Origin of the sequence: Paraburkholderia kirstenboschensis (genome assembly GCF_032806925.1) — a bacterium.
Lineage (GTDB): Bacteria > Pseudomonadota > Gammaproteobacteria > Burkholderiales > Burkholderiaceae > Paraburkholderia > Paraburkholderia kirstenboschensis.
Genome location: NZ_CP136513.1, coordinates 343,297 through 400,967 on the forward strand (window position 1 = coordinate 343,297; position 57,671 = coordinate 400,967).

49 protein-coding genes (1 of these 49 running past the window's edge) are annotated in these 57,671 nt (G+C 64.0%); 25 read left to right on the forward strand and 24 right to left on the reverse strand.

Annotation, left to right across the window (positions count from 1 at the left end):
* Window positions 1-324 precede the first annotated feature (324 nt).
* From RW095_RS24235 to RW095_RS24265, 7 genes are all read left to right on the forward strand, one after another.
* Complete coding sequence (locus tag RW095_RS24235) at window positions 325-1,356, forward strand: threonine aldolase family protein (RefSeq protein ID WP_128591931.1); 1,032 nt, start codon at window positions 325-327, stop codon at window positions 1,354-1,356.
* An 85-nt stretch (window positions 1,357-1,441) separates the two neighbouring features.
* Window positions 1,442-1,972: an NUDIX domain-containing protein gene (locus RW095_RS24240; protein WP_317021473.1), complete on the forward strand. Its 531-nt coding sequence runs from the start codon at window positions 1,442-1,444 to the stop codon at window positions 1,970-1,972.
* Window positions 1,973-2,119: 147 nt separating this feature from the next.
* The gene (locus tag RW095_RS24245; RefSeq protein ID WP_317021474.1) at window positions 2,120-2,575 is read left to right on the forward strand and encodes an acyl-CoA thioesterase; all 456 of its coding nucleotides are present in this window, start codon (window positions 2,120-2,122) and stop codon (window positions 2,573-2,575) included.
* A 4-nt stretch (window positions 2,576-2,579) separates the two neighbouring features.
* A complete protein-coding gene (locus tag RW095_RS24250; protein WP_317021475.1) occupies window positions 2,580-3,518 on the forward strand; it encodes a branched-chain amino acid ABC transporter permease in 939 nt (312 codons plus the stop codon).
* A complete protein-coding gene (locus tag RW095_RS24255; protein ID WP_394365188.1) occupies window positions 3,511-4,827 on the forward strand; it encodes a branched-chain amino acid ABC transporter permease in 1,317 nt (438 codons plus the stop codon). Before RW095_RS24250 ends, RW095_RS24255 begins: the two co-directional genes overlap by 8 nt.
* Complete coding sequence (locus RW095_RS24260) at window positions 4,824-5,576, forward strand: ABC transporter ATP-binding protein (RefSeq protein ID WP_317021476.1); 753 nt, start codon at window positions 4,824-4,826, stop codon at window positions 5,574-5,576. Before RW095_RS24255 ends, RW095_RS24260 begins: the two co-directional genes overlap by 4 nt.
* Window positions 5,573-6,286 (forward strand): ABC transporter ATP-binding protein, encoded by a 714-nt coding sequence (locus tag RW095_RS24265; protein WP_317021477.1) that lies wholly within the window; start codon window positions 5,573-5,575, stop codon window positions 6,284-6,286. The genes RW095_RS24260 and RW095_RS24265 overlap by 4 nt, the downstream gene beginning before the upstream one ends.
* Before the next feature lie 375 nt (window positions 6,287-6,661).
* Here the strand turns inward: RW095_RS24265 and iolB are convergent, their stop codons facing one another.
* The 7 genes from iolB to RW095_RS24300 form a co-directional block, all read right to left on the reverse strand.
* Entirely contained in the window at window positions 6,662-7,462 is an 801-nt protein-coding gene (gene iolB / locus RW095_RS24270; protein ID WP_128589997.1) for a 5-deoxy-glucuronate isomerase, read from the reverse strand.
* The gene (gene iolE, locus RW095_RS24275; RefSeq protein WP_317021478.1) at window positions 7,459-8,421 is read right to left on the reverse strand and encodes a myo-inosose-2 dehydratase; all 963 of its coding nucleotides are present in this window, start codon (window positions 8,419-8,421) and stop codon (window positions 7,459-7,461) included. Before iolE ends, iolB begins: the two co-directional genes overlap by 4 nt.
* A gap of 10 nt (window positions 8,422-8,431) precedes the next feature.
* Entirely contained in the window at window positions 8,432-10,414 is a 1,983-nt protein-coding gene (iolD, locus tag RW095_RS24280) for a 3D-(3,5/4)-trihydroxycyclohexane-1,2-dione acylhydrolase (decyclizing) (protein WP_317021479.1), read from the reverse strand.
* Window positions 10,411-12,489 carry a bifunctional 5-dehydro-2-deoxygluconokinase/5-dehydro-2-deoxyphosphogluconate aldolase gene (locus RW095_RS24285; RefSeq protein WP_317021480.1) on the reverse strand — a complete coding sequence of 693 codons (2,079 nt, stop codon included), beginning with the start codon at window positions 12,487-12,489 and terminating at the stop codon, window positions 10,411-10,413. The genes iolD and RW095_RS24285 overlap by 4 nt, the downstream gene beginning before the upstream one ends.
* A 63-nt stretch (window positions 12,490-12,552) precedes the next feature.
* Window positions 12,553-13,392: an ATP-binding cassette domain-containing protein gene (locus RW095_RS24290; RefSeq protein ID WP_317021481.1), complete on the reverse strand. Its 840-nt coding sequence runs from the start codon at window positions 13,390-13,392 to the stop codon at window positions 12,553-12,555.
* 13 nt (window positions 13,393-13,405) lie between these two features.
* A complete protein-coding gene (locus tag RW095_RS24295) occupies window positions 13,406-14,578 on the reverse strand; it encodes an ABC transporter permease (RefSeq protein ID WP_317021482.1) in 1,173 nt (390 codons plus the stop codon).
* Between the two features lie 140 nt (window positions 14,579-14,718).
* Window positions 14,719-15,765 carry a sugar ABC transporter substrate-binding protein gene (locus tag RW095_RS24300; RefSeq protein ID WP_317021483.1) on the reverse strand — a complete coding sequence of 349 codons (1,047 nt, stop codon included), beginning with the start codon at window positions 15,763-15,765 and terminating at the stop codon, window positions 14,719-14,721.
* Window positions 15,766-16,044: 279 nt separating this feature from the next.
* Between RW095_RS24300 and RW095_RS24305 the strand changes: the two genes are divergently transcribed.
* The 4 genes from RW095_RS24305 (at window position 16,045) to RW095_RS24320 (ending at window position 19,341) form a co-directional block, all read left to right on the forward strand.
* Complete coding sequence (locus RW095_RS24305; RefSeq protein WP_020069488.1) at window positions 16,045-16,926, forward strand: MurR/RpiR family transcriptional regulator; 882 nt, start codon at window positions 16,045-16,047, stop codon at window positions 16,924-16,926.
* Window positions 16,919-17,938, forward strand: a complete 1,020-nt coding sequence (gene iolG / locus RW095_RS24310; protein WP_317021484.1) for an inositol 2-dehydrogenase — start codon at window positions 16,919-16,921, stop codon at window positions 17,936-17,938. Before RW095_RS24305 ends, iolG begins: the two co-directional genes overlap by 8 nt.
* On the forward strand, window positions 17,935-18,981 hold the full coding sequence (locus RW095_RS24315; RefSeq protein ID WP_317021485.1) for a Gfo/Idh/MocA family oxidoreductase: 1,047 nt from the start codon (window positions 17,935-17,937) through the stop codon (window positions 18,979-18,981). The genes iolG and RW095_RS24315 overlap by 4 nt, the downstream gene beginning before the upstream one ends.
* A 132-nt stretch (window positions 18,982-19,113) precedes the next feature.
* Entirely contained in the window at window positions 19,114-19,341 is a 228-nt protein-coding gene (locus tag RW095_RS24320; RefSeq protein WP_029967676.1) for a sulfurtransferase TusA family protein, read from the forward strand.
* Between the two features lie 128 nt (window positions 19,342-19,469).
* On the opposite strand, the gene galU is transcribed toward RW095_RS24320, so the two are convergent.
* Both galU and RW095_RS24330 read right to left on the reverse strand, forming a co-directional pair.
* Window positions 19,470-20,351 (reverse strand): UTP--glucose-1-phosphate uridylyltransferase GalU, encoded by an 882-nt coding sequence (gene galU, locus RW095_RS24325; RefSeq protein WP_027776571.1) that lies wholly within the window; start codon window positions 20,349-20,351, stop codon window positions 19,470-19,472.
* A gap of 70 nt (window positions 20,352-20,421) precedes the next feature.
* Complete coding sequence (locus RW095_RS24330) at window positions 20,422-23,301, reverse strand: valine--tRNA ligase (protein WP_317021486.1); 2,880 nt, start codon at window positions 23,299-23,301, stop codon at window positions 20,422-20,424.
* Window positions 23,302-23,488: 187 nt separating this feature from the next.
* On the opposite strand from RW095_RS24330, the gene RW095_RS24335 reads away from it, so the two are divergent.
* Together RW095_RS24335 and RW095_RS24340 are read left to right on the forward strand one after the other, a co-directional pair.
* A complete protein-coding gene (locus RW095_RS24335; protein WP_317021487.1) occupies window positions 23,489-25,852 on the forward strand; it encodes a UvrD-helicase domain-containing protein in 2,364 nt (787 codons plus the stop codon).
* Window positions 25,849-26,655 carry a 5'-methylthioadenosine/adenosylhomocysteine nucleosidase gene (locus RW095_RS24340; RefSeq protein ID WP_317021488.1) on the forward strand — a complete coding sequence of 269 codons (807 nt, stop codon included), beginning with the start codon at window positions 25,849-25,851 and terminating at the stop codon, window positions 26,653-26,655. The genes RW095_RS24335 and RW095_RS24340 overlap by 4 nt, the downstream gene beginning before the upstream one ends.
* 119 nt (window positions 26,656-26,774) lie before the next feature.
* On the opposite strand, the gene RW095_RS24345 is transcribed toward RW095_RS24340, so the two are convergent.
* Together RW095_RS24345 and RW095_RS24350 are read right to left on the reverse strand one after the other, a co-directional pair.
* The gene (locus RW095_RS24345; RefSeq protein ID WP_317021489.1) at window positions 26,775-28,682 is read right to left on the reverse strand and encodes a propionate--CoA ligase; all 1,908 of its coding nucleotides are present in this window, start codon (window positions 28,680-28,682) and stop codon (window positions 26,775-26,777) included.
* A 202-nt stretch (window positions 28,683-28,884) separates the two neighbouring features.
* The gene (locus RW095_RS24350; protein ID WP_317021490.1) at window positions 28,885-30,171 is read right to left on the reverse strand and encodes an MFS transporter; all 1,287 of its coding nucleotides are present in this window, start codon (window positions 30,169-30,171) and stop codon (window positions 28,885-28,887) included.
* Window positions 30,172-30,658: 487 nt separating this feature from the next.
* On the opposite strand from RW095_RS24350, the gene RW095_RS24355 reads away from it, so the two are divergent.
* Window positions 30,659-32,341, forward strand: coding sequence for a methyl-accepting chemotaxis protein (locus tag RW095_RS24355; protein ID WP_317021491.1), 1,683 nt, complete (start codon window positions 30,659-30,661; stop codon window positions 32,339-32,341).
* Between the two features lie 69 nt (window positions 32,342-32,410).
* Here RW095_RS24355 and RW095_RS24360 read toward each other — a convergent pair whose 3' ends face one another.
* From RW095_RS24360 to RW095_RS24375, 4 genes are read right to left on the reverse strand one after another with little or no spacing between them, the layout of a single operon-like run.
* Entirely contained in the window at window positions 32,411-33,271 is an 861-nt protein-coding gene (locus RW095_RS24360; protein WP_317021492.1) for an HlyD family secretion protein, read from the reverse strand.
* Between the two features lie 13 nt (window positions 33,272-33,284).
* Window positions 33,285-33,485 (reverse strand): DUF1656 domain-containing protein, encoded by a 201-nt coding sequence (locus RW095_RS24365; protein ID WP_128585618.1) that lies wholly within the window; start codon window positions 33,483-33,485, stop codon window positions 33,285-33,287.
* A complete protein-coding gene (locus tag RW095_RS24370; protein WP_317021493.1) occupies window positions 33,475-35,685 on the reverse strand; it encodes an FUSC family protein in 2,211 nt (736 codons plus the stop codon). The genes RW095_RS24365 and RW095_RS24370 overlap by 11 nt, the downstream gene beginning before the upstream one ends.
* 11 nt (window positions 35,686-35,696) lie before the next feature.
* A complete protein-coding gene (locus RW095_RS24375; RefSeq protein WP_394365216.1) occupies window positions 35,697-37,556 on the reverse strand; it encodes an efflux transporter outer membrane subunit in 1,860 nt (619 codons plus the stop codon).
* Window positions 37,557-37,711: 155 nt separating this feature from the next.
* Here RW095_RS24375 and RW095_RS24380 point away from each other — a divergent pair, with 155 nt between their 5' ends.
* Both RW095_RS24380 and RW095_RS24385 read left to right on the forward strand, forming a co-directional pair.
* Entirely contained in the window at window positions 37,712-38,650 is a 939-nt protein-coding gene (locus tag RW095_RS24380) for a LysR family transcriptional regulator (RefSeq protein ID WP_317021495.1), read from the forward strand.
* Window positions 38,651-39,005: 355 nt separating this feature from the next.
* The gene (locus tag RW095_RS24385) at window positions 39,006-39,164 is read left to right on the forward strand and encodes a hypothetical protein (RefSeq protein ID WP_317021496.1); all 159 of its coding nucleotides are present in this window, start codon (window positions 39,006-39,008) and stop codon (window positions 39,162-39,164) included.
* Window positions 39,165-39,220: 56 nt separating this feature from the next.
* Here the strand turns inward: RW095_RS24385 and RW095_RS24390 are convergent, their stop codons facing one another.
* The 4 genes from RW095_RS24390 to wrbA form a co-directional block, all read right to left on the reverse strand.
* Entirely contained in the window at window positions 39,221-40,039 is an 819-nt protein-coding gene (locus tag RW095_RS24390) for a metallophosphoesterase (protein ID WP_317021497.1), read from the reverse strand.
* A 67-nt stretch (window positions 40,040-40,106) separates the two neighbouring features.
* Window positions 40,107-41,531 carry an FAD-binding oxidoreductase gene (locus RW095_RS24395; protein WP_317021498.1) on the reverse strand — a complete coding sequence of 475 codons (1,425 nt, stop codon included), beginning with the start codon at window positions 41,529-41,531 and terminating at the stop codon, window positions 40,107-40,109.
* Between the two features lie 45 nt (window positions 41,532-41,576).
* Entirely contained in the window at window positions 41,577-41,984 is a 408-nt protein-coding gene (locus tag RW095_RS24400) for a DUF2069 domain-containing protein (RefSeq protein ID WP_317021499.1), read from the reverse strand.
* Window positions 41,981-42,583, reverse strand: a complete 603-nt coding sequence (gene wrbA, locus RW095_RS24405; RefSeq protein WP_317021500.1) for an NAD(P)H:quinone oxidoreductase — start codon at window positions 42,581-42,583, stop codon at window positions 41,981-41,983. The genes RW095_RS24400 and wrbA overlap by 4 nt, the downstream gene beginning before the upstream one ends.
* 165 nt (window positions 42,584-42,748) lie before the next feature.
* Between wrbA and RW095_RS24410 the strand changes: the two genes are divergently transcribed.
* Entirely contained in the window at window positions 42,749-44,062 is a 1,314-nt protein-coding gene (locus RW095_RS24410; protein WP_317021501.1) for a YihY family inner membrane protein, read from the forward strand.
* Window positions 44,063-44,099: 37 nt separating this feature from the next.
* Here the strand turns inward: RW095_RS24410 and RW095_RS24415 are convergent, their stop codons facing one another.
* The 3 genes from RW095_RS24415 to RW095_RS24425 form a co-directional block, all read right to left on the reverse strand.
* Entirely contained in the window at window positions 44,100-44,420 is a 321-nt protein-coding gene (locus RW095_RS24415) for an Mpo1-like protein (protein WP_317021502.1), read from the reverse strand.
* 241 nt (window positions 44,421-44,661) lie between these two features.
* Complete coding sequence (locus RW095_RS24420; protein ID WP_317021503.1) at window positions 44,662-45,495, reverse strand: alpha/beta fold hydrolase; 834 nt, start codon at window positions 45,493-45,495, stop codon at window positions 44,662-44,664.
* On the reverse strand, window positions 45,492-46,871 hold the full coding sequence (locus RW095_RS24425; protein ID WP_317022662.1) for an O-acetylhomoserine aminocarboxypropyltransferase: 1,380 nt from the start codon (window positions 46,869-46,871) through the stop codon (window positions 45,492-45,494). The genes RW095_RS24420 and RW095_RS24425 overlap by 4 nt, the downstream gene beginning before the upstream one ends.
* Window positions 46,872-47,112: 241 nt before the next feature.
* On the opposite strand from RW095_RS24425, the gene RW095_RS24430 reads away from it, so the two are divergent.
* The 4 genes from RW095_RS24430 to RW095_RS24445 all read left to right on the forward strand — a co-directional run bounded on the left by RW095_RS24430 (window position 47,113) and on the right by RW095_RS24445 (window position 52,482).
* Complete coding sequence (locus RW095_RS24430; protein WP_020069514.1) at window positions 47,113-47,571, forward strand: CBS domain-containing protein; 459 nt, start codon at window positions 47,113-47,115, stop codon at window positions 47,569-47,571.
* Window positions 47,572-47,780: 209 nt separating this feature from the next.
* Window positions 47,781-49,754: an MFS transporter gene (locus RW095_RS24435; RefSeq protein WP_317021504.1), complete on the forward strand. Its 1,974-nt coding sequence runs from the start codon at window positions 47,781-47,783 to the stop codon at window positions 49,752-49,754.
* A 101-nt stretch (window positions 49,755-49,855) separates the two neighbouring features.
* Complete coding sequence (gene aroC / locus RW095_RS24440) at window positions 49,856-50,956, forward strand: chorismate synthase (RefSeq protein WP_317021505.1); 1,101 nt, start codon at window positions 49,856-49,858, stop codon at window positions 50,954-50,956.
* A gap of 50 nt (window positions 50,957-51,006) precedes the next feature.
* On the forward strand, window positions 51,007-52,482 hold the full coding sequence (locus tag RW095_RS24445; protein ID WP_317021506.1) for a glycosyltransferase family 9 protein: 1,476 nt from the start codon (window positions 51,007-51,009) through the stop codon (window positions 52,480-52,482).
* A gap of 58 nt (window positions 52,483-52,540) precedes the next feature.
* On the opposite strand, the gene RW095_RS24450 is transcribed toward RW095_RS24445, so the two are convergent.
* Window positions 52,541-54,214 (reverse strand): electron transfer flavoprotein-ubiquinone oxidoreductase, encoded by a 1,674-nt coding sequence (locus RW095_RS24450; RefSeq protein WP_317021507.1) that lies wholly within the window; start codon window positions 54,212-54,214, stop codon window positions 52,541-52,543.
* Between the two features lie 188 nt (window positions 54,215-54,402).
* On the opposite strand from RW095_RS24450, the gene RW095_RS24455 reads away from it, so the two are divergent.
* Entirely contained in the window at window positions 54,403-55,179 is a 777-nt protein-coding gene (locus RW095_RS24455; protein WP_128591951.1) for an SDR family oxidoreductase, read from the forward strand.
* Between the two features lie 237 nt (window positions 55,180-55,416).
* Entirely contained in the window at window positions 55,417-55,860 is a 444-nt protein-coding gene (locus RW095_RS24460; protein WP_394365189.1) for an acyl-CoA thioesterase, read from the forward strand.
* Window positions 55,861-55,996: 136 nt separating this feature from the next.
* Here RW095_RS24460 and RW095_RS24465 read toward each other — a convergent pair whose 3' ends face one another.
* Window positions 55,997-56,542, reverse strand: a complete 546-nt coding sequence (locus RW095_RS24465) for a LuxR C-terminal-related transcriptional regulator (protein WP_020069520.1) — start codon at window positions 56,540-56,542, stop codon at window positions 55,997-55,999.
* A 240-nt stretch (window positions 56,543-56,782) separates the two neighbouring features.
* On the opposite strand from RW095_RS24465, the gene RW095_RS24470 reads away from it, so the two are divergent.
* The gene (locus tag RW095_RS24470; RefSeq protein ID WP_128591947.1) at window positions 56,783-57,487 is read left to right on the forward strand and encodes a CoA transferase subunit A; all 705 of its coding nucleotides are present in this window, start codon (window positions 56,783-56,785) and stop codon (window positions 57,485-57,487) included.
* Window positions 57,488-57,489: 2 nt separating this feature from the next.
* Window positions 57,490-57,671: the beginning of a CoA transferase subunit B gene (locus RW095_RS24475; protein WP_317021509.1), read on the forward strand. Its footprint extends 460 nt past the window's final position; the window shows 182 of its 642 coding nt (coding positions 1-182); the start codon lies at window positions 57,490-57,492; its stop codon lies off the right edge, out of view.

Here is a 57,671-nt window from a genome sequence, read left to right on the forward strand (position 1 = left end):
GCCCCCGTCATTTAGGTTCTGTGCTTAGGCACCAGCGTTGGAACCTCGATCGACGACGCCACGCATAACCCCCTTGCGCAATCCCCACGCATAAAGCCCGCACTTAACCCCCACACTCGGACCGCCCAAGCCCAAGCCCAAGCCCAAGCCCAAGCCCAAGCCCAAGCCCAAGCCCAAGCCCAAGCCCAAGCCCAAGCCCAAGCCCAAGCCCAATCTCACCCCCCAAAACCACTCCCCCGTTCGAAAAACAAATCGCGCCCGCTGGCACTAAAATGACGGCTTTCCGTCATCCCCGCGCGTCTGTCGCCGGCCGCGCCGCTCACCATGCAACATTTCGCGTCCGACAACTACGCCGGCATCTGTCCGGAAGCGCTCCATGCGCTGATCGCCGCCAACAACAGCGGCCACGAACCGGCCTACGGCGACGACTCGTGGACCAATCAGGTATGCGACCGTCTGCGCGAACTGTTCCAGACCGACTGCGAAGTGTTCTTCGTGTTCAACGGCACGGCGGCCAATTCGCTTGCGCTCGCGTCGCTTTGCCAGTCGTACCACTCGGTGATCTGCCATGAGCTCGCGCACATCGAAACCGACGAATGCGGCGGCCCCGAATTCTTCTCCGGCGGCTCGAAGCTGCTGACGGCGCCCGGCATCGGCGGCAAGCTCACGCCCGATGCGATCGAAGCGGTCGTCACGCGCCGCGCCGACATTCACTACCCGAAGCCGAAGGTCGTGACGCTCACGCAGTCGACGGAAGTGGGCACCGTCTACACCGTCGAGGAAGTGCGCGCGATCGCTGCGATCGCCAAGCGGCGTCATCTGAAAGTGCATATGGACGGCGCGCGTTTCGCGAATGCCGTCGCCGCGCTCGACGTGCATCCGTCCGAGATCACCTGGCGCGCGGGCGTCGACGTACTGTGTTTCGGTGGCACGAAGAACGGCTTGCCGGTGGGTGAAGCGGTAGTGTTCTTCGACCGCGCGCTCGCCGACGACTTCGCCTACCGTCTGAAGCAGGCGGGCCAGCTCGCTTCGAAGATGCGCTTCATTTCCGCACCGTGGCTCGGCCTGCTGGATAACGACGTGTGGTTGCGCAACGCGCGTCACGCGAACGCGATGGCGCAACTGCTGCAAACGCGGTTGCAGGAAATTCCGGGCGTAAGCATCATGTTCCCGCGCGAGTCGAACGCGGTCTTCGCGCAGTTGCCCGCGCAAGCGGCGAAGGCCATGCGCGCGCGCGGCTGGAAGTTCTACGAGTTCATCGGCGCGGGCGGCTGCCGGCTGATGTGCGCGTGGGACACGCAGCCGGAAACGGTCGAGCGTTTCGCGGCCGAAGTCCGGGAGTTGTGCGCGGCGTGAAAGTGCGTGAGCCGTGTAAGCCGCGAAGCCGCAATGCCGCCAGCGCGCCGCGCCGGCAAAGACCGAACCTCCAGGCCACGTAACCATGACCGAATACCGATTTTGTCCCCGCTGCGCGACGCCTTTGACTGAGCGGGCCGACGCCGAACATGAAGGCGGGCGCATCCGCCAGACCTGTCCCGATGCCGGATGTGGCTACGTGCACTGGAACAACCCGTTGCCGGTGGTCGCGGCGATCGTCGAATACGAGGGCAAGATTCTTCTCGCGCGCAATGCTGCGTGGGCGGAGGGCGTCTTCGCGCTGATTACCGGCTTCCTCGAAAACGGCGAGACGCCGGAAGAGGGCATTGCGCGCGAAGTGCTGGAGGAGACGTCGTTGCATGCCGAGTCGGTCGAACTGATCGGCGTGTATGAATTCATTCGCAAGAACGAACTGATCATTGCGTATCACGTGAAGGCGCGTGGCACGATTTCGCTGTCGCCCGAACTGCTCGAGTACCGGCTCGTCGAGCCGGCGAAGCTGCGGCCCTGGCGCGCCGGCACCGGGCAGGCGCTCGGGGAATGGATGCGGCGGCGCGGCTTGCCGTTCGAGTTCGTCGACAAGCCGGGGCAGTAATCGTAAGCGGGCCGCATGCGTCGACCGGCCTGATCGGCCAGTAGCCTCGGCGAGGCGGACAACGGCGCCGCAACTAACGCAACAGCAGGCGCCGCCCAAAACACAACCGCGCCCCGACACCACCACTCAAACTACACAACCACCCCAATGTCCAAGCCCGCCGCCGCGCCACGAAGCTCGTACCCGCACTTCCTCTCCATCACCACGCGCTGGATGGACAACGACGTCTACGGTCACGTGAACAATGTCGTCTATTACAGCTACTTCGATACGGTGGTGAACGAGTATCTGATCCGCGCCGGCGTGCTCAATTTCGAGCGCGGTGAAACGATCGGTCTGGTGGTCGAGACGCATTGCAACTACTTTGCGCCGCTCGTGTTTCCCGAGCGCGTCGAAGCGGGCTTGCGAGTGACGCGGCTCGGCACATCGAGTGTGCGCTACGAGGTGGGACTCTTCAAGGAAGGCAGCGACGAAGCCGCCGCGCACGGCCACTTCGTGCATGTGTACGTGGATCGGGTCACTCGCCGTCCAGTGAACCTGCCCGATGCACTGCGCGCGGCGCTCGAGCCGATCCGCGTTGCTACCGGCGCGGCGGCGGATTAGGCACGTGCAGTCGTTAGCCATCAACCTGCTCAACGGGATCAGCTTCGGACTGCTGCTCTTCATGCTGTCGGCTGGGCTGACGCTGATCTTCAGCATGCTCGGCGTGCTGAACTTCGCGCATGCGAGCTTCTACATGCTTGGCGCCTACGTCGGCTATTCGGTGGCGGTGCGGGCGGGGTTCTGGAGCGCGCTCGTGATCGCGCCGCTCGCCGTCGGTTCGATCGGTGCTGCGTTGGAGCGCTGGCTGTTGCGTCGCGTGCGAAGCCATGGCCATCTCGCGGAACTGCTGCTGACTTTCGGCGCCGCCTATGTGCTCGGCGAGCTCGTGAAGCTCGGCTGGGGTTTGAGTCCGCTCGACGCGAGCGTGCCGGTCGCGCTGGACGGCCCGCTCTTTACGCTCTACGGCGCGACCTTCGCGCGTTATCGCGCGTTCATGATGTTGGTCTCTCTTGTGATGCTCGTCTCGCTGTACGCGGTGCTGCGTGTGTCGAAGGCGGGCCTCATCGTGCGTGCCGCGCTCACGCACCCGAGCGCCGTCGAAGCGCTCGGCCACAATGTGCCGCGCGTCTTCACCGGCGTCTTCGCGGCGGGCACGGCACTCGCCGCGCTGGCCGGCGTGATCGGCGCGCCGCTTTCCGTGATCGAACCCGCGATGGCCGAATCGCTCGGCTCGATCGTGTTCGTCGTCGTCGTGACAGGCGGGCTGGGATCGCTGGGTGGCGCGCTGGCTGCGTCGCTGCTGATCGGCTGTGTGCAGACACTGGCGGTGGCGAGCGACGTTTCGCTCGGCGACGTGCTCGCTACTTTCGACGCTTCGCTGCCGCGCGAATGGGACGCGCTGACGCTCGCGCAGCTTGCGCCGCTGATTCCGTACCTGCTGCTCGTCGGCATGCTGGCGCTGCGCCCGCGCGGACTCTTCGGCCGGCGCGACGATCATGCGTAAGCTGCTCGAGCCAGAGCCCGCGCAAGCGTCGCCCGTAGCCGCGACCCAGCGCTCTCACGCGATGTGGCGTCGCCTCGCACCGTGGCTCGCGCTGATTCTCCTGCTTGCGGCGCCTCCATTGATCTGGCGGCAAAGCTGGCTGCTCGCATACCTCGCGCAGACCGCCACGATGATCGTCTTCGCGCTCTCGTACAACCTGTTGCTCGGGGAGGCCGGACTGCTGTCGTTCGGACATGCCGCATATTCAGGCCTCGGAGCGCTGATTGCCGCGCAGGTTTTCAACCGTATCGGCGCACCGCTCGCGCTACTGCCGCTGGTGGGCGGCGCGGGCGCCGCGTCGTGCGGGGCGCTGCTCGGTTTCATCTCGACGCGTCGGGCCGGGACCGCTTTCGCCATGATCACGCTGGGCATCGGCGAACTTGTTTCGGCCGCGGCGTGGACCTTGCCCGACTGGTTCGGCGGCGAAGCGGGTGTCGCGATAGACCGCGCGAGCGGGCCCATGCTCGGCGCCTTTACGTTCGGCCCGGCACACGAGGCTTATACGCTGATCGCGCTGTGGTGCCTGCTCGCGAGCGCGGCGATGTTCGCTCTGTCGCGCACGGCGTTCATGCGGCTCGCCAACGCGGTGCGCGACAACCCGGCGCGCGCCGCGGCGATCGGCTGCTATCCGCGCCGCGTTCGCTACGGCGTCGTCGTCATGTCGGCGTTTTTCGCGGGCGTCGCGGGCACACTTGCGCTGATCAACGTCGAACTGGTGTCGACCGACAGTGTGAGCATGGTCCGCTCGGGCTCCGTGCTGATCGCCACGGTGATCGGCGGCACGGGCATCTTTTTCGGACCGGTCGCGGGCGCGATCGTGCTGACGTTTTTCAGCGTGGCCGTGGCCAGCGTCACGCGGGCATGGCTCTTCTATCTGGGCCTGTTCTTTATCGTGATCGTGGTCGCTGCGCCGGACGGACTCGCCGGCTTCATCGAGCGACATACCTTGCGGCTCGCGCGTGACGGATGGCGCCGATGCCGCGCCGTCTACGTCTGCGGCATGGCCGCGATCCTGCTGTGGACAGCTGCCACCGTGCTCGCGGTGCAGTGGGCTTACGCCGTTCAGTTCGGCGCGCAGGAGGGCGCTGCGCTGCGCGTGGGCGGTCAGTCTTCGTTGCTGTCGTTTGTCGTCTCGTCGCCGTTGCGGCTCGGCATGACGATCTTCGTGCTCGCGGCGCTCGGCGCATTGGCGGCTCTGTACGCATCGCGCGCGCAAACCCGTCTCGCGGCCCATGCGCGCGCGAGGCAAAACGCCGGAGGCCCGCAATGATCCCGGCGCTCGCGCTCTACGGCGTCGAAAAGCGCTTCGGCTCCACGCGCATCTTGCGCGGTGTGAATCTCGCGATCGAACCGGGCGAACGGCATGCGTTGATCGGCCCCAACGGCGCGGGCAAATCCACGCTCTTCAATCTCATTGCCGGCGGCGCGCGGCCCGACGCTGGGCGCATCGACCTCTTCGGTGCCCAGATCACACGGCTTGCCCCGGCGGCGATTGCGCGCCGCGGCCTTGCGCGCAGCTTCCAGAGCACGAGCGTGTTTGGACGATTGAGCGTGTACGACAACTTGCGCTGCGCCGCGCTGCTCGCCGAGCGCGACCGCATACGCTGGTGGCAGCGATTCGCCGGCGCATCAGCGGTCGATGCACGCGCGGCGCAGGTGCTCGAAGCAGTCGGCCTCGGCGCGCGCGCGCATGGCCTGGCCGGCACGCTGAGCTATGCCGAGCAGCGCGCGCTCGACCTCGGCATAGCACTCGCCGGTGGCGCGCACACGTTGTTGCTCGACGAGCCGACTGCCGGCATGAACCGCCCGGAGGCGGCGCGCGCAATCGAACTGATCCGAGAGACCACGGCGGGGCGCACGCTGCTGATGGTCGAGCACGACATGGACGCGGTGTTCGCCATCGCCGATCGCATTTCAGTGCTCGTGCAAGGGCGCATTATCGCGACCGGCACGCCTGCGGCGATTCGCGCGGACGCCGCGGTGCGCGCCGCTTATCTCGGCGAAGGGTTCGACGCATGACATCCTTGCTGGAGATTCGCGGACTCAATGCATGGTACGGGCCGAGCCAGGCGTTGCGCGACGTGAGCTTGGAGATCGGCGCGGGCGAAGTGCTCGCGCTCGTCGGCCGCAACGGTTCAGGACGCTCGACGCTCGCCCGCTCGATCATGGGCCTCGTGCATGCCGATGGCGAGTTGCGCTTCGCGGGCCGCTCGCTTGCCGGGTTGCGTACTTTTGAAATCGCGCGGCTCGGCATCGGCTATGTGCCCGAGCATCGGGATGTGTTTCCCACGCTGAGCGTCGGCGAAAACCTTGAACTCGGTGTAGCTCCGCGCAATCGCCGGCGCACGCCGCGCTTTAGCATGGACGACGCCTACACGCTTTTCCCCGTGCTGCGCGAGCGCCAGCGCACGCGCGCGGGCGCGCTGTCCGGCGGCGAGCAGCAGATGCTGAGCCTCGCCCGCGCGCTGCTCGGCGATCCCGATCTGCTGCTGGTCGACGAGCCCGGCGAGGGCCTCGCGGGCTTCGTGATGCAGCAGGTCGCTCAATGCCTGCGCGTGCTGCGCGAGCGCGGCATGGCGATGCTGCTGATCGAGCAGCGTCTCGTGATCGCGCAGGACATAGCGAGCCGCGTCGCGGTGATGGGTCATGGCGAGATCGTGTTCGACGGCGAACTTCACGCGTTCTTGCAGCGTCCCGACGTCATGCGTGAATGGCTCGGTGTGGGTTAAGCGCTTTCGCTGCGCGTGCGGTTCTCTACCTCGCATATCTTTGCGTCGACTCGTCAGACCGATTCGAACGCTTGATCGTTTGGTGAGCGTCCTCCAGCAATCTTGTCGGCGGCGCGCGTTCAAATACAGACAAATCACGTAAAACGCGCGACGTCGGCGTGAGGGTTGAACAAGCGTCGCGGCTTCAGATGAAGTTCGATTTATACGGCTATCGCAGGGACGTTTCAAAGGGCACGGTGAAAATGGACAGCAACGGGGGGCTCGACGTGGATCTCGCTGTGCGAGGCAAATGATCGGGCTTTGGCATCGCGCGAGTCGCCTGGTTGGCGTTGCGTGGCGTTGCCTCGCTCCGTGCGCGAGGCAACGCCACGCGGCTCAATCTTCCTTGTTGATGATCCACTCGTGCGCCGGGTCGTTGCGGAAATGCCAGACACGTTGAGCGCCTGCCATGACGTTCAGATAATACGAGTCGTAGCCATACGGCACGACGACCGGATGATAGCCGCGCGGCACCATCACGACATCGTGGTCCTCAACGGCCATTGATTCGTCGATGTCGCGCATATCGGTGTACACGCGTTGAAACGCAAAGCCTTGCGGCGGATTCAACCGATGGTAGTACGTCTCTTCGAGCGAACTCTCGTGAGGCACGTTGTCGGTGTCGTGCTTGTGCGGCGGATAGCTCGACGCGTGTCCGCCAGGCGTGCGCACTTCAACCACCAGCAGCGATTCGGCCGGCTCTGTTTGCGGAAGAATGTCGCATACGTATCGCGTATTAAGGCCCTTCCCGCGCGTCGAGCGCTTCATCGAAGACGGCTCGATCAGACGTGCGGGCAGCTCGCCTTTCGCAGGCGCGCTCGCTACGCCGATCTCCGCATCGCGGCATGCACGCACGGTGGCGCGCACGCCCGGCGGCAAATAGACCGCGTGAGGCGCGGCATCTTCGAATACGCTGTCGCGCGAACCGAGCGAACTCCATTTGATGTCCGCAGTTTCGATATCCACCGAGCCCGTGAGCACGACAATGCACACTTCGCGCGACGGCTCCTGCACGTACACGACTTCACTCGTGCCAAGACGGTAAGCGGCAAAACCGACATACCGCCAGCACGCCGACGCCGGTGTTACTCGCGCGATTGTCTGGCCTTCGCGCTGCGCCTTCACTAATAGACTCATGCTGCCTCCTGCGTGGTGCCATGGCTGTCGCCCCGAGTGTCGCCCCGAATGTCGGCAGACGTCGTGTCGAGCGGGGCATCGACCAACGCACGCAATGTTTGAAAGCCTTTCTGCGCATACTCGAACGACGGCGCCACGACCGGGTCCTGTTCCGCCTCCACGACGAGCCAGCCGGAATAGCCATGCCGCTTTAAACGCGCGATGATCGACGGGAAATCGACTGCGCCGTCGCCTGGCACCGTGAAAGCGCCGGCGATCACCGCGTCGAGAAAACTCCAGTTGCGATTGCGCGCGAGTTTCATGACGGCAGGGCGCACGTCCTTGCAATGCACATGACACACCCGGCCGATGTGTTTGTCGAGCACGGCGAGCGGATCGCCGCCTGCGAAGGTGATGTGCCCGGCGTCGAACAGCAGGCCGACTGCGTCGCTCGTGCGTGACATCAGCTGATCGACGTCGGCCGGCGTTTCGACATACGCACCCATATGATGATGGTACGCAAGCCGCACGCCGCGGCTTAGCGTGTAGCGCGCGAATTCGTCGACGCGGGCGGCGTAGGCGGCCCACTGCGCGTCGCTGAAAAAGCGTGGCCGCTGGTATAAGGGTCTTGGCGCGCCCTGAATAGAATCCGCCACCTCGCCGTACACCATGACCGTCGCGCCGTTTTGCGCGAGCAGTTCGAGATGCGGACCGACCTCGGCGATTTCCTCTTCGACGCTGCGCCGCGCGAGACGTCCCGAGTACCAGCCGGACACGAGCGCGAGATCGTATTGCGCGAGCAGCGTCTTCAATGCCTGCGGTTCACGCGGGAACTTGTTGCCGAGTTCGAACCCCTGATAGCCGATCTTGCGGCCCTCGGTGAGCGCTAATTCGAGCGGCGTCTCGCCGCCGAGCGAAGGCAGATCGTCGTTCATCCACGACAACGGGTTGATGCCGATGCGTACGTTGAAAGCTGTCATGCGTGCGTCCTCAATCGTTGGCCTGGTCGCTGTTGTTGCCGCTGCCGCTGCCGCCAGTCGAACCGGGCGGTTTGCCGCGCGCCGCGATCTGCGCGTCGTAGTTGGCTCGCGCGTCGCGCACGCTCGCTCGCGGCGATACTTCGGGCACGGCGACTTCCCACCACCAGCCGCCGTCGCTCGTCGTGCGGGCCGGATCGGTGTCGATGCTGACCACATAGGTCCGGTCCGCCGAGCGCGCGCGCTGCAGCGCGGCTTCCAGTTCCGCCACGTTCGCCACGTGTGCCGCCCGCGCACCGAGTGCGCGGGCATGCGCGGCGAAGTCGATGTGCGGCGCACCGAGCGGACCCTGCATGCTGTCTTCGAGCAGGTTGTTGAACGGCGCACCGCCGCATGCCTGTTGCAGTCGATTGATGCAGCCGTACCCGCGGTTGTCGAGCACCACGACAATCAGCTTCGCGCCGAGCATCACCGACGTGGCGATCTCGCTGTTCATCATCAGATAGCTGCCGTCGCCCACCATCACGATCACTTCACGCTCGGGCCGCGCAAGCTTCGCGCCGAGTCCGCCGGCGATCTCATAGCCCATGCATGAGTAGCCATATTCGACGTGATAGGCGCCTGGAGTTCCGGCGCGCCACAGCTTGTGCAATTCCCCGGGCAAGGTGCCGGCCGCGCACACGACGATGTCGTTGGCCGGTGAATTCGTGCTTGAACGTTGCACGGCGCCGATCACATCGCCCTCGTAAGGCAGCACGGAATCTGGTTGCGGCGCGTGCGTGAGGGTATGCACCGTGTCGCGCCAGCTTGCCGCGAGTTGGTGCGCGCGCGAGGTCCACGCGCGATCGGCCTGCCAGTCTTGCAGACGTTCGGCGAGCGCGTCGAGCGCGAGACGCGCATCCGCCTCGACTACTTGCGCGCGATGCTTGAGGGCGTCGAAAGCATTCGCATTGATGCCGATCACGTCCGCTTGCGTGAACAGCGTATTCGAGCCGGTCGTGAAGTCCTGCAAGCGCGTGCCCAGCGCGAGCACGCAATCGGCATCGCGGGCGAGCGCGTTGGCTGCAGGCGAGCCGGTCACGCCCAGCGCGCCAACGTTCAGTGGATCGTCCCATGCAAGCGAGCCCTTGCCGGCTTGCGTCTCCGCAACCGGAATGCCGTGCGTGGCGGCAAAGCGTTGTAACTCATCGGTCGCACGGCCGTAGAGCACGCCGCCGCCCGCAACGATCAACGGACGCTTCGCGCGCTGCAAACGCGCGATAGCAGCGTGGATCTCGTCGACGCGCGGTGCGGGCGAATAGAACGTCACGATGCGCGGTGCAAAGAAGTCGGCGGGGAAGTCCCACGCTTGCGCCTGCACGTCTTGCGGCAACGCAAGCGTGACCGGCCCGCACGACGCGGCGTCGGTGAGCACGCGCAGTGCGCGCGGCAGTGCACTCAGCAGTTGCGCGGGATGCACGATTCGGTCGAAGTAGCGCGACACGGGCTTGAACGCGTCGTTCGCCGAAACGCCGCCGTCGTGGAAATCTTCCACCTGTTGCAGAACCGGGTCGGGCGCCCGCGACACGAAGATGTCGCCCGGCAACAGCAGCACCGGCAGACGGTTCACATGCGCGAGCGCCGCGGCGGTCAGCAGATTGGTAGCGCCTGGCCCGATCGACGTGGTGACCGCCATCATGCGTCGGCGAAAGTGCGCCTTTGCATATGCGATCGCGCTGTGTGCCATCGCCTGTTCGTTATGGGCGCGCAGCGTCGGCAGTTCGTCGCGATGCTGATACAGCGCCTCGCCCATGCCGGCGACGTTGCCGTGACCGAAGATTGCGAACACGCCGCCGAAGAGCGGTTCTGTTCCCAAGCCGTCTTCGGTTGCGACACGCTGCGCGGCGAGATAGCGCACGAGCGCCTGCGCGGTGGTCAGGCGGATGGTCGTCCCTGTGGCTACGACGCCCGCTGGTGCCGCTTGGTCATGTCCATGATGTAACACGCGCTGATTCATGCAGCCTGCTCCTGATGAACACGGTTGTTCGCGCCTCGTTCGGCGGCGGCGGTGTCGCGCGCCGCGCGCCACGATGCGATTAGCGTTTCGAAGGTGCGGCGCACGCGCGCGATCAATTCGTCGTCGCCGATTTCTCCTGCGAGCCACGCATGACTCGGCTCGTGGAAGATCGTGCGGCCCACGGTGAAACCCCGACACGTCGACGAGCGCGCCGCCGCGCGAAAGCCCTCGTTCAACTGCTCGACGCCCGCCGACAAACCGAGCAGCACGACGCCCCGGCAATACGGGTCGCGCTCGGCGATCAGCGCGTCGACGTTGCGCCATTGCGCGGCGTCCATCGGTTCAAGCTTCCACCACTCGGGATAGATGCCGATGTTATAGAGCCGCTTCAACGCGCGAAATACGATGTCGGGCCCTTGCGGCAAGTTCGCGTGCTTCGGCGGGATCACTTCGAGCAGCAACTCGTGGCCGCTTGCTTGCGTCGCGTCATACAGCGCGCGCAATTGGGCTTCCTGTTCGAGGCGCTGTTCGACAGGTTCGTCGGGGTGGAATTGCACCAGGCACTTCACAACGTGTTCCTGCGGCCATGGCACGAGCGTCGTGCCGACCGAGCGGCCGTGGTCGAACACGAGCGGCACCGAGCCGGGCAGCTCGACCGGGCGGCCGATCCACCAGCCGCGGCCCGTCGCTGCGTTCAGCGCGTCCTGGCCATAGCGGCTGTCGATCAGCACGCCAATGCGGCCTTGCAGGCCTAGTGCGCTTTCGGTCTGCGCGACCGCGTCGACGAACAGGCCTTTGAGCTGGGCGATGCGCGCTTCGCTTGCGCCGCTCTGCTGCGCGAGTTCAAAGAACTGATTCCGATGATCGAACGCGAAGCCGAGCACCTCGTCCCACTGCTTGCGCGCGGGCGTCACGCGATGCAGGCGCGCCAACGTCGCGTCGCGGTCGGGGCGGCGCATACGCTCGGGATCGGCCTTCGCCTCGCGCAGAAAGTAGTCCAGTTCAGCGGGCGTCGGCATGGCCGGCGCGCACGCGTGGCGCGAGACGACTAGCGCGCCGCTTGCATTGGCCGCACGCGCGCAGGCGTCGAGCGGTTGATCGCGCAGCCATCCGGAGAGAAAGCCGGACGCGAACGCGTCGCCGGCGCCGAGCACGTTCAGCACTTCGACTTCCACGCCGCCGTGAACCGGCGCTTCGTTGAGCGAGGCGGGCACTTCGCCGTCGATGATCTGGCAGCCCATCGGTCCGCGCTTGAGCACGAGCGTGGCCGCTGTGACCGCGCGCACCATTGCCAGTGCGTCGACGAGATCGCTTTTGCCGCCGGCAATGCGGAATTCCTCTTCGGTGCCGATCACGAGGTCGAACAACGGCAGGATGCGCTGCAAATGCGCGGTGACGCCTTCGCTTGCAACAAAGCGCGTTTCGCCGTCCGCCTTACCCGTGAGGCCCCACAACACAGGGCGATAATCGATGTCGAGCACGGTGCGCACCTGATTGCGCCGTGCATGATCGAGCGCGCGGCGGCTCGTGCGGTTCACCTGTTCGGTCGAGAAGTGCGTGCCGGTAATCAGCAGCGCTTTCGACGACGCGATAAACGCCTCGTCGAAATCCGCTTCGTCCACGGCCATGTCCGCGCAATTCTCGCGATAGAAGATCAACGGGAACGTATCGCGATCCTTCAGGCCGAGCAGCACGAGCGCGGTCAGGCGTTCGGGATCGACGCGCACGTGGCTCACGTCGCAGCCTTCCTTCGTCAACGTCTCGGTGAGAAAGCGGCCCATGTGGTCGTTGCCCACGCGTGCGAGCATGGCCGATGCAAGTCCGAGCCGCGCGCAGCCGAATGCAATGTTCGCCGACGACCCGCCGAGATACTTCGCGAAGCTCGACACGTCCTCGAGCCGCGCGCCGACCTGCTGCGCGTACAGATCGACGGCGAGCCGGCCAAGACACACGATGTCCCGGCTGCGGCCCGGCGCGAAGCGGCTGCCGGCGTCGGAGCCGGACATGCCGGACGCGCCGGCAGTCCCGCCCGGGTGCTGCGCCGGCGTGCCGCTGAATGTACTGGAATGAGCCATGAATGTCCCTGAATGACGGAGCGCGGCGAGCGGTGCCACGGCAGCAGCCGCCGCGCGAATGAATCAGATCGTTGCGCCTTCTAGTTCGCCTATCATCTTTTGCATCTCGGCACCGCCCGCCATCATGTCGAGCACTTCGTCCTTGGTGATCGTCTCTTTCGTGAATGTGCCGAGCGATTTGCCGCGATTGAGCAACGTGAACGAATCGCCGATCGGATACGCGTGATGCACGTTGTGCGTGATGAAGATCACCGAGATGCCTTTCGCGCGCGCCTTGTGGATCAGCTTCAGCACATTGAAGCTCTGCTTGACGCCGAGCGCGGCGGTCGGCTCGTCGAGGATCAGCACACGTGCGCCGAAATGGATGGCACGCGCAATCGCAAGGCACTGTTTTTCGCCGCCTGACATCGTGCCTATCGGCTGATGCGGATCGCGCACGTTGATGCCCATTTCCGCGAGCTTGTCGCGGGCTGTCGTCGCGCTCGTTTCGAGGTCCATCACGTTCAGGAACCCGAACAGTTTCTTTTGCGGCTCGCGTCCCATGAAAAAATTGCGCGCGACGGAGAGCAGCGGCACGAGTGCGAGATCCTGGTAGACGGTCGCAATGCCGAGGTCGAGCGCGTCTCTAGGCGACTCGAACAGCACGGGCTTGCAGTCGACGAGATACTGGCCCGACGACGGTTGATGTACGCCAGCCAGGGTCTTGATCAGCGTCGACTTGCCCGCTCCGTTGTCGCCGAGCAGGCAATGCACTTCGCCGCGCTTCAGGCGCAAGGTCACGCCGCTTAGCGCGATTACCTTTCCAAAGTATTTGTTGACGTTCTCGAGAGCGAGGATCACGTCGTCTTGCGGCGCGGCGCCCGGCAGATTGATTTCGTTCGTCACATTGTTCGTATCGGACATGTGCGTCTCCTCGTTACGATTGCGCGACGCGACGGCGCACATAGTGATTGAACAGCACGGCGATGAGCAGCATCACGCCGAGGAATACGCGGAACCAGTCGGAGCTCACATTCGTGTAGGTGATGCCGATTTGCACGACGCCGAAAATCAACGCGCCGAAACATGCGCCGATCACCGAGCCATAGCCGCCCGTCAACAACGTTCCGCCGATCACCGCCGCGATGATCGCCTCGAACTCCTTCTGCAAGCCGCGGTCCGCCGCAGCCGAGCCGATATCGCACACTTGCAGTACCGCGAACAGGCACGAGCAGAACGCGGTCAGCACGAAGAGCAGGATCTTCACGCGACGCACCGGAATGCCGACGTTCTTTGCCGCGTTGGCATCGCCGCCCACTGCGAGAATCCAGTTGCCCGCGCGCGTTTTCGCGAGGACGAATGCGCAGATCGCGGCGAGACCGAACCACCATAGAATCACTTTCGGAATTCCAGGCACGAGCGCGTGGCCGTTATCGAGCAGGGTGCCTATGCCGTGATGCGCCAGCATCGTGAAGAGACCCTGCAGCGCGACGCCGTGAAAGAGCGTGTTGGCGAGCCAGTCCTGTTGTGCAAGATCGCCCACGCCGGAGACGATGGTGCGATCGGCGAACAGAATCGACAGTGCAAGCGTGAGGCCGCGCAGAATGAAAAGAAACGCGAGGGTCACGATGAACGACGGCAGGCGCGTGCGCATCACGAGGTAGCCGTTGAGCGCCCCCAGCAACATCGAGCCGACGAATGCAAAGAGAATCGCGAGCGAGATCGGCCAGTGGAAATAGACGGTAGGAATCGCGACCATCATGCCGGCAAAGCCGATCATCGAGCCGATCGACAGGTCGAACTCACCGGCGATCATCAAGAGGCACGCGCCCACGGAAAGAATGCCGAGATAAGCGGACACCTGCGACCAGTTCATCACGCCGTCGAGATTGAACATGCCGGAGCTGCCGGCCGTCAACGCGAAGACTAGAAACACCAGCACCGCGCCGGAGATTGCGGCGAACTCGGGGCGGTTCAGCAAATGACCGAACCACGATTCCTTGCGTACGCGCTCGTCGCGCCCCTCCGTTTCAGGGCGCGACGCAGCGTTATGCGAAGCGGCGCTATTCGGGTCGACGTGCGGTGGAAAGTGCTTGCCGGCTACACCCATGATGTCTCCTTGGAGCCGGCTGTGTGTCCGGGCAAGCGGGAATGCATTGCGGGAACGACAGCCGGTGAAATGCGCGCTGGCAGCGAAGCTGCCCGGCGGGAGCGTTGCCCGCCGCGCGCGTGACTAGCTAGAGAAAAGAATCAGCGGTACTGCCCTGCGTACTTGATGACCTTGTCGAGGTTTTCTTTCGTGATGAAGCCCGGTCCGGAGCGAATGTTCTTGGGCCCATATGAGGGCGCCAGACCGTAAGTGGCAAGCCGTGCCTTGAACTTAGGATTCGCTTCGAGAATCTGGCGGATCTTCGCGGGGTCGGTGGTGTGCTCTTTCTTCACGATGGCCAGCACGGCGACCGGAATGTAGCCCTGCAGATACGGCTGCTGATCGATCGCGAACTGGATCGTGCCGTTCTGGATCGCCTTCGCGATGTCGTCGGAGAAGTCGAAGGTGCAGAAGTAGATCTTGCCGTTGAGGCCCATTTGCTGCACTGCTTTCAGCGTGGCCGAGGCCGGCGTCGGTCCGAGCGTGAGAATGGCGCCGGTGTTCGGATGGTTGCGCAAATAGGCGCTGACTTTCGATTGAATCTCGGTCGGGTCCTGGCCGGAGTCGATCGTGGACGACTTGTAGTCGACGCCGAGCGCCTCGGCAAAACCGCGGCAACGGTCGAACGAAACCGTGTTGGTCGCAAGGTGGTTCACGCACAGGAACGACTTCACGCCGGCTGCTTTCGCCTTCTCGCCTGCCGCCTTGCCGGCGACGTATTCCGGCTGGCCGATGTGCATGATCGCGCCGAGTTGCGCGCTTTGTTCCTCGGTGCCCGAGTTGATCGTGACGAGCGGAATTTTCTTGGCGGTGACTTTGTTGATAGAGCTCTTCAGCACGTCGAAATCGGCGATGGTGACGATCACGCCGTCGTAGTTGCGCGCTGCGGCCTGTTCGACGAGACGCGCCATATCGGCGATGTCACCGTTCGGCGGATTGCGATAGTCGGTCTCGACGTTGAAGTCCTCGTCGGCCTGCTTGATGGCGTTTTTGATCGTGTTCCACCACGAATCGGAGTCCGGCGCGTGGCTGATCAGCACGAAATGAGCGTCAGCCGCGCGGGCGGCCGAGGCCCCTCCGAATCCCGTCGCCAACGTCAAAGCCGTCACCAGAATCCTGAGCGTAGCCTTGCCCTTGCAAAGTCTCATGTCTCCACCTTTCTCGGTCTGTCGTTATTGAAGGAGCGTGTGGCGGACGGTACGCAACGCAGCACCGAAGGCGTTGCGCAAGATCGCCGAAGCACCATCGCTCACGACCAAGATTAGGTCATCTTCGAGTGACGTGCAATGGAAATTTCACCGTAGATAAAAATGGAAAATACGTTCCATTTATGCGGTGTGCTGCCTATAATCGGCAACGTCAGCAGCCTGTGCAGCGCCGCTCCGAAAGCGCCTGCCGCAGTGCAGTAAAGCCCCAAAGAGAGAACCATGGCGGAAGAGAGCACCGAAGAATTGCCGAGCGTCGAAGAATTGATGCAGCGCATCGCGGACAACTACGAGGCGCTGCCGCGTCAGTTGAAGAATGTCGCGACGTATATCGAGCAGCATCGTTCGAGCGTGATGGTGGATCGCACGAGCGACATCGCCGCGAGCTGCGGCGTGCATCCGTCGGCGGTCGTGCGATTTGCGCAGCGCTTTGGTTTCTCCGGCTTCTCCGATTTGCAGGCGGTGTTTCGTCAGGCGTATACGGGGCAGGGTGCGTCGTCGCCGAGCTATCAGCAGCGCATTCGCAAGCTCATCGATGAGAAGCCCGGTGCGTTGTCCGGCGGCGCGGTCGCACGCGAGTTCATCGCGGCTTCGCGCGGCGGGCTTGAAGAACTCGAAGCGGGGCTCGACGACAAGCAGTTCGACGCCGCCGTGAAGATGCTGCAACAGGCGGACAACATCTATGTGATCGGCGTGCGGCGCTCGTTTCCGGTGGCGAGCTACATCGTCTATGCGTTGCAGCACACGCCCAAGCGCGTGCACCTCGTATCGGGTTTCGGCGGCATGTACCGCGAGCAGATTCGCAGCGTGAAAAAGGGCGACGTGGTGATTGCGATCAGCTTCGCGCCTTATGCGAAGGAAACACAGTATTGCCTGCGGGTCGCGCATCATCATCAGGCGAAGACGCTGGTTATTACGGACAGCCAACTATCTCCGTTAGCGCGTTACGCGAGTACTCAACTGTATGTGAAAGAGGGCAGCGCGTTCGCGTTCCGCTCGCTGACCAGCACGATATGCCTGTGCCAGGCGCTCTTCATCGCGCTTGCGTACAAGCTCGAACTAAACGTAGAAGAATCGAAAGACACTGGAGGATACGATGACTGACGCAGCAAAACCGATCGACGTCGCGGTGTTCGGCGCGGGCCGCATCGGCAAGATTCACGCGGCCAATCTCGCGCGGCAACCGGGCGTGCGGCTGAAATATGTGGTCGATGTGAATAGCGAAGCGGCCGCGGCGCTGGCTGCCGCGCATGGCGCCAAAGTGGCCGATATCGACGGCGCGATGGGCGACGCGTCCGTCGGCGCCACGGTGATCTGTTCGAGCACCGACACGCATGCCGATCTGATCATGAAGTCGGCCGCTCAGGAAAAACATGTGTTCTGCGAGAAGCCGGTCGACCTGACGCTCGAGCGCGCGCGAGCTTGCGCCGATGCGGTCGAGCGCGCGGGCGTGGTGTGCATGATCGGCTTTCAGCGCCGCTTCGATCCGACGTTCTCCGCGTTGAAGGCGCGCCTCGATGCGGGCGAGATCGGCACGCCGGAAATGCTTGTCGTGACGAGCCGCGATCCAGGCGCGCCGCCGGTGGACTACATCCGCCATTCGGGTGGAATCTTCAAGGACATGCTGATTCACGACTTCGACATCTTCCGCTGGATCCTCGACGACGAAGCGGACACGCTGCACGCCACCGGCAGTTGTCTGAGCGACCCGGCAATCGCGGAAGCCGGCGATATTGATTCGACCGCGGTGACGATCCGCACGAAGCGCGGCCGTCTGTGCCAGATCAACACCGCGCGCCGCGCCGCCTACGGTTACGACCAGCGCTTCGAAGTGCTCGGCAGCGCGGGGATGCTGCAGGCGGGCAACGTGCGGACCACGCAGGTCACGGCTTACTCCAGGACGCAAGTATCGAGCGACGTGCCCGAAGCGTTCTTCCTTGAACGTTATCGCGCGGCTTATGCGCTCGAAATTGCGCATTTCTTCGAGGCGGTCACGCTAGGCAAGCCGGTGCGTACCACGGTGGCAGACGGTTTGAAAGCGCTGGAACTCGCCGAGGCCGCCACGCGCTCATGGCGCGAGGGGCGTGCGGTGAAGCTCGGCGAGGCTGCGCGATGAGTGCGGCGGCGGCAACGCCGCGGCTGCGTCTCGGCGTGGTCGGCCTCGGGCGGCTTGGCAAACGTCACGCTGAGAACCTCGCGTATCGCGTGCCGGACGCGGAACTGGTTGCTGCTTGCAGCCCGCTCGAAGAAGAGCGGGCGTGGGCGCGCGACGCTTTGCCGTCGCCACGCCTTTACGATGATTACGCGCAACTGCTAGACGACAAGGACGTGGACGCCGTGTGGCTCGTCACGCCGTCGTCGCTGCACGCGCAGCAGATCGTGGACGCTTTGCGCGCGGGCAAACACGTGTTCTGCGAAAAGCCTTTGTCGCTCGATCTGGCCGAGTGCGAGCGGGTGCTGCAAGAGGCTGCGCGGTACCCGCATCTGCAGGCGACGATCGGCTTCATGCGGCGTTTCGACCCGAGCTACAAGGACGCCTTCGACAAGATCGAAGCGGGCAAGATAGGGCGGCCGTTTCTCGTGCGCTCGCAAACCGCCGACAAGAACGATACCGACGGTTTCTTCGTGCGCTTCGCAGCAACTTCCGGCGGCATTTTCCTGGACTGCACGGTGCACGATATCGACGTCGCGCGCTGGCTGCTCGGCAAGCCGCGCGCGAAACGCGTGTTCGCGGCGGGCGCTGTCGCGTTGCATGAAGGCCTGCGCGAGTTCGGCGATGTGGATAACGGCGTGGCGATCTGCGAATTCGAGGACGGCAAGCTCGCAATGTTCTACGCGTCGCGGACCCAGGCACACGGCAACGACACGCACAGCGAAGTGATCGGCACGGCCGGCGCGCTCGCGATCGGACATAATCCGCGCGCGAACCGTGTGGAGATCTACGACGCGGCGGGCATTCGCAACGAGTGCACGCCGAGTTTCTTCGATCGCTTCGAAGAGGCGTTTCTGCAGGAGGCGCGCGCGTTCGTCGCGTCGGTGCAGGGCGGGGCGGGACCGACCGCGCAAGCGGGTGCGACGCTCGCCGACGCGCTGGAAGCGACCCGCATCGGCAATGCTTTGCGGCAGTCGCTGCAAAGCGGGCAGGCGGTGACGTTGTAGCGCCGATATTGCTGGTTGGACGGCGATGCGCGCGGTGCTTACGCCGGCAAGGCGGCGAAGGCTGCGGTAGAATTTGACCCTCTGTCCGGCGTCGCGAACGACGCCTAGTCCCGAAGGTCATCGTCGATGCAAATTCAGATTCATAAGGAAGTCGATGCGCGCGGGCTGATGTGCCCGCTGCCCATCTTGCGCGCCAAGAAGGCGCTCGCCGATATGGAAAGCGGTCAGATTCTCAAGGTGCTCGCCACCGACCCCGGCTCGCAGCGCGATTTCGCCGCGTTCGCGAAGCAGACCGGCAATGAGATTGTTGAGAGTTCGTCGCACGACAAAGTCTTTACGTTTCTGATGAAGCGCCGCTGACGCGCACGCATTCAGACCCACTCAGACGCACGCACTGAAACAAAAGGCGCTGTGCCCGCGAAAGCGGAGCACAGCGCCTTTTTGACTTTTGTGAGATGCCTCGCGATTCAAGGCATCTCGCAGAGGCTTTAACCTTCCAGAACCGGCGAACGCGTACGCAGATATTCGTCGAAATCCGCGGCCACTTCGGGGTGACGCAGCGCGAACTCGACCGTTGCCTTCAGATAACCGAGCTTGCTGCCGCAGTCGAAACGCGTGCCGTGGTACTTGTACGCGAGAACCTGCTCGTCGGCGAGCAGCGACTGGATTGCGTCCGTAAGCTGCAGTTCGCCGCCGGCGCCCGGCTTGATCGAGCGGATGTGGTCGAAAATACGTGGCTTGAGCACGTAGCGGCCCACCACGCCGAGATTCGACGGTGCGACGCTCGGTTCCGGCTTTTCGACGATGCCCGACATCTTGATGATCGAGTCTTCCCACTCCTTGCCGTCGACAATACCGTACGACTTGGTTTCCTGCGCCGGGATCTCTTCGACGCCGATCACCGAGCTGTGATAGTGGTCGAACACCTCGATCATTTGCGTCATGACAGGCGGCGTGCCGTACAGCAAGTCGTCCGCGAGAATCACGGCGAACGGGTTGTCGCCCACCAGTTTCTCCGCGCACAGCACGGCGTGGCCGAGGCCGAGCGCTTCCGGCTGACGCACGTAGAAGCAGTCCACATGGCTCGGCTTGATGCTGCGTACGAGTTCCAGGAGCTTGTCCTTGCCGCGCGCTTCGAGCTCGGCTTCGATTTCATATGACTTATCGAAGTGGTCTTCGATCGCCCGTTTGCTGCGGCCCGTGACGAAGATCATTTCGGTGATGCCGGCCGCCATGGCTTCTTCCACCGCGTACTGGATCAGCGGCTTGTCGACGATCGGCAGCATTTCCTTCGGGCTTGCCTTCGTGGCAGGGAGGAACCGGGTGCCAAGACCTGCTACCGGAAATACTGCCTTTGTAACTTTTAGCATGTGATTACCCTGAGTCCTCTGGTTTAGCTATCTGTGCTTGCCCGCCACGCGGGCGGGCGTGGAGCGTCGATCAGGCCGGCAAGCGCGCGAGCTGCGCCTTCAGCTTGCCGACAGTCGCTTCGAATTCCGCCAGCCTTTTCTGCTCCTGTTCGACGACTGCAGGCGGCGCCTTGGCGACAAAACTTTCGTTCTGCAGTTTAGCGTTGCACTTGACGACTTCTGTGCTCAGCCGCGCAATCTCCTTCGACAAACGCTCGCGCTCGACCGCGACGTCGATCTCGACCTTCAGCACGAGCTTGTCACTGCCTACGATAGCAATTGGCGCGCCATCTGCTTGCGCGTCGAGTGCGGCCTCGTCGGCAATAATCTGCACTTCCGACAAACGGGCCAACGCCTGGGCGTACGGAGCGAAGGTGCGCAGGCGCTCCGCGTTGCCGGTAGCGAGCAACGGCACCTTGACCGCCGGCGACAGATTCATTTCGCCGCGCAGATTCCGGCACGCATCGATCACTGCTTTCAGGTCGGCCGCCCATTGCTCCGCGTCTTCGTCGAGCTTCGACATCTCGGCAACGGGGTACGGTTGCACCATGATGGACGCTTCGCCCTCGGCCTTGCCCGCGGGATAACGCCCGGCCAACGGTGCAACTTTCTGCCACAACGCCTCGGTGATGAACGGAATCACCGGGTGCGCGAGGCGTAACACCGTCTCGAGCACGCGCAGCAGGGTGCGCCGTGTGGCGCGCTGCTGGTTCGGCTGACCCGTCTGGATCTGAACCTTGGCGAGTTCGAGATACCAGTCACAGTATTCGTCCCAAACGAACTTGTATAGGGCGTTGGCCACATTGTCGAAGCGATAGTCGGCGAAACCCTTGGCGATCTCGGCTTCGACGCGTTGCAGGCGGGACACGATCCAGCGATCCGCCGACGAAAAGTTCAGGTGGCCGTCCGGCCCGCATTCGCCGCACTGTTCCGGCTTGCCGAAACCGCAATCGTGACCTTCGCAGTTCATCAGCACGAAGCGGGTGGCGTTCCACAGCTTGTTGCAGAAATTGCGATAGCCCTCGCAGCGTGCGAGATCGAAGTTGACGTTGCGCCCGAGCGTGGCCATCGACGCCATCGTGAAGCGCAGCGCGTCGGTGCCGAACGCGGGGATGCCGTCCGGGAATTCCTTGCGGGTTTTCTTTTCGATCGACGCGGCCTGCTTCGGGTTCATGAGGCCGGTGGTGCGTTTGGCGACGAGCGCGTCAAGGCCGATGCCGTCGACGATATCGATCGGATCGAGCGTATTGCCCTTGCTCTTCGACATTTTCTGACCTTCGGCGTCGCGCACGAGACCGTGCACGTAGACCGTGTCGAACGGCACCTTGCCCGTGAAGTGCGTGGTCATCATGACCATGCGCGCGACCCAGAAGAAGATGATGTCGAAGCCCGTGACCAGCACCGACGACGGCAGGAAGTGCTTCAGTTCCTGCGTCTCGTTCGGCCAGCCGAGCGACGAAAACGGCACGAGGGCGGACGAAAACCACGTGTCGAGCACGTCTTCGTCGCGTCTGAGCGGGCCCGTGTAGCCGGCTTCCGCCGCTTTTGCGTGCGCGCCTTCCTCGGTCATCGCGACGAAAATCTCGCCATTTTCGCCGTACCACGCGGGAATTTGATGACCCCACCAGAGCTGGCGCGAGATGCACCAATCCTGGATGTTCTCGAGCCACTGGTAGTACGTGGTTGTCCAGTTTTCCGGCACGAATCTGATTTCGCCGCTGCGAACGACGTCGAGCGCGGTTTCGGCGATCGATTTGCCCGGATTGAACGTGCCTTCAGGGGCCGGTTTGCTCATCGCGACGAACCACTGGTCGGTCAGCATCGGCTCGATCACGACGCCCGTGCGGTCGCCGCGCGGCACCATCAGCTTGTGCGGCTTGACCGATTCGAGCGCGCCGAGCGCTTCGAGATCGGCGACGACCTGCTTGCGGGCTTCGAAACGGTCGAGGCCACGGTATTTTTCCGGCGCGTTGCCGTTGATCTTCGCGTCGAGCGTGAGGATCTCGATTTGCGGCAGCTTGTGGCGCAGGCCGACCTGATAGTCGTTGAAATCGTGCGCGGGCGTGACCTTGACGACGCCCGTGCCGAATTCGCGGTCGACGTAGTCGTCGGCGATGATCGGCACTTCGCGGCCCGACAGCGGCAGCGTGACGGTCTTGCCGATCAGATGCGCGTAGCGCTCGTCTTCCGGATGCACCATCACCGCGGTGTCGCCGAGCATGGTTTCGGGACGCGTGGTCGCGACCGTCAGATGGCCGCAGCCGTCGGTGAGCGGGTACTGGATGTGCCACAGGTGGCCGTTTTCTTCCTCGCTGACCACCTCGAGGTCGGAGACGGCGGTGAGCAGCACCGGGTCCCAGTTGACGAGGCGTTTGCCGCGATAGATCAGGCCCTGTTCATAAAGGCGCACGAACACGTCGCGCACGGCGGCCGACATCTTGTCGTCCATCGTGAAGTATTCGCGCGACCAGTCGATCGACGCGCCGAGGCGCCGCACCTGGTTCGTGATGGTCGAGCCGGATTCCTGCTTCCATTCCCACACGCGTTCGACGAATTTTTCGCGGCCGAGATCGTGGCGCGACACGCCTTGCGCGTCCAGTTGCCGTTCGACGACGATCTGCGTGGCGATACCCGCGTGGTCGGTGCCCGGCACCCACAGCGTGTTCTCGCCGAGCATGCGGTGATAGCGGGCGAGGCCGTCCATGATGGTCTGGTTGAACGCGTGGCCCATGTGGAGGGTGCCCGTGACGTTCGGCGGCGGCAACTGGATCGAGAAGTCTTTCCTGTTCCCGTCGAAAGAGGGCGCCGCGTAGGCGCGCTTTTCCCATTCGGGGCCCCAGTGGGCTTCGATGGTGTGCGGTTCGAAGCTTTTGGCAAGGGTGGAGGAGGTGTCGCTCGGGGTGTCGCTCATGGGTCGATCGGCTGGTGAATGCGGAGAATGTTCGATTATAAAGGGCGCCGGGGCGCGGCTCTGGTTTTGCGGTTTTTGGTTTTGAGGATTCGAATCGACGAGACCAAACCACCCCGCCGTGCAGGCAAAAAAAGCAAGCCCCCGCCGGGGCATATAATGACGAACACCCCGCCGTCCCTCCGAAAAAATGCCCGATCTGCTAGCCAATCTCAACCCCGAACAACACGCCGCCGTCACGCTCCCCAACGAGCCCGCGCTCATTCTCGCCGGCGCGGGCAGCGGCAAAACCCGCGTGCTCATCACACGCATCGCGTGGCTCATCCAGCACGGGCTTGCGTCGCCCGCCACCATTCTGGCCGTAACCTTCACCAACAAGGCCGCGCGCGAAATGATGTCGCGCCTGTCGGCGCTTTTGCCCATCGACACGCGCGGCATGTGGATCGGCACCTTCCACGGCCTGTGCAACCGCATGCTGCGCGCGCATCATCGCGACGCCGGCTTGCCCGCCACCTTCCAGATTCTCGATACCGCCGACCAGTTGTCCGCGATCAAGCGTCTGATGAAGGGCCTGAACATCGACGACGAAAAGTACCCGGCCAAGAATCTCCAGTACTTCATCAACAACGCGAAGGAACAAGGGCTGCGGCCGAAAGACGTCGACGCCACCGACAATTTCAACCGCAAGTTCGTCGAACTCTACGAAGCCTATGACCAGCAGTGCCAGCGCGAAGGCGTGGTCGACTTTCCGGAACTGCTGCTGCGCTGCTATGAACTGCTCGCGCACAATCCGCCGCTGCGCGCGCATTATCAGGCGCGCTTCAAGCACATTCTCGTCGACGAGTTTCAGGACACGAACAAGCTGCAATACGCGTGGCTCAAGCTGCTCGCGGGGCAGACGAATTCGATCTTCGCTGTCGGCGACGACGACCAGTCGATCTACGCGTTCCGCGGCGCCAACGTCGGCAACATGCGCGACTTCGAACACGAGTTCAATGTCCGGCATCTGATCAAGCTCGAGCAGAATTACCGCTCGCACGGCCATATTCTCGACGCGGCCAATCAGTTGATCGCGAACAATTCGCGGCGTCTCGGCAAGAATCTGCGCACCGACGCCGGTCATGGTGAACCGGTCCGTGTTTATGAATCCGCGACGGATTCGCAGGAAGCCGGCTGGATCGTCGAGGAAATCAAGGCGCTGATCAGCACCGGCACGTCGCGCAGCGAAATCGCGATTCTCTACCGCAGCAACGCGCAGTCGCGCACGATCGAGCACACGCTTGTCAATGCGGGCATCGCGTATCGCGTGTATGGCGGCTTGCGCTTTTTCGAGCGCCAGGAAGTCAAGCACGCGCTCGCGTATCTGCGTCTGATAGACAATCCGAACGACGACACCGCGTTTGCGCGCGTCGTCAATTTCCCCACGCGCGGCATCGGCGCGCGCTCGATCGAGCAGCTCGCGGACGCGGCGCGCCTGTACAACTGCTCGATGGCAGCGGCGATTCCGTATGTCGCCGGCAAGGCGGGCTCCAGTCTTGCGAGCTTCGCGAACCTGATCGGCAAGATGCGCGCGGATACGCAGCAGATGAGCTTGCCGGAAACCGTCGAGTACGTGGTCCGCGCAAGTGGCCTGGCGGACTTCTATCAGAACGAGCGCGAAGGTCAGGACCGGCTCGAGAACTTGCAGGAACTCGTCAACGCTGCCGCCGCGTTCGTCAGCGAAGAGGGCTACGGCATGGACACGCCCGCGCGCTCCATCCCGCTGCGTCCGGGGGCCACCGCCGCGCCCGAACTGGCAGTCGCGACCGACGACCCGAACACCGTAGTGCTCGACGCGCCCGGCATCGCCGACCCCGCGCAAAACCCGGACACCATGACGCCGCTCGCCGGCTTCCTGTCGCACGCGTCGCTCGAAGCGGGCGACAACCAGGCGCAAGCCGGCCAGGAAGCCGTACAACTAATGACAGTGCACGCGGCCAAGGGCCTGGAATTCACGGCCGTGTTCATCACGGGTCTCGAAGAGGGGCTGTTTCCGCACGAGAACAGCGCAATGGAGTCGGACGGGCTCGAGGAAGAGCGCCGCCTGATGTACGTGGCCATCACGCGCGCGAAGGAGCGCCTGTATTTGTCGTTCGCGCAAAGCCGGATGCTGCACGGCCAGACGCGCTACAACATTCGCTCGCGTTTCTTCGACGAATTGCCGCAGGAAACACTCAAGTGGCTCACGCCGAAAGTCGAGGCGGGCGCGCGCTGGGGCGGCCGCTCGGACAACGCGGGCTATGGCCGTGACTGGTTCGCCCGACCCGACCGTCAGCAGGGGTACGGCGGCGGGGCGTCGACGACGGCCGCGCCTTTGCCGGCCTTTGCGAATGAGCAGCGCGCGGCGGAGGCGGGCTTCCGCGTCGGCCAGCAGGTGTTTCACACCAAGTTCGGCGAAGGCACGATCACCGCATTGGAAGGCGGCGGCGCCGACGCGAAGGCGCAAGTCAAGTTCAAGCGCCACGGCGAGAAGTGGCTCGCGCTCGCGGTCGCGAAACTGCAGGCGGTCGAATGAGCGCGGCAAGCGCGGACCGTGACGCAGCGCTTGCCGCGTCGTCGCACAGACCGCTCGGCATACTCGCGGCCTTGCCGCAGGAACTCGGCGACCTGATCGAGGCGATGCGCGCGGAATCCGGCGTGCGCACCGTCACGCACGGCCGGCGCGAGTACCACGTGGGCACCGTCCACGGCGCGCCGTGCGTCGTGACGCTTGCGCGCGTCGGCAAGGTCGCGGCGGCGGCAACGGTCAGCGCATTGATCCATGCCTTCGATGTCGAGTCTGTCGTGTTCACCGGCGTCGCCGGCGGTGTGGGCGCGGAGGTGCGAGTTGGCGACATCGTCGTCGCCAATGCTTTGTTGCAACATGATCTGGACGCGTCGCCGCTCTTTCCGCGTTTCGAAGTGCCGCTGCTAGGCGTGTCGCGCTTCGCGGCCGATGCCACGTTGGCCGCGCAACTCGCCGCCGCGTGCGAGCGTTTTGTCGCCGACGAAGGGGCTGCCTCGGCGGCGCGTTTCGGCACGAGGGAGCCGCGCGTGCATCGCGGGCTGATTATCAGCGGCGATCAGTTCGTGGCGAGCGCGGCGGGCGTCAAGGCGTTGCGCGAGGCATTGCCGGACGCGCTCGCCGTCGAAATGGAAGGCGCGGCGATCGCGCAGGTCTGTCACGAATACGGCGTGCCGTGCGCGGTCGTGCGCACTATCTCCGACACCGCTGACGACCACGCGCCGGCGTCGTTCGTCTCGTTTCTCACCGAGATCGCGGGCGCTTATTCGAACGCGATCCTCACACGCTTTCTGCTAGCGCGCAGCGCAGGTTGAGTTCAAGCGAGGCGTTGGCTAGCGACGTGGGGGACGGGCAAAGGCCACGTTGCCAGCGGCAGGCGCATACGGTGACGGCGAATTGCCCAAACCAGACGGAACCAAACCCTTGCCCCTCATCACCCGTTGCCCGACGACTCACTCAACCCCTCGCGCACCTGCTGCAACGCGGCCGGATCTTCGATAGTCGGCAGTTCGCCCGGCTCGCGCCCTTCTGCGAGTGCGGCGATAGCCCGACGGAGCAACTTGCCCGAGCGAGTCTTCGGCAGCATCGACACGATCACCACGCGCGACGGGCGCGCAATCGCGCCGAGCTGACGGTCGACCGTCGCCGTGAGTTCCGCCTCCAGCTTCGTGCGCGCGTTGGCATCCGCGTAAGCCTGCGCGTCGCGTAGCACGACGAAAGCCATCGCCGCCTGACCCTTCAACGAGTCGGCGACGCCGACCACTGCAACTTCGGCAACGGCCGCGTGGCTCGACAAGGCTTCCTCGATCTCACGCGTGCCGAGCCGGTGCCCGGCGACGTTGATCACGTCGTCGGTGCGGCCGAGGATCGTCACGTAACCGTCTTCGTCCTGAATGCCCCAGTCGAAGGTCGAATAGACCTGGTGATCCGGAAAGCTCGACCAGTACGTACTGACAAAGCGCTTGTCGTCCCCCCAGACGGTCGACATGCAGCCCGGCGGCAACGGGTAATTCAGCGTCAGCACGCCTTTTTCGCCGGGTGGGCAGGGCTCGCCCGTCAGCTCATTGCGCAGGCATAAATTGAATCCGGACGACGGTACACCCGGCGAGCCGAGCTTCGTCGGCAGCGCTTCTACGCCGCGCGGAATCGCGAGCATCGGCCAGCCTGTTTCCGTTTGCCAGTAGTTGTCGATCACCGGCTTGCCGAGCGCGCCGGCAATCCATGAGGCGGTCGGTTCGTCGAGCGGCTCGCCGGCAAGGAATAGCGTGCGCAGGCTCGACAGGTCGGCGTTTTTGAGCAGCGCCGGGTCCTGTTTCTTCAGCACGCGCAGCGCGGTCGGCGCGGTGAACATCAGATTGATTTTGTGGTGTTCGACGAGGCGCCACCAGATGCCGCCGTCGGGGCGGATCGGCGTGCCTTCGTACATCACCGTGGTCAGCCCCGCAATCAGCGGCGCGTAGACGATATAGCTATGGCCGACCACCCAGCCGACATCCGACGCGGTGAACATCGTGTCGCCGGCTTTGCCCTCGAAGATGTATTCCATCGACGCCGCCAGCGCCACCGCGTAGCCGCCCACGTCGCGTTGCACGCCTTTGGGCTTGCCGGTCGTGCCCGACGTGTACAGCACATACGAAGGCTCGTTCGACTCGAGCCATTCGCAGGGCACATGCGCGTCGAAGAACTGTTCGCGCAGCGGTTCGTAGTCGACCAGATAATTTGCGTTGAGCCGCTCCGGCGCAAGCTGGCGGTCGATCAGCAGCACGCGCGCCGTCTTGTGGGTTGCGCGCGCGATTGCTTCGTCGACGAGCGGCGTGTAGTCGATCACCTTGCCGCCGCGCGCGCCGGCGTCGGCGGTCACGATCAGCACCGGCTTGGCGTCGTCGATGCGGGCGGCCAGGTTGGGCGCGGCGAATCCGCCGAACACGACCGAGTGAATTGCACCGAGCCGCGCGCAGGCGAGCATCGCGAAGAGCGCTTCGGGGATCATCGGCAGATAGAGCAGCACGACGTCGCCGCGCTTCACGCCGAGCGAGCGCATCACTGCGGCCATCCGGTTGATTTCCGCGTACAGCTCGGCGTACGTGTAGCGCCGCTCGATACCGGTTTCCGTCGACACGTACACCAGCGCATTTTGCTGCGCACGCTCGATGAGGTGCCGGTCCACCGCGTTATGACAGAGATTCGTGCGCCCGCCGACGAACCACCGCGCAAACGGTGGATTCGAGCGGTCGAGCACGGTATCGAACGGCGTTTCCCAATGAATGCGCCGCGCCTCATCGCGCCAGAATGCCTCGGGATTTTCGATCGAACGGCGGTGGAAGTCGCGGTAGCGGGTCATCTGCGGCGATCCTTCGGATGCTGGGTGGCAAACAGGTGGAGACGCCGTGCGCCGCGGCCGCGTCGCGCGGCGCCGGAGCGAGGCGTGTGGCACAAGCATAGAGTACGCGCGGCTCGCCGGACAACGCGGGTTCACCATGAGCGGCGCTAGCAAAAAGAAAAAGGCGCCGCAGCGCCTTTTCTCATCCGTCGAACGGGAAGTATTACGCCTTCGCGCGCTTGCCTTCCACGTCCGGCAGAAACACCGTCAGCACGCCGATCAACGGCAGGAACGAACAGATTTTGTATACGTACCCAATACTGGTCGCATCTGCCAGTTCACCCAGCACCGCCGCGCCGATTCCACCCATGCCGAACGCGAAGCCGAAGAAGAGCCCCGCGACCATGCCGACCTTGCCCGGAATCAGCTCCTGCGCATACACGAGAATCGCGGAGAACGCCGAGGCCAGCACGACGCCGATGATCACCGTCAGCACGCCGGTCCAGAACAGATTCGCGTAGGGCAGCAGCAGCGTGAAAGGCGCGACGCCAAGAATCGACACCCAGATCACGTATTTGCGGCCGATCCGGTCGCCGATCGGACCGCCGATCACGGTGCCCGCGGCCACTGCGGCGAGGAACACGAACAGATGAATCTGCGCGGCCTGCACCGGCAGATGGAAGCGGTCGATCAGATAGAACGTGAAGTAGCTGTTGATGCTCGCGAGGTAGAAGTACTTCGAGAACACCAGCAGGATCAGCACGCCCATCGCGAACATCACCTGGTTGCGCGACAGCGTCGCATGACCGGTCTGGCTGCGCGCTTTCCTGACCGACGGATGCTGCTTGTACCAGCGGCCGATCTGCGTGAGCACGACGATCGCGACGAGCGCGGCCACGGAAAACCACGCGATGCTGCGCTGGCCGTGCGGAATCACGATCAGCGCGGCAAGCAGCGGTCCTAGCGACGATCCTGCATTGCCGCCCACCTGGAAGAGCGATTGCGCAAGTCCGTGACGGCCGCCCGACGCCATGCGCGCGACCCGCGACGACTCCGGATGAAACACCGACGAGCCGCAGCCGACGAGCGCCGCCGCCACCAGCAGCACGCCGAAATTGGGCGCCATCGACATGAGCAGCAGGCCGGCCAGCGTGAAGCCCATGCCGACGGGCAGCGAGTACGGTTTCGGATGCTTGTCGGTATAAATGCCGACGAGCGGCTGCAGCAGCGACGCGGTGATCTGATAGGTCAGCGTGATCAGGCCGATCTGGCCGAACGACAACGAGAAGTTGTCTTTCAGCATCGGGTAGATGGCGAGAATCAACGACTGGATCATGTCGTTGAGCAGATGCGAAAAACTGATCGCGCCGAGCACGGAGTAAACCGTGCGCTGCGCTGTTCCGGCCGGCTGTGCGGACGAGCCCGCCGCGGTGGCAGCGGTGGCAGTGGCGGTGGTGCCGGTAACGGCTGACGCGCCGGCGAGTGCGCGCTTATCGAGGCTGGTTTCCATACGTTTGGGCAAAGGAAAAGGAAGGGGCAATTCCTGGCTGGCGATAAATCGCGATGGTCTTGCTTTGTCGTTTCGGCATTCGACGCGGCGTCGCGGGCGGCCAGCTATTTGTCGCAGTTTAATGTGGCTCGACCGAATTGTAAGGACAAGTTTTGTCGCGAATCGGACAGGAAGCTTGGCGGTCCGGGCCCTCCGAGGCGCGCGGTGGAGCGTTTTGCGCACTGTCGCAGTGCCAGGTCGCAAGCGGCTGCCACGACCGTAAGCGTCTGCCAAGCCTGCCGATAAACCCGCTGTCGCGATTTTTGGCCATGTATAAAACGGGCGCGGACGCGCGCTCACAAAGCTGCGCGTCGAGGATCGGGCGATCACGATCGGCATTTTACGAACCGCGCTAAAGATCGCGGACGTCGATGCCGTAGACCCGTAGAGATAAGAAGCAATGCCGGAACAGACCTTTGCGGCAGTTCTAAACGTGGGGACGGGGAATATGAAAGCAGTTTCGTTGGGCAGCCGGACAGGCGCGGGCTTTGTTCCGGATGGGAAAGCGGCGGGGTTGCCCTCGCGCGGAAAGGGTGGAAACGGCGGCCGCTCGCGGGCGGTGAGCTTGAAGGGGCTATCGGTCAAGACGATGTTGCGCCTCGCGTTCGCGGTGCTGCTGATCGGCACGCTGGCGATCGGCGTATTTTCCCTCACCCAGATCAGCCGCCTGAACACGTCGGCCCAATCCATTTACGATCAAGGCCATGTGGCGAGCCGCGCTGCGGAAGAAGCCCGCGGCCACATGTTGCGCGCGAGCCGCGCGCAAAAAATGCTGTTGACGGCGACGACCGCCAAAGAGCGCGACGAACTGGGCGCCGACATCGACAAGGGCTTGAACGGCCTTTCCACGGAGCTGGGCACGCTGCAACAGTACGTCGACAAATCCGATCCGAAGGCCGTCGAGCATCAGAAGAAATTTGCCGCCGCTGTTACCGTGTGGAGCGCGCATCTGCGCGACTTCGTGACGCTCGTGAAGGCGCAGCCGCTCGACCTCTCGCAGATGAACTGGCAGGTGGGCACGCAAGACGTGTCGCTGCTGGTCGAAACCGGCAAGCTCGAAAAACTCGTCGACGAAATGGTCGCGGAGCGCGGCACGGCCGCGAAGGCGACGATCGACGCCTCCGGTTTCATTTACCAGTCGTCGTTCGTGATGCTCGCCGTCATGACGATCGGGCTGATCGTGCTGGCCGCCGGTATCAGCGAGTGGGTCGTGCGGCGCCTCGCGCGCCAGCTCGGAGGCGAGCCGGCGTACGCGAAGGAGATTGCGAGCCGGATCGCGGCGGGCGATCTGACGAACCACATCACGCTAGGACGCAAGGACAAATCGAGCGTACTGTACGCGCTCTCCGACATGCAAAGCGGTCTTGCGACAACGGTGTCGGACATTGCATCGAGCGCGGACGCGATTGCCACGGCTTCGAGCGAAATTTCGATGGGCAACCTCGATTTGTCGCAGCGCACCGAGCAGCAGGCGATGGCGCTCGAGCGCACCGCGACCAGCATGGAGCAGTTGACGTCGACGGTCCGGCAGAACGCCGACAACGCGAAGCAGGCAAGCACGCTTGCGAATAACGCGTCGGAGATCGCGGAGAAGGGTGGCGAAGTGGTGAGCCGCGTCGTCGCGACGATGAATGAGATCAACGACAGCGCGCGCAGCATCGGCGATATCATCGGCGTAATCGAGGGGATCGCGTTTCAGACGAATATTCTGGCGCTGAATGCGGCAGTCGAGGCGGCGCGCGCCGGCGAGGAAGGCCGCGGGTTTTCGGTGGTCGCAGCCGAGGTGCGCAACCTCGCGCAGAGGAGCGCCGCTGCGGCGAAGGAGATCAAAGGGCTGATCAGCACGTCGGTCGAACGCGTGGGCAACGGTTCGACGCTCGCGCAGGACGCGGGGCAAACCATGGACGAAGTCGTCAAGGCGGTGAAGCGCGTGACCGACATCATGGGCGAGATTTCGGCGGCTTCTTCCGAGCAGAGCGCCGGTATCGAGGAGATCAACCTCGCCGTCGCGCAGATGGATTCGGGCACGCAGCAAAACGCGGCGCTCGTCGAGCAGGCGACTGCCGCAGCACGATCGCTCGACGATCAGGCTCATGGCCTGAAGCAGATGGTGGGCAAGTTCAGGTTGTAAGAGGCTGGACGGGTTGGACGGAACAAGGTGGTAGCGCGCCGGGCACGAGCAGGGCGCGCACCGCGCCGCTCAACTCTGCTTCACCACCACGGTGCAAGTAATCCCCGCCGCGAGCACCACACCGTCAGGCACCGAATCGATCCTCACGCGCACCGGCACGCGCTGCGCGAGCCTGACCCAGTTGAAGGTCGGGTTCACATCGGCGAGCAATTCGCGGCTTTGCGGATTGTCTCGATCGTAGATGCCGCGCGAGATGCTCTCCACGTGGCCTTCGAGAGTGCCGCCGCTCATCAGCCGGACTTCGGCCTTGTCGCCGATATGCACGTGCGGCAGCTTGGTTTCCTCGAAGTAGCCATAGACCCAGAACGAGTGACTGTCGACAATGGCGAGCTTCGCCGCGCCGGCTGTCGCATAGTCGCCGCGAAACACATTCAGATTCGTCACGTAGCCGTCGACCGGCGACACCACCCGCGTGCGCGCCAGATTGAGCTTCGCGGCATCGAGCGCGGCGAGCGCCTGCTGATACGCAGCCTCGGCGGCCGACGCGGTATGCGTCGCATTCTCCTGGTTCTCTTTCGACACCACGAGCGAATCCATATCCGCGCGTCGTTTCGCGTCGTCGCGCCTCATCTGTAATTCGGCCTTGCGCGCGGCCACCGCGGCCTGTGCCTGTTCGACGGCGATCTGATAGTGCGACGGATCGATCTGCATGAGCAGATCGCCTTTCTTCACCAGTTGATTGTCCTTCACCGGCAGATCGACGACGGCGCCCGAAACGTCCGGCGCGACGTTGACGATCTCAGCGCGCACGCGTCCGTCGCGCGTCCACGGTTCGTCCATGTAGTGAACCCACAGTACGCGTCCCAGCAGGATCGCGACGATAAAGATTATGGCTGTCGCGACGAAGCCAACAAGATTTCGAATGGTCATGTTTCGACTCTGATCAACGATAAACGGCGAGGCCCAGCACGCCGCATACACACACGAGCAGGCTGGCCCGGAAGAGGGACGGGTGCCATACCACGCGATACACGCCCGTGTAGGCGATTACGCGATCCAGCACCCAGGTGAGCACGGCGCCCGCTATGAACAGCAGAACGATCGCGGGCACGTAGGCGTCGAAAACGGCAATGTCACGCGGCATGAGGAACTCCTTCTGACGCGTCGGCTCGTGCGCTCATCAACGGTTCGAGCGGCGATTGCGGATCGAGCAGCGCGGTACGAATGAAATGCAACTGACTCAGAATGCGCTGCAGCTGGTGGCGCTCATCGCGCGGCGGCGTGAACTCTGCAAGCAGCAACTGGACGGCGCGGATCGTGTTTGCAGTGGCTTCGAGCGCACGCTCGAAACGGTCCGCGCGCGGCCGCTCGAATAGAGCGCTCAGCGCATCGCACATCGTGTGCAGCGAGACCCGCCACGGCATCGTCTTCGCATAGCGCGGGCCGGCGGGCAGCATAGCCACTTCGCGTCGCAGGTCGATGACCGCGTTGCCCACTTCGAGCACCGAGAAGAGCCAGCGCAACGTGTCGCGCTTCGCCGCCGGGTCGTCCTGCGCGAGCGCGTTGATCTGGAACATCAGATCGCGCGCGCCGCTCTCGAAGCGCGAGCGCACGCGACCGAGGCGTGCACGGCTCGCCACCGCGACCTGGCGCCGCAGATCCACGAGCAGCCGGTTGCGCAGCCACGGCGTGGAGGGCGGCAGCAGCACGGCGAACGCGACTGACGACACCAGCATCGAGAGCACGAGCGCCATCGCATCGTTGATAAAGGCGCTCGGGTCATAATGAATCACGTTGTCCGGACCGGCAAGAAAGCAGAAGAAGATGCAGTAGCCGACGCCGTAGCCGGCGAGCGCGGGCCGCGTGGTCATGAAAACGCCGAACAGCAGGAACGGCGCGAGCGCCGCGCACAGGAGCGGAAATCCGTCGATGCGCGGATACACGCCGTACACCGCGAGCATGCCCATCACGGAGGCGACGAGCGTGCCCGCCGCCATCTGGAACACAGTGCGTTTCGGATTCGGCGACGACGACGCCAGCGCGCAAACGGTCGCCGCATTCAGCGTCAACGTCAAGCCGCTCGGCCACGCGGTGGCGATCCAGAACGCGCCGAGCACCATCATCACGAGAGCCGCGCGCAGGCCGGCGACGCCTGCGGCGATCGCGTTCGTCTTTGGCTGATAACGCTCGACCCAGCGCTCGCGCTCGTGCTTGTCGACGGCAAGCGACGCGTAAGTGGCGGCGTAGGCATGCAGATCGTCGATAAAGCGGTACAGGAGTTCCGCGCCCGTGTCGAAGTCGAGCAGCGGCGCACTGGGATGCGCTTCGAGCGCGGCGCGCGTCGCGCGCACGCGGCGCGGCAGTTCGGCCTTGTACGCGTCGAGTTGCGCGGCGGCGTGGGCGGCGTCGGCCGCGCTCAACACGGGTTCGCCGGACTTCGCGAGCAACGGCGCGATTTCCTTGAAGTACGGTTCGAGCGCGCCGATGGCGATGGCCGCGCCGTGCGTGCCGGCGTCGCGCAGACGGTTCATCAACTGATGCAGCGCGTGAAAGCGCGTCGATGCGGTCATGAACTCGCTGTTGAGCCGCGCGAGACGGCCGCCGCGCATCCGCGAATCCGGGCCTTCGAACACGGCGACACTGCGCGCCGCCTCGAAGCCCACGATGTCCGCGACGAAGCGCGCATTGGTCGCTTCGATCTGCGCGCGGTCATTGCGGCCGGCGAGCGACGCGGACACGTATTCGACGAACGCGGAGAAACGTGCCCGCACTGTGCCGCGCATCTGCAAGCCGGCGAACTGCGGGAAGACGAGGCCGCTCACCGCGCCCGCGCAGACGATGCCCAGCACGACTTCGGCGACGCGCGTGAGCGCGCTCAGAAATGCGCCGTCGGGATGTTGCGAAGCGGGGATGCCGATCAGCGCGGCCGTGTATCCGGCGAGCACGAACCCGTAGGACCTGAAGTTGCGGTTACGCGCGGCGCCCGCCGTGCAGATGCCGACCCAGATCGCCGTCGTGACGAGGAACAATTCGCGCTGCTGTGCGAACAGTCCGATCAACGCAAGCATCACGACGAGGCCGACGAGCGTGCCGCAAATCCGGTAAAAGCTTTTCGCGAACACCATGCCGCTTTGCGGCTGCATCACGATGAAAACGGTGGTCATCGCGGTGCGCGGCTGCGGCAGGTCGAGCTTCATTGCGATACCGAGCGCGAGGAAGCTCGCGGCGAGCGCCTTGAACAGATAGATCCACGTGAGGCCGTCGGTGCGCGCCCAATCGGCGGCGGCCGAGTACCAGGCGGCGAACGACGAAGCGCGCGGGGCGCAGGAAGAGGAGGCTGACATGGCGGGCTTCCTTACTCGGCCGCCGGGGCGCCGATGTTAGCGGCGCGCGCGTGTTCGGAGGCCGTGGCGGCGGATTGGCTTTGGCGGGCGGCAGCAACGGATTGCGCCGACGCGGTGTTGCCTGTGCCGAGGTGGCTGGCCGATGCCGTGTGCGTCGAATCGCTGTGGTCCGTGCGGTTGGCCGGAGCCGTTTGCGCCGACGCGGTGTTGCCGGCGTCGGCATGGCGGGTCGCCGCCGCGCGCTTCGGCGTAGTTTCCGCTGCGGGGTCCGCGTTGCGCTCGCCCGCCGTGCCCGTCGTGCCCGTCGTGTCAGTCGTGCCGGTCGCGGCCGGCGCAACCGCTGCTTTCGCGCCATGCGCATTCGAAGGTTGCACGGCCGTCTTGCCCTTGCCGTGCCCCGGCAGAGTCTGGTTCGCTTGCGGACCGTTGGCCGGGTCGTCGAGCCCGCCGCCCAAGGCCGTGACCAGCGACGCATGCACGCCGAGCCGCTCGGCCTGAATTTTGGCCACGCCTTCCTGGGCACGAAGCAACTGATTCTGCGCGATCAGCACGTTCAGATAATCCGTCAAACCGCGCCGATAACCCTCACGCGAGAGCTCGTAGTTCTTGCGCGCGGCGGCGACCGAACGGTCGGCGTCTTGCGCCTGTGTCGCGAGGGAACGCATGCGGATGACCTGGTCCGAGATGTCCTTCAGCGCGCCGACGATCGACTGGTTGTAGCGCTCCACCGCCTCGTCGTAACTGGCCGAGGCTGCGCCAAGCTGCGAGCGCAGCCGGCCGCCGTCGAAGATCGGCAGCGACAGCGCCGGTCCGGCGCTCCAGCTATGCGACGGATTCTTCAGGAACTGGAACAGCGGCCCCATTGCCGCATAACCGCCGATCGACGCAAGCAGGTCGATGTCCGGATAGAACTCGGCCTTCGCGACGTCGATGCCGCGCGCCTGCGCCGCGACTGTCCAGCGCGCGGCGACCACGTCGGGCCGATGACCGATCAACTCCGCGGGCAGCGCGCTCGGCAAGCCGGCCGGCGCGCCGAGCGACAGCACCGGCCGCTGGATCGAGTCGCCGGCGCCGGGACCCTTGCCCGCTAGCGCCGCGAGCTGGTTGCGACTGAGCGCGATGTTTTCTTCGATCGAGTCGATCTGGCGTTCGTATTCCGGCAGCGGCGTTTCGGCCTGGCTCACTTCGAGTTGCGTGCCGATGCCGCCTTTCAGGCGTCGGCGGGCCAGGTCGGCGATTTGCTGCTGTTGCTGCAAGGTGGCGTGAGCGATGTCGAGGAGCGCGTAATTCAGCGACATCTCGATGTAGGTACGCACAACGTTGGCTTGCAGTTCGAGTTGGGCGGCGCGGGCATCGGCCGCGCTGGCGTGCGCGGCGTCGAGAGCGCGCTCGGCGGCGTTCTTGTCCTTGCCCCACAGATCGAGGTGATAGGACAGCGCGAGCGTGCCGGTGTTGTTCCACGACTGCTCGCCCGCGAGCGGCCCCGGACCGTAGTAGAGGTTGTCGGCCCATTTCTGACGCTGTATCGACAGATGGCCGTTCACTTGCGGCGACAAGGCGGAGCGCGCGACGCCCGCCATCGACATGGCCTGGCGCACGCGCGCCTGAGCGGCGGCGAGGCTCGGGTTGTTCGCCTGTGCGGCCTCGATCCATGCGTCGAGCTGGGGGTCGTTATAGGCGCGCCACCAGTCGGCGGCGGGCCACTGCGCGTCGGCCTCGGCCGCGCGAATGGCGTTGCCGGCGTCGAGCGACGCCGGGTCTGTGCCGCTCGCCTGCGGGGCGATGCCTCCGGTATTTGCGCAGCCGGCTATTGTTAATAGGATCGTAAGAACCGCGGCTGCGGTGATCCTTGTTAGTACCGGAGACTGCACCATTTCCTCCAAAAGTTGCTATAGAACCAAGTTGCCAATTATATTTTTGGATCGATTGGGGAATAACCGGTAAAAATGCAAGGCATTCTTACGACGGCTGAGATAATCGCCCTTGCAAACCGTGCAACAATCGCTGCGGATCATCAAGGAAAGGTATGGATACGCTTCAAAATATGCGCGTATTTGTCCGTGTCGTCGAAGCGGGCAGTTTCACGGGTGCCGCGCAGCACCTGAATACGACCACCGCGTATGCGTCACGCGCGGTGTCCGATCTGGAAGCGCATCTGCGCACGCGCCTGTTGAACCGCACCACGCGCCGCATTGCGCTGACCGAGGCCGGCGAGCGCTATCTGCAGCGCTGCGAACAGATCCTCGCGTATGTCGATCAGGCTGAAGCCGAGGCGAGCGACGCTCATGCGCGTCCGTCCGGCAAGTTGAAAGTTCATGCAATGACGAGCTTCGGCCAGCACTACGTCGTGCCGGCCGTGGGCCGCTATCAGGAGCGGTATCCGGAAGTGCATATCGAACTGACGCTCGCGCAGCGCATGCCGGATCTGCTCGACGAAGGCTTCGACGTATCGCTTACGCTCGCCACCAGCTTGCCCGATTCGGGACTGGTGTCGCAGCGCCTTGGCAGCGCGTTCAGCATTGTTTGCGCGTCGCCGGCCTATCTGGAGAAGCACGGGGTGCCGCAAACTCCGGCCGACCTCGCGTCCCACACGTGCCTGCAGATGGTCACGCCAGTGTTTCCGCCCGACAAGTGGGCGTTCGACGGCCCGAACGGCGAGGAAACCATTACGCTCGGCCCGGCCACTTTCCAGGTGAACGTGGCGGAGGCCATGGCTGTCGGGGTGGCGAGCGGCATGGGCGTCGGTTTGATCCCGATCTACTCGGCAATCAGCGGTTTGCGGAACGGCTCGCTGGTGTGGCTGCTGCCGGAGTACACGTCGCAGGAAATGAATCTCTATGCGTTGTATCCGTCGCGTCAATATCTGGACGCCAAGATCCGAACATGGATCGAGCATCTGCGCGACGAGCTTCCCGCGACGCTCGCGGCCGATCAGGAAGAGTTGCGGCAGTTTGCGCGGACGTGAGGCGGGGGAGGCCGGGGTTGGCCTACGCTGGTTTCCGGTGAATGGGCCGCCAGCCGAGCGGACGAAGGCGAACTTGATACTCGTGCCGCCGGCTTGAGGCGCGGCTGCGGTGGTCCTGAAGCGGCTTTGACAGCGGCCCAGACAGCGCCCCGAACCGCGCCTCACGACAACGGCCCGGCGACGGCGCTCGCAGCAAACCGATAGCGCCCTGTTACATGAGCGCCGCGCCGCAACATTTCCTTACTTCCGGGCTGAAATCGATTTGATACCGTGTCGATGACGCTGCCGCTCCAGCCGGTGCGTTCATTTCGCCGCCACGATTCGGCAATCGCAATCACTGAAGGACGAGGATTCCATGGATACGCACCTGATGATCGGCGTGGCCGTCATGTTTGGACTAATCGGCATTGCCGCATCGCGCGACCTGCTGCGCCGCCTGCGCGAACAGCAGCCGCAACTCGCACCCATCAAGATCGAGCGTCCGGAAACCCGCAAGCAGCGAAGCGGGCGGTAATCGTTCGAGCTTGCGGCCGTGGCCGCGCGAAGCTGAACCCGCGCCTGCGCCGAGGGCTATATCTCGACCACCTTGTCCCACGCAAATTGCGGATTTTCCCACTGCCCGCTGCGCTGGTCGAAGTAGCCTCGCGGATTGCACACCACGCGCGTGCCGTTGACCGTGTAGTCGAACGGCGTATGCGTGTGGCCGTGAATCCATAGCGCGACCGGCGCGCGGACGAGTTCCGGCAAGTGGTTGACGAATCCGGCGGACACGCGGTCTTGCGCGTAGCGCTCTGCAAGACTCAAGCGATGCGGCGCGTGATGCGTGACTACGATCGTCTGGCCGGCAAATGGTTTTGCGAGTTCGTTCTCGAGCCATGCGCGCGCCTGGCGGTGCAGCGCGAGCGAGTCGCCGGGCGTAAAGTCGCGCGCCGAGTCCTGGGCGCAGTCCTGCGAATCTTGCGGCCAGTTCATCTGAATCAGTCCGCGAAAGTCGAGCATGGCGCGCCGCGACGCCTCGATCGATTCTTCAAGCGCGGCGCTGTCGGCGCCGAACAGCGCAAAATCCGTCCACAATGTCGTGCCCAGCACGCGCCAGCGGCCCTGCGGATCGACGAGCGCGGCGTTGTTCAGCACGTGCACGTTGTCGACCTGCGCGGCGGCATCGTGAAGTGCGCTTTCTAGCGCTCCGAACTCGCCGTCGTAGTACTCGTGATTGCCCGGCACGTAGACCACGGGCACCGCGCCGTCGAAAGCCTGCGCGGCCCAGCGCGGGCCGGCAGCATGGTTGTGGATGTCTCCGGCCAGCACGACGAGATCCGCTTGCGCGTGCGGAATGAGTTCAGGCTCGTCGTTCTCCAGATGCAGATCGGACAGCACGCGAATTTTCACGGATAGGGCTCCTGCGAGTGACCCGCGTCGATATGCGCAGGCCAGGCTTCGGCGTGAAGTTTCAGCTTTAGTTCGAGCGTAGCACCTTGCCCGGGTTCATCAGGTTCAGCGGATCGAGCGCGCGTTTGACTGCTCGCATCAATTGGACCTCGACGTTCGGCTTGTAGTGCATCGCCTCGTCGATTTTTAGCTGACCTAGCCCATGTTCCGCGCTGATGCTGCCGCGATGCCGGTGCACGCTGTCATAAACCACCCGGTTGATCGGGCTCTGGTACTGCGCGAGGAACGCCTGCGCGTCCACGCCCTCCGGCGCCTGCACGTTGTAGTGCAGGTTGCCGTCGCCGAGATGGCCGAATGTCACCATGCGCGCGCCCGGCGCTGCCTGCTCGATCGCCGCGCCGGTTTCTTCGATGAAATGACCGATGCGCGAAATCGGCACGGCAATGTCGTGCTTGATGTTCAGACCTTCCTCAGCCTGCGCGAGCGGAATATGTTCGCGCAAATTCCAGAACGCGCGCGATTGCGCGAGACTTTCCGCGACCACCGCGTCTTGCACCACGCCGTCTTCGAGCGCCTTTTCCATCAGGCGCTCGAACAGTGCGCGCGCGTGCTCTTCGCTTTCGCTGTCCGACAGTTCGAGGAGCACGATTTGTGCGTGCGGTTCCGCGAACGGATAGCGCATCTGCTCGAAGTGCCGGCCAACGAGCTGCAGGCAGAAATCCGACATCAGTTCGAAACCGGTCAGAAGCGGCCCGGCGACGCTTTGCGTGAGCGACAGAAAGTCGAGTGCGGCATGCGGCGACGTAAGCGCGGCGAGCGCCGTCACGCGCGCGGCCGGTTGCGGATGCAGCTTCAGCACGGCCGCGGTGATGATGCCGAGCGTGCCCTCCGCGCCGATGAACAGATCGCGCAGATCGTAGCCGGTGTTGTCCTTGCGCAGTCCGCGCAGACCGTCCCACAACTCGCCTTGCGGTGTGACCACTTCGAGGCCGAGGCATAGCTCGCGCGTGTTGCCGTAGCGCAGAACGCCGGTGCCGCCCGCGTTGGTTGCAAGATTGCCGCCGATCGTGCAACTGCCCTCGGCGGCGAGGCTCAATGGAAAGAGGCGCCCGGCTTCTTCCGCACGCTTTTGCACTTCCGCGAGGATGACACCGGCTTCGACGGTAATCGTGTTGTTGTGCGGGTCGATGTCGCGCACGCGATTCAGACGCCGCAAGCTGACGACCGCCTGCGCACCGCTCGAATCGGGCGTGGCGCCGCCGGCAAGACCGGTGTTGCCGCCTTGCGGCACGAGCGCGATGCCGTGTTCGACGGCCAGCTTCACGAGCGCGGCGACTTCATCGGGCGTGGCCGGGCAGAGCACCGCGCAGGCCGCGCCTGTGTAGCGGCGGCGCCAGTCGGTGAGGTAGGGCTCTGTGTCGTGCGCGTCGGTCAACACATGGGCGGCGCCGATGGCGTCGCGGCAGGCAGCGAGGAAGGCGGTTTGGGTCATGTCGGTCGGTCAGCGGGTTTGGGCTGAGTGGGGGGCGCGTGACGTTCAGATGTCCGCGCTTGAAGGATGTTCGCGGCGCAGCTTCGCGGCGCGCTTTGCCGCGCGTTTGAAAGGTGCAACGAAGGCCAGCGTGCAGACAAAAAAGACGAGAGTCAGCGCGGCTTCGAGCCAGCCGAGCCGGGCGCTCAAGCCACGGTCGCTCCAGCCGCGCACGACGCCTTCGGCAAAGTACAGCAGGATCAACATCGACGCCCATTGCAGCGTGTAGAGCCGCTGGCGCCACACGCCCGGCAGCGCCAGCAGCAGCGGCAACGCCTTGAGCACCAGTGCCGAGCCGCCCGGACGCAGCGGCGCTAGCCACCATTCCCATGCAATCGACAATGCGATCAGTGCAATGAGGGCGGCGGTCGCGCCAGATGCCGCGCCGCGTTTTTGCGGCGTTGGATTGTTCACGGCCGTTCGCTCATGGATGCCGCCGTGCGCGCAACACGGGCGCCGAGCGCAATGGCGAGTGTTTTCTCGTCCGCGGAAATGCCTTGTTCGGCACTGCCCGCGCGTGCGAAGTGCGATGCGCCGTATGGTGTGCCGCCGGTCTGCGTGGTGCTCAGCGCGCTCTCCGTGTACGGGATGCCGACGATCAGCATGCCGTGGTGAAGCAGCGGCAGCATCATGGATAACAGCGTGGACTCCTGGCCGCCGTGCAGACTACCGGTGGACGTGAACACGCAGGCGGGCTTGCCGGAGAGTGCGCCGGAAAGCCACTGCGGCGTCGTGCCGTCAAGGAAATACTTGAGCGAAGCGGCCATATTGCCGAAGCGGGTCGGCGAGCCGAGCGCGAGGCCCGCACATTCCTCCAGGTCGCGCAGTTCGACGTACGGTGGTCCTTCGGCGGGAATGTCGGGCTGTGTCGCTTCGCAGACGGTCGAGACTGGCGGCACCGTCCGAACCCGCGCCTGCATGCCGGGGACGCTGTCGACGCCGTGCGCGATCGCCAGCGCGAGTTCGCGCGTGGCGCCGTGACGGCTGTAATAGAGCACAAGAATGTCTTTCATTAAGCCTCATCGGTGAACGGGTATTATAGGGCTTGGGTCCGCTCCACAGGCCGTTCCCAGCGATTCACAGCCATTGGTGGCCATCCGGCCAGGCGCGCGCCAGGAACTTCGCACGGTTCTGCAATGCGGTCCTGAAACACGGTTCGACGAAGCAAGGAGGCAGGTTTGTTGTCCAGGGTGCGTTTCGATCTCGACACGCTCAAGCGGCTCGCGCAGTTCGCCGCGAAGCGCAGCAGCGAAGACCGTATTCCGCAGGTGGCCGGCAGTCTCACGTTCACGACCATGCTCGCGCTGGTGCCGCTCGCCACCGTCGCGTTTGCGCTCTTCACCGCGTTTCCGCTCTTCAGTTCGTTCCAGGAGTCGCTGCAGTTTTTCCTGGCGGATCATCTGATGCCCGCGCAGCTGAACAGCCAGATTTTCAAATATCTGAACCAGTTCGCCGCGAAGGCGAAAGGCTTGACCACCATCGGCATGGTGCTGCTGTTTCTCACGGCGGTCATGACCATGATGACGATCGAATCCGCGTTCAATGTGATCTGGCGCGTGCGCAAGGCGCGGCCTATCGCGCAGCGCATCCTCGTGTACTGGGCGATCATCACGCTCGGCCCGATTCTGATTGGCGTGAGCCTCTCCATCTCGTCGTATCTGTTCACGCAGTCAATGACGTTCAGCGCCGCCCAGCGCATGACGCCGGTGATCGAGTGGGCGCTCACGGGTGCGGCATTGCCGTTGACGGCGCTCGCGTTCACGATTCTCTACGTTTATCTGCCGAATTGCCGCGTGGAATGGCGTGATGCGGTGATCGGCGGCGTCACCGCGGCAATCGCTTTCGAGCTCTCCAAGCGCGGCTTTGGCTATTACGTGCGCCGCATTCCCACTTACACCGCGGTCTACGGCGCATTCGCGGCAGTGCCGCTCTTCCTGCTGTGGATGTACCTGTGCTGGTTCATCACGCTGGCGGGCGCGATGATCGCCTCGGCGTTGCCTGCGATCAGGATCGGCCAGTTTCATCGCCCGACTTTCGAGGGCAGCAATCTGTTCGATTCGCTAGAACTGCTTGCACGGCTTTGCGAAGCGCGCGACGCCGGCAAGCGCGGCTACACCGTGCCGGAGCTTTCGCGAATGCTCCGCCGCGATATGGATACCACCATCAATCTGCTGCAACGGCTCGAACAGATCGAATGGATCGCGCAACTGGAGGAAGACGGCTCGCGGCCGCACTTCCTGCTGCTGGCGAACCCGGCGCAGATCACCGTCCAGCAGGTCTACGACCTCTTTGTCATAGATCGCGCAGAGCTGGAGTATCAGCTTCATCTCGCGTCTACTCGGGTGGACGGCGCCACGCTGCTCGCGGCGCTCGAGAACGACAAACTCAAAGTGACGCTCGCGACGCTGCTCGCGGCCCGTGCCGCGGCACGCGAGTCGGAAGCCGAACAGAACGAGCGCGGCGCGTCCTCCATGCCGCATCAGGCGGCGTAGGCGTCGCGCGAGGCGGCGGATCTATCTGGAGCCTGGTCTACAACGAGATCTTGCCCACGCAGATGTCCTTGAACATCACCCAGTCGCCCATCAGGCTGTAAAGCGGATGACGGAAGGTTGCCGGCCGGTTCTTCTCGAAGAAAAAATGTCCGACCCAGGCAAAGCCGTATCCGCAGATGACGGCGGCCGGCAGCCATAGCCAGTCGCCGGTGGCAAGCGCCATGGCGAGGCAGCCGATGACCCCGAGCGATCCCACGAAATGCAGCCGCCGCGAAACCTGGTTGCGATGCTCGGTCAGGTAGTACGGGTAAAACTCCGCGAAGCTCGCGAAGTGGTCGGTGTGCGCGGTATGAGCCATAACGGCCTCCGTATTGCTACGCGTTGCGATTGCGCGCCCGCCGCTGCGAACTCTCTTTTCACGAGAGCGCCTGCATGCCTGCGGCGCCTCGATAAGGACAGGCTCGATCCATTGTGCGGCTATCGTGTGCCTCGCGCAACCTGGCCGTTCGGACGATGGCGCCGACGTTTCGCAGCCGCTATCGTTAGGGCTCTTCACGGCTTGCGAAACGTGAAGCCGCCGGCTTGCAATCGCCCAGCGGCTAGCCCGCGTCGAGTGGCGGCGTGCAAGCGAAGCTGAACAGCGCGTCGAGCGTGGCGTCCGGCTGCTCGGTCATCAGCGCGTGACCGGCGTCGAGCGTCACCGTGTCTACCGGTGCGCCTGCTTGCGTAAGCGCATCGGCCAACGCCTTCGCGGCTCGCGGCGGCGTCATCGCATCGCGCCGGCCGACAACGACGCGCGTCGCGCAGCGAATCTGCGCGGCCCGCGCGAGGCCGTCGGCGTACGTATTGCACGCGGTGAAGTCGGTGTGAAAGAGATTCGCTTCGCCCTTTGCCGAAACACGCTCCATCAACCGCTGATTCATACCGTGCAGCCAGAAGCCGGGACCGGGGCACGAAGGCTTTGCGGCGAGCGTCGAGTGCGACCATTGATTGACCATGCCGATCGCTTCGGGCTCGCGGTGCAGGGCGGTCTCCAGCAAGGTGTCGGAGACGGCCATTGGCAAAGCGGTGGCGAGCAGAGCCAGGTGAGTGGTTCGTTGCGGATAGCGGCCCGCGAAGTCGAGCGCGACGAGCGAGCCCATGCTGTGGCCGGCTACGAATACGCGCTGCACGCCCGCGGCGTCGAGCAATGCGGCGAGCCAGTCGGCCATGGCCGCGACCGTGCGCAGCGCCGGGCCGGCGCTGCGGCAGTGCCCAGGCAGATCCACGGCGAGCACGCCGAAGCCGTGATGCGCGAAGTAGCGCGTCTGCAGCGCCCATACGCTATGGTCGTGCTCCGCGCCGTGGATGAAGACGGCGCTCGGCAGAGTGGCGTCGAACGGTTTGCCGCCGGTGTAGGCGTAGGCGGCTTTACCTTGAACGTCGAGAATCATGCGGACTCCTGGCCGGAACCTGAAGCCGGAGAACCCGGGCCGCGAGGGTCGGCGGAAACAGATTTCGCGCTTCGCGGCGCCGCTGAGCCAGACGCTTTCTGTGCGGCCTTCAGCCCGCGTTTCAGGTCGTCGATCAGGTCGTCGGGGTCCTCGAGGCCGATCGACAACCGGATCGTGCCTTCGGCTATGCCGGCCGCGGCGAGCGCGGCGGCGTCCATGCGAAAGTGAGTCGTGGAAGCGGGATGGATTACCAGCGAGCGCGCATCGCCCACGTTCGCGAGGTGCGAGAACAGCGAGAGTGCTTCGATAAAACTGCGGCCGGCGGCGCGGTCGCCGCGCAGATTGAAGCTGAATACGGCGCCCGCGCCACGCGGCAGCAGACGCCTTGCGAGCGCGTGATCGGGATGCGTCGGCAACTCCGGATACGCGACGGCTTCGACCGCCGCATGACCGGTCAGGAACTCGACCACGCGGCGTGTGTTGGCCACGTGCCGCTCCATCCGCAAGGGCAGCGTTTCAATGCCTTGCAGAAGCTGCCACGCGGCTTGCGGATGCAGGCACGCGCCGAAGTCGCGCAAGCCTTCGCGGCGAGCGCGCAGCAGGAAGGGAGCGGCGGTGCTTTCCTCGCTGAATACCATGCTGTGAAAACCGTCGTAAGGCTCGGTGAATTCCGGGAAGCGCCCGGAGGCGTCGAAGTCGAACGTGCCGCCGTCCACCAGCACGCCGCCAATGGTCGTGCCGTGGCCGCCCAGGAATTTGGTCGCCGAGTGATAGACGAAGTCGGCGCCGTGCTCGAAAGGCTTCAGCAGGTACGGCGTGGTGAACGTCGAATCGACGAGAAGCGGCACGCGGTGCTCATGGGCGATCTGCGCAACGGTTGCGATGTCGAGCACGTCGAGCCCCGGATTGCCGAGCGTTTCGCCGAACAGCAGGCGCGTGTTGGGGCGCAGAGCCGCGCGCCATGCGTCGGTATCGCCGGGTTTGACGAAGGTCGTCTCGATGCCGAAGCGGCGCAACGTGTAATGCAGCAGATTGTGTGAGCCGCCGTATAGCGCGCTCGAAGCGACGATGTGCGAGCCCGCGCCCATTAGCGTGACGATGGCCAGATGCAAGGCGGCCTGGCCGCTTGCCGTGCCGATCGCGCCCGCGCCGTTTTCGAGCGCGGCAACCCGCTCTTCGAATACGGCCACGGTCGGATTCGAAATGCGCGAGTAGACGTGGCCAGCGCGCTCCATGTTGAAGAGCGCGGCCGCGTGGTCCGAGTCGCGAAACGAAAACGACGTGGTCTGATAGATCGGCGTGGCGCGCGCGCCGGTGGCGGGGTCGGGAGCGGCGCCGGCGTGCAGCGCAAGCGTATCGAAACGGTTGGCGGACATGCGGGTCGGCGAGGCCACGGACAGCCTCGCGAAAGGTGAAAGTGGCGGCCATCGTATCACCGGCATGAACTGCTTCAAGCGCGGTTTTCCCGATGCGCCTGCGCGCCGCGCGGCCTTTGCAGGGCGGCGCGAGCCCGCCGCGCCTTGATGGGCGGGCCGCTTTCCTTTTATGGGCCTTTCCGCTAGGATCGAAAGTCATTGATGCATCACCATGCCTAGCGGGTATTTCGGGAGACAAATCATGCGAGTCAGCGACATTCTTAAAGTCAAAGGCAACACCCTTTTCACGGTCACGCCAGACGCCACGCTGCACGACGCAGTCAACACCATGGCCGAGCACGACATTGGCTCGCTCGTCGTCATGGAGTACGGCGACCTGGTCGGCATGCTGACATTCCGCGAGATTATTCTTACGCTCAGCGAGAACGGCGGAAGCGTGGGCACGTCCACAATCCGCAAGGTCATGGACGATCATCCGCTCACCTGCACGCCGGAAACGGACGTCAACGAAGTGCGCCGCATGATGCTCGAACATCACGTGCGTTACCTGCCGGTCATGGAGAGTCGCACGCTGATGGGCGTTATTTCTTTCTACGACGTCGCGAAGGCGGTGGTCGAGGAGCAGGGCTTTGAAAACCGCATGCTGAAGGCGTACATCCGCGACTGGCCGGAAGAGCAGGGGCAGCAGCCGGCGCGTTGATGCGCAGTGGCCCGCTTGCGGGGTCGTTGGTATTGCCGCGTGGGCGGCTGACCAGGGCGCCGCGGTGCCCGGGCGCGGCGGTGGGGCGAAACATCGAATAAAGGCGTGCGCGAGAGCGCGCGCTTTTTTTGTGCGCGCCGTCAAGGTTCCCATGTGACCTTCAGCCGCTTTTCTTTACGCCTGCTACTGAATCCGTTTCAACGAACTTCATGAGTCAAAGCCCGTTGCCCCCCACGCCACCCACGCAGCCCACGTCGCGATCAGCCGCCGCCCACCGTGCCGCGCGCCAGCATGGCCAGCACGAATCGCAATTCAAGCTGCTGAGCCAGCGCCGCTTTGCGCCGTTTTTCTGGACGCAATTCCTGGGCGCGATGAACGACAACGTCTTCAAGATTGGTTTCACGTCGCTCGTCACGTTTCAGGCGGCGCGATTCTCAGGCGTCGACCCGAAGACCGCGGCGTTCATGATTTCGGCAATCTTCATTTTGCCTTTCGTGTTGTTGTCGGCCACGTCCGGACAGATCGCCGACAAGTACGACAAGGCAATGCTCACGCGCTTCGTGAAGAGCTTCGAGATCGTCGTCATGCCGATCGGCGGCGCGGGCTTCCTGCTGCATAGCGCACCGCTGTTGTATCTGTGCACGTTTCTGATGGGCGTCCATTCGACCGTGTTCGGGCCGGTCAAGTATTCATACCTGCCGCAGCATCTGTCGCGCGAGGAACTGGTCGGCGGCAACGGCATGGTCGAGATGGGCACCTTCGTCGCGATTCTGGTCGGCACGATTGTCGGCGGCGCGGGCGCGGGTTTCGTCGAACATGGCGCGCTGGTGCTGGCTTGTGCCTGCGTCGCCATTGCGCTCGCGGGGCGCGTCGTATCGAGCTTCGTGCCGGTGACAGCGGCGCCGCAGCCGGATTTGCGCATCAACTGGAATCCGGTCAGCGAGACCTGGCGCAATCTCAAGCTCGCGCGCGAAAACCGAACGGTGTTTCTGAGCCTGCTCGGCATATCGTGGTTGTGGTTCGTGGGCGCGACGTTTCTGTCGTCGTTCTTCAGCTTTGCAAAAGATGTGCTGTCGGCCAATCCGGACGTCGTGACGGTGCTGCTCGGCACCTTCTCGGTCGGTATCGGCCTTGGCTCGCTGCTGTGCGAGAAGCTGTCCAAGCGGCGTATCGAGATCGGCCTCGTGCCGCTCGGCTCGATCGGCATGAGCGTGTTCGCCATCGACCTGTTTTTCGCAAGCCACGCGTTGCCGGCCGCCGGTCACTTGTTGAGCGTCGGCGAGTTCCTCGTGCGCGCCGCGCATTGGCGCGTGCTCGCCGATCTGTTTCTGCTAGCCATGTTCGGCGGTTTCTACAGCGTGCCGCTTTATGCACTGATCCAGAGCCGCAGCCAGCCGAGCCACCGGGCGCGCATCATCGCCGCGAACAATATTCTCAATTCGCTGTTCATGATCGTCTCGGCGTTGATGGCGGTCGGGCTGACATCGGCGGGCTTCAGTATTCCGGCCATTTTTCTCGTGACCGCGCTGCTCAACATCGTGGTGGCGACCTACATCTATTCACTGGTGCCCGAGTTCCTGCTGCGCTTTATCGCATGGGTGCTCGTGCACACGTTCTATCGGATTCGCCTCGTGCACGCGGAGCGGATTCCAGAAGAGGGCGCGGCCGTGCTCGTGTGCAATCACGTGAGCTTCGTGGATGCGGTCGTGATCATGGCCGAGAGTCCACGGCCGATCCGCTTCGTCATGGACCATCAGATCTTCAAAACCTGGTTCGCGGGCTGGGTCTTTCGTCATGCGAAGGCGATTCCGATAGCGCCCGCGCATCAGAACCCGCAGGTGCTGGCGCGCGCTTACGAGCGTTGCGCACAGGCGCTTGCCGACGGCGAACTGGTTTGCATCTTTCCCGAAGGCAAGCTCACCCGGACCGGCGACATGAATCAGTTCCGTCACGGGGTCACGGAAATCATCGCGCGCACGCCCGCGCCGGTCATTCCAATGGCGTTGCGCGGCCTGTGGGGCAGCGTGTTTTCCCGCGCCGACGACGCACGCTGGCCGCGCCCCGTGCAAAAGGGCGTGATGAGCCGGCTGACCCTGGCAGTAGGCGAGCCGATCGAGCCGGCGCTCGCCACGCCCGAGCTGCTGCAGAGAATCGTCACCGACTTGCGCGGGGCGCGGAAGTAGCCGTGATCTTGTCCTGAAGTCATAAGCCGGCGCGCGGCGCGTCCCGGGCTGCAAGGGGCTGGCATAATAGCGTCTTCCCCGCATTCCTTTGGACGACGCTCATGTCCGGCAACACGCTCGGTACGCTTTTTACTGTCACGACCTTCGGCGAATCGCACGGCCCGGCTATCGGCTGCGTGATCGACGGCTGCCCGCCGGGCATGGCGCTCACCGAAGCCGACATCCAGCTGGAGCTCGACCGCCGCAAGCCGGGCACGTCGCGCCACGTCACGCAGCGTCAGGAAGAAGACAAGGTCGAGATTCTGTCGGGCGTGTTCGAGGGAAACACCACTGGTGCACCCATTGCGCTGCTGATTCGCAATACGGACCAGCGCAGCAAAGACTACGGCAATATCGTGGACACGTTTCGCCCCGGCCACGCCGACTACACGTACTGGCAAAAGTACGGCATTCGCGACTATCGCGGCGGCGGCCGTTCGTCGGCGCGTTTGACAGCGCCTACGGTCGCGGCCGGTGCCGTCGCAAAGAAATGGTTGCGCGAGAAGTTCGGCACGGAAATTCGTGGCTACATGGCCGCGCTTGGCGAGATCGACGTGCCGTTCGTCGACTGGGCGCATGTGCGCGAGAACCCGTTCTTCGTGCCGAACGCGGACATCGTGCCGCAACTCGAAGCGTATATGGACGCGCTGCGCAAAGAGGGCGACTCGATTGGCGCCCGCATCAACGTGGTGGCGTCTGGCGTGCCCGTCGGGCTCGGCGAGCCGTTGTTCGACCGGCTCGACGCGGACATCGCTCACGCCATGATGGGTATCAACGCAGTGAAGGGCGTGGAGATCGGCGCGGGGTTTGCGAGCGTCGCGCAGCGCGGCTCCGTGCATGGCGACGAACTCACGCCCGAAGGCTTTGTCGGCAATAACGCTGGCGGTGTGCTCGGCGGTATTTCCACCGGCCAGGACATCACCGTGTCGATCGCGATCAAGCCGACGTCGAGCATTCGTACGCCGCGCCGCTCAATCGACAAAGCCGGGCAACCGGCGATTGTCGAAACGTTCGGGCGCCATGACCCGTGCGTCGGCATTCGCGCCACGCCCATCGCGGAATCCATGCTTGCGCTGGTGCTGATCGACCATGCGTTGCGCCACCGCGCGCAATGTGGCGACGTCTCGGTGAATACGCCGAAGATCGCCGCAAGCGCGCCGTAAAGGGCGCGGTTCGCGCGTTTCAATCGCATTGCGCGAACTGCGCTTTTCGCATGAATCATCTCTCCAGCCAGCCGGCGGACAACATCCTCCCGGCGTTGCGGGCACGCGCCGCGGCGCCGCACGCAGTCGCGCGCGACTGTCTCATGTTCGGCCAGACGCTGCTGCAACACGCGGGCGGCGACAAAGCGCTGCAACGCGAAGCGCTCGGGGCTCTCGTGCGCGCGTACCGAGCCGATCCAGCCTGTGAGCCGACGCTGCTCCACACTATCGCGCAGACGGCGTTCGTCGCGCGCGATTGGGTGCTTGTCGAGTCCGCCACGGCACTGCTGCTCTCACACAATCCCGCCGATGCGAATGCATTGATCTGGCGGTCGGCCGCCGCGCAACATCGTGACGATTTCGCGACTGCTGAGAATTTGCTGCGTGAAGCCGTGCGCCTCGTGCCCGGCAATCCGGTCGCGCTTCATAAGCTGGCTTTGTGTATCAAGGAGCAGGCGCGTTTTGCGGAAGCCGAAGCGCTCCTTCGTCAGGTGCTCGCGTTGTCAGCGGATAACGCGCATGCATTGTTCGATTTGTCCGAACTCGAGATCCGCAGCGGGCGTTTCGCCGAGGGCTGGGCGCACTACGAATCGCGCCTTGCGTTCGCCGGCGATCTGAACAATGCGCAGCACGCGCTCGCAGCGATCAGCGCGCCCTGGCAAGGAGAGTCACTGGCGGGCAAGACCCTCGTCGTGTACGGCGAGCAGGGCAACGGCGATTGCCTGTGGGCAGTGCGCTTTCTGCCGTTGCTCGCCGAACGTGCGCGGCGCGAGGGCGGCCAGGTCATCTTCGGTCACGACGGGCCGTTGCGGCATCTTTTCGAACGGACGCTGCCTGCCGACCTGCGGCTCGAAACAAGCCTCGAAACGCGGCCTGATTTTCATTGCGGGCTGATGAGCTTGCCCTTACGTCTAGGCATTTTCGAGGCGACGGGTTGGGGCGCGCCCTATCTGAGCGCCGACCCGCAACGTCTGCAACCGTGGCAGCGGTGGGTGCAAGCCTGCGTCGACGGCAAACCCGGCAATCGCAAAGTGGGACTCGTGTGGAATGGGAATCCGGACCATATCCGCGATGCGCGGCGTTCGGTGCCAACCGAGCAACTTGAGCCGTTATTGAGCGTGGCCGGTGTCACGTATTTCGCGCTGTCGCCGGGACGTGGCGAGACGGTCGTGCAATGGCGTGCAAGGGGCTTCGACGTCGTCGATCCTACTCGTTACTTCGATGCTGGGTTCGACGATGTCGCCGCGCTGCTGGCGAATCTCGATCTGGTGGTCACGATCGACAGCGGGCCCGCCCATCTGGCCGGCGCGCTCGGCGTACCGACGTGTTTGATGATCGATCACGTATCGGCATGGTTCTGGGGAGTGGGGGCGCCGGTTACGCCCTGGTACGATTCGATCGAACTGTTCCGGCAACCGGCAGTGGGCGCCTGGGCACCGGTCGTGGCACGGGTGCGCGCGCGCATCGAAGGAATGGTGCGCGGCTGAGCGGGTTGCCTTCGCAACGCAGAGGTCGTCTGCATATGTTGCGAAGGCGAGGCGCCGCTCACATGTTCGGGTAGTTCGGCCCGCCGCCGCCTTCAGGCGTCACCCACACGATGTTCTGCGTCGGGTCCTTGATGTCGCACGTCTTGCAGTGCACGCAGTTCTGCGCGTTGATCACCAGCCGCTCGCTGCCGTCGTCGTTCTTCACGAACTCATAAACGGCCGCCGGGCAGTAACGCGACTCCGGGCCTGCATACGTCTGCCAGTTCACGTTCACCGGCACCGTGGGATCTTTCAGCGTCAAGTGAGCGGGCTGATTCTCTTCGTGATTCGTGTTCGATATGAACACTGAAGACAACCGGTCGAAGGTCAGCTTGCCGTCCGGTTTCGGGTATTTGATCGGCGTGCATTGCGAGGCGGGCTTGAGCATCTCATGATCGGAATGCTGGTGGTGCAGCGTCCACGGCACATTGCCGCCGAGCACCTTCTGCTCGATGCCGACCATCAACGTGCCGAGGTACAGGCCCTTGCTCATCCACTGCTTGAAGTTGCGGGCCTTGTAGAGCTCCGTGTGCAGCCACGAAGTCTTGAACGACTCGGGATAAGCCGTGAGCTCGTCGCTCGTGCGGCCTGCCTGCACGGCTTCAAAAGCAGCATCGGCGGCGAGCATGCCGGTCTTGATCGCCGCATGCGAGCCCTTGATACGCGATGCGTTCAGGAAGCCCGCGTCGTCGCCAACCAGTGCGCCGCCGGGGAACACGAGTTTCGGCAGCGACATCAGGCCGCCCGCAGTGATCGCACGCGCGCCGTACGACACGCGCTTGCCGCCTTCCAGAAAATGACGGATTGCCGGATGCGTCTTGTAGCGCTGGAATTCCTCGAACGGCGAGAGATACGGATTCGTATAGCCGAGACCGACCACAAAGCCGACCACCACCTGGTTGTTGTCCATGTGATAGAGGAACGAGCCGCCGTACGTGTCCGTCTGCAAAGGCCAGCCGGCCGTGTGCATGACGAGCCCCGGCTTGTGTTTCGACGGATCGATCTCCCACAACTCCTTGATGCCGATGCCGTAGACCTGCGGATCGGCGCCGTCGCGCAGCCTGAACTTCTCGTTCAGCTGACGCCCGAGATGCCCGCGCGCGCCTTCGCAGAAGAGGGTGTACTTGGCGTGCAATTCCATGCCGAGCTGGAAGTTTTCAGTCGGCTGGCCATCTTTGCCGATGCCCAGGTTGCCCGTGGCGACGCCTTTTACCGAACCGTCGTCGTTGTACAGCACCTCCGCAGCAGGAAAGCCTGGGAAAATCTCCACGCCCAGCGCTTCGGCCTGCTGGCCCAGCCAACGCGTGACGTTGGCGAGGCTGATCACGTAGTTGCCGTGGTTCTTGAAATTGTCCGGCAGCGCCCAGGTCGGCACGCTCTTCGCGCCGGTTTCCGAGAGGAACAGGAAGCGGTCTTCGGTGACTTCGACGTCCAGAGGCGCGCCTTTTTCCTTCCAGTCGGGAATCAGTTCATTTAACGCGCGGGGGTCCATGACCGCCCCCGAGAGGATGTGCGCCCCGATCTCCGAGCCTTTTTCCAGCACGCAGACGCCGAGCTCGACGCCCTTGTCGGCCGCCAGCTGCTTCAGGCGGATCGCCGCGGACAAGCCAGCCGGGCCGCCGCCGACGATCACCACGTCGTATTCCATCGACTCGCGCGGGCCGTACTGCTCAATGAGACTTGCGGGGGTCATTGATGCTCCTCTTACCGTTAGAATGCTTTTTTCGGGATCGTATTGTGGGCGATGGTCTCTTGCACCGCAACCCGATCAGCAGAGATTAGCACGAGCGTTCTATTTATGTGCTAGGGTAATGACCCGAGCATGAGTCGGAGCGCGACCGCCAACCGCATTCGTAACTTACAACCGAACAAGGAACGACAATGGGCCGTTCGATCAATCTGGAAGGCAAAGTGGCGCTCATCACAGGCGCCTCGAGCGGGTTGGGAAAGCGCTTTGCTCAGGTGTTGTCGCAGGCGGGCGCCAAGGTCGTGCTGGCAAGCCGGCGAACCGAGCGTCTGAAGGAACTGCGCGCCGAAATCGAGGCGTCGGGCGGCGCGGCGCACGTCGTTTCGCTGGATGTGACCGATTACCAGAGCATCAAGTCGGCGGTCGCGCATGCGGAGACCGAGGCGGGCACCATCGACATTCTGGTGAACAACTCGGGCGTGTCGACTACGCAGAAGCTGTCAGAAGTCACGCCGGCCGACTTCGAATATGTGTTCGACACCAACACCCGCGGCGCGTTCTTCGTCGCGCAGGAAGTGGCCAAGCGCATGATCATGCGCGGCAACAGCGCGCAGAAACCGTCGTACCGGATCATCAATATCGCGTCGATGGCCGGCCTGCGCGTTTTGCCGCAAATCGGCCTCTATTCGATGAGCAAGGCGGCAGTCGTCCATATGACGAAAGCCATGGCGCTCGAATGGGGCAAGCACGGCATCAATGTGAACGCCATTTGTCCGGGTTATATCGACACGGAGATCAATCATCATCACTGGTCGACCGAGCAGGGGCAAAAGCTCGTGTCCATGCTGCCGCGCCATCGCGTCGGCAAGCCGGAAGACCTGGACGGACTGCTGCTATTGCTGGCGGCGGACGAATCGCAGTTCATCAACGGCTCGGTAATCGCCGCCGACGACGGCTTCGGTCTCGCCTGAACGCCGGCGTACGAGTCGAGGCGTGATTGGGGGGGCGTCGGGTCGAGTGGTGATTCGGCGCGCGGTGCGCTGGGCATCATCCCGCGCGCCAGGCGATTAACGCAATTTCGAAGAAGCTCTTTTACGCGCGCGGGCCTTCTGCCAATAAGACGTCTGCGCTAAGGTGCAGGCATCGGCCCGGCTGGCCACGGTTTTCCCCGATTCAATCCCTTGAGAAGTAAGAAGAGCAGAAGCACGATGAGCGATTTTCACGCAGTTTTCGAGATGTCGATGCCCATCCGCTGGGGCGACATGGACGCATTCGGCCATGTGAACAACACGGTCTATTTCCGCTACATGGAGCAGGTGCGCATCTCCTGGTTCGAACAACTCGGCCTCGCCGGCAGCAATGCGGATGGGCAGGGGCCGGTGATTGTGAATGCGTCGATGGAGTTTCTCAAGCAGCTGCATTACCCCGGCGACGTGATCGGCCGCATGAGCGTGGCGACGCCCGGCCGCAGCAGTTTCGACACGGGGTTCGAACTCGTGCGTGCAGACGATCCCCGCACCGTCTATGCGCGCGGCGCCGCCCGCTGCGTGTGGATCGACTACGCGGCCGGCAAGTCGGTCCCGGTTCCTCACATGTTGCGCGCGACAATCGAGCGCGCCGCGCTGGTGAAAGCGGCTGAGCCGGCCGCATAAGTTCGCCAGTCATTGCGGTTGGATCTCGCAGCCGAAGTCGAGCCTTAATTTGAGGCTTGGCTTCGCGGCCTCACTTTACCGTTTCACCTCCTACCTCGACTTCGCGCAAAGCGGTGTCGCGCCGCGGCTGCGCCAGTCAATGCCCGAGCAGACGTTGCAACAGTTCAGTAGCGTTACCCGTATCGTATTTGCGCATCAACCGGGCGCGATACACGTCGACGGTGCGTGGGCTGATCTCCAGCGCCCGGCCAATCTGTTTGCTGGTTTTGCCCGTCACCAGTTGCGCGGCGATTTCCCGCTCGCGAGGCGTCAACTCGACCGCCACGCGCCGCGTCGCGCTTAGATCCTCGAAAGTCCAGACGCCCGCCGCGTGCGGGTCGGTGCGCCGCTGCGCGCGGCCCGTCACGTGGCACCAGAACAACTCGCCATTGGCGCGTTTCATGATGCGGTCGTCGGCATAACTGCCTTGGGCGGTCATGATCGGCGGGATCCGTGCGCCGATCCGCTCGAATTCGTCCGCCGACGGATACAGAATCTGGAACGACTGCCCGAGCAGCGCCTCGCGCGGACAGCCAAAGATCGACGCCAGTTCGTCATTGCAGTCTTCGATAATGCGCTCACGCGACAGCACGAGCCCGATCGGCGCGAGATGAAAAGCGGTTTGGTAATCCAGTGCGGGCATGGGCTGGCGGCAAGTACTTATGTATTTTTGCGTATTGTGCCGTATGGCGCACGCAGCGTACTCTTTCGGGCACATGAGAACGCGGTGAGGCGTCCGTGGCGGCGTTTGCGCGAAGCTTTACACAGGCTCGACGCACAGCACCCGCCGGATGACTAGAATGACGTGTCGGGCCGCGCCTGAGCGCGTCACACGAGCCGCAAGAAAACGGTTTCAGGTTTCCATAAAGGAAGGGACATACTGATGAACAAAGTCTACCCAGGCGCCGCCGAGGCGCTGAAGGACATCGTCAAGGACGGGCAGACGTTCGCCGTCGGCGGCTTCGGGCTGTGCGGCATTCCCGAGGCGCTGATCGCGGCGTTGCGCGACACCAAGGTGCAAAACATTACCTGCATCAGCAACAACGCGGGTGTCGACGGATTCGGCCTCGGTCTGCTGCTCGAGACGCGCCAGATCAAGAAGATGATCTCGTCGTATGTCGGTGAGAACAAGGAGTTCGAGCGCCAGTATCTGGCCGGCGAACTCGAGCTCGAATTCACGCCGCAAGGCACGCTTGCCGAGAAGCTGCGCGCGGGCGGCTCGGGTATTCCGGCGTTTTTCACCAATACCGGCTACGGCACGCTGATCGCCGAAGGCAAGGAAACCCGCCAGTTCGGCGAAAACCACTACGTGCTGGAACATTCGCTGACGGCGGACATCGCGCTCGTCAAGGCATGGAAGGCGGACAAGTCGGGCAACCTGATCTATCGCCGCACGGCGCGCAACTTCAACCCGATGTGTGCGATGGCCGGCAAGATCACCGTCGCGGAAGTCGAGGAAATCGTCGAGGTAGGCGAGCTCGATCCGGACGCGATTCATACGCCTGGCATCTTCGTTCAGCGCATCGTGCTCAATGCGCATCCGGAAAAACGCATCGAACAACGCGTCGTCCGCGCGAAAGGAGACTGATCATGGCATGGACTCGTGACGAAATGGCCGCGCGCGCGGCGAAGGAATTGCAGGACGGTTTCTATGTGAACCTCGGTATCGGCCTGCCGACGCTGGTGGCGAACCACGTGCCGGCGGGTGTCGAAGTGTGGCTGCAGTCGGAAAACGGCCTGCTCGGCATCGGGCCGTCGCCGACCGAAGACGA

Coding starts and splice junctions, on each gene's coding strand:
- RW095_RS24235 (WP_128591931.1), top strand. CDS start 325: ATGCAACATTTCGCGTCCGACAACTACGCCGGCATCTGTCCGGAAGCG.
- RW095_RS24240 (WP_317021473.1), top strand. CDS start 1,442: ATGACCGAATACCGATTTTGTCCCCGCTGCGCGACGCCTTTGACTGAG.
- RW095_RS24245 (WP_317021474.1), top strand. CDS start 2,120: ATGTCCAAGCCCGCCGCCGCGCCACGAAGCTCGTACCCGCACTTCCTC.
- RW095_RS24255 (WP_394365188.1), top strand. CDS start 3,511: ATGCGTAAGCTGCTCGAGCCAGAGCCCGCGCAAGCGTCGCCCGTAGCC.
- RW095_RS24260 (WP_317021476.1), top strand. CDS start 4,824: ATGATCCCGGCGCTCGCGCTCTACGGCGTCGAAAAGCGCTTCGGCTCC.
- RW095_RS24265 (WP_317021477.1), top strand. CDS start 5,573: ATGACATCCTTGCTGGAGATTCGCGGACTCAATGCATGGTACGGGCCG.
- iolB (WP_128589997.1), bottom strand. CDS start 7,462: ATGAGTCTATTAGTGAAGGCGCAGCGCGAAGGCCAGACAATCGCGCGA.
- iolE (WP_317021478.1), bottom strand. CDS start 8,421: ATGACAGCTTTCAACGTACGCATCGGCATCAACCCGTTGTCGTGGATG.
- iolD (WP_317021479.1), bottom strand. CDS start 10,414: ATGAATCAGCGCGTGTTACATCATGGACATGACCAAGCGGCACCAGCG.
- RW095_RS24285 (WP_317021480.1), bottom strand. CDS start 12,489: ATGGCTCATTCCAGTACATTCAGCGGCACGCCGGCGCAGCACCCGGGC.
- RW095_RS24290 (WP_317021481.1), bottom strand. CDS start 13,392: ATGTCCGATACGAACAATGTGACGAACGAAATCAATCTGCCGGGCGCC.
- RW095_RS24295 (WP_317021482.1), bottom strand. CDS start 14,578: ATGGGTGTAGCCGGCAAGCACTTTCCACCGCACGTCGACCCGAATAGC.
- RW095_RS24300 (WP_317021483.1), bottom strand. CDS start 15,765: ATGAGACTTTGCAAGGGCAAGGCTACGCTCAGGATTCTGGTGACGGCT.
- RW095_RS24305 (WP_020069488.1), top strand. CDS start 16,045: ATGGCGGAAGAGAGCACCGAAGAATTGCCGAGCGTCGAAGAATTGATG.
- iolG (WP_317021484.1), top strand. CDS start 16,919: ATGACTGACGCAGCAAAACCGATCGACGTCGCGGTGTTCGGCGCGGGC.
- RW095_RS24315 (WP_317021485.1), top strand. CDS start 17,935: ATGAGTGCGGCGGCGGCAACGCCGCGGCTGCGTCTCGGCGTGGTCGGC.
- galU (WP_027776571.1), bottom strand. CDS start 20,351: ATGCTAAAAGTTACAAAGGCAGTATTTCCGGTAGCAGGTCTTGGCACC.
- RW095_RS24330 (WP_317021486.1), bottom strand. CDS start 23,301: ATGAGCGACACCCCGAGCGACACCTCCTCCACCCTTGCCAAAAGCTTC.
- RW095_RS24335 (WP_317021487.1), top strand. CDS start 23,489: ATGCCCGATCTGCTAGCCAATCTCAACCCCGAACAACACGCCGCCGTC.
- RW095_RS24340 (WP_317021488.1), top strand. CDS start 25,849: ATGAGCGCGGCAAGCGCGGACCGTGACGCAGCGCTTGCCGCGTCGTCG.
- RW095_RS24345 (WP_317021489.1), bottom strand. CDS start 28,682: ATGACCCGCTACCGCGACTTCCACCGCCGTTCGATCGAAAATCCCGAG.
- RW095_RS24350 (WP_317021490.1), bottom strand. CDS start 30,171: ATGGAAACCAGCCTCGATAAGCGCGCACTCGCCGGCGCGTCAGCCGTT.
- RW095_RS24355 (WP_317021491.1), top strand. CDS start 30,659: ATGAAAGCAGTTTCGTTGGGCAGCCGGACAGGCGCGGGCTTTGTTCCG.
- RW095_RS24360 (WP_317021492.1), bottom strand. CDS start 33,271: ATGACCATTCGAAATCTTGTTGGCTTCGTCGCGACAGCCATAATCTTT.
- RW095_RS24365 (WP_128585618.1), bottom strand. CDS start 33,485: ATGCCGCGTGACATTGCCGTTTTCGACGCCTACGTGCCCGCGATCGTT.
- RW095_RS24370 (WP_317021493.1), bottom strand. CDS start 35,685: ATGTCAGCCTCCTCTTCCTGCGCCCCGCGCGCTTCGTCGTTCGCCGCC.
- RW095_RS24380 (WP_317021495.1), top strand. CDS start 37,712: ATGGATACGCTTCAAAATATGCGCGTATTTGTCCGTGTCGTCGAAGCG.
- RW095_RS24385 (WP_317021496.1), top strand. CDS start 39,006: ATGGATACGCACCTGATGATCGGCGTGGCCGTCATGTTTGGACTAATC.
- RW095_RS24395 (WP_317021498.1), bottom strand. CDS start 41,531: ATGACCCAAACCGCCTTCCTCGCTGCCTGCCGCGACGCCATCGGCGCC.
- wrbA (WP_317021500.1), bottom strand. CDS start 42,583: ATGAAAGACATTCTTGTGCTCTATTACAGCCGTCACGGCGCCACGCGC.
- RW095_RS24415 (WP_317021502.1), bottom strand. CDS start 44,420: ATGGCTCATACCGCGCACACCGACCACTTCGCGAGCTTCGCGGAGTTT.
- RW095_RS24420 (WP_317021503.1), bottom strand. CDS start 45,495: ATGATTCTCGACGTTCAAGGTAAAGCCGCCTACGCCTACACCGGCGGC.
- RW095_RS24425 (WP_317022662.1), bottom strand. CDS start 46,871: ATGTCCGCCAACCGTTTCGATACGCTTGCGCTGCACGCCGGCGCCGCT.
- RW095_RS24430 (WP_020069514.1), top strand. CDS start 47,113: ATGCGAGTCAGCGACATTCTTAAAGTCAAAGGCAACACCCTTTTCACG.
- RW095_RS24435 (WP_317021504.1), top strand. CDS start 47,781: ATGAGTCAAAGCCCGTTGCCCCCCACGCCACCCACGCAGCCCACGTCG.
- aroC (WP_317021505.1), top strand. CDS start 49,856: ATGTCCGGCAACACGCTCGGTACGCTTTTTACTGTCACGACCTTCGGC.
- RW095_RS24445 (WP_317021506.1), top strand. CDS start 51,007: ATGAATCATCTCTCCAGCCAGCCGGCGGACAACATCCTCCCGGCGTTG.
- RW095_RS24450 (WP_317021507.1), bottom strand. CDS start 54,214: ATGACCCCCGCAAGTCTCATTGAGCAGTACGGCCCGCGCGAGTCGATG.
- RW095_RS24455 (WP_128591951.1), top strand. CDS start 54,403: ATGGGCCGTTCGATCAATCTGGAAGGCAAAGTGGCGCTCATCACAGGC.
- RW095_RS24460 (WP_394365189.1), top strand. CDS start 55,417: ATGAGCGATTTTCACGCAGTTTTCGAGATGTCGATGCCCATCCGCTGG.
- RW095_RS24465 (WP_020069520.1), bottom strand. CDS start 56,542: ATGCCCGCACTGGATTACCAAACCGCTTTTCATCTCGCGCCGATCGGG.
- RW095_RS24470 (WP_128591947.1), top strand. CDS start 56,783: ATGAACAAAGTCTACCCAGGCGCCGCCGAGGCGCTGAAGGACATCGTC.